Origin of the sequence: Burkholderia lata (assembly GCF_000012945.1) — a bacterium.
GTDB lineage: Bacteria > Pseudomonadota > Gammaproteobacteria > Burkholderiales > Burkholderiaceae > Burkholderia > Burkholderia lata.
Genome location: NC_007510.1, coordinates 2,157,900 through 2,214,392 on the forward strand (window position 1 = coordinate 2,157,900; position 56,493 = coordinate 2,214,392).

Genomic DNA, 56,493 nt, shown 5'->3' on the forward strand with positions numbered 1-56,493 from the left:
ACCGCGACGACGACGATCCCCGTGCCCCACAGCCACGGGTGATGGCGCGACGATCCGCCCAGCGGAATCGACACGCGGCCGCGCGGCAGATCCGTCCCCGACGACGCGGGCATCGACAGGTCGACTTCCGGCACCCCGCGCTCACGGCGCAACGCCTGCGCGAACGGTTCCGGATCAACGCCGAGCATCTTCGCGTAGCTGCGCACGACGCCGAGCGCGAACGTCACGCCGGGCAAATGGCTGATGTCACCGGCCTCGAGCGCCCGAAGCTTCTGCGGTGCGACCTTGAGTCGCGCCGACACGTCGTCGACGGTCCAACCCCTTGTCTCCCGAAGCTGCGCCAGTCGGCTGCCGACTGCCGCAAGCGATTCCAACCCTGCCGGTGCCGGCTTCGCGCCATTCGTCTCTGCGCCGTTAGACGGCTGCGGCTCACTCATCCTTGTCCTCGCGTCGATTCTTCTTCACTGGCGGGCCGCCGCCGGTTCCCGCCGGCCGGCACCCGCAACTGTCCATACCATGCGCGACGCCGAGGCGCCGCGACCGATCGCTATTCGCGTGTTGTACCGCTTAAAGGTCCCCAGCATCCCCGGCTAGGCGTCCCCGTCAAATCGCCCGAACTTCGATGATTTTTCCTGCTGCGCCCGTACGTTCCGCGAGGCGCGTGCGGTCCTTCACTGCGCCGGCCAACTGGCCGCACGCGGCATCGATGTCGTCGCCGCGCGTCTTGCGCACGGTCGTGACGACACCCGCGTCGATGAGGACCTGTGCAAAACGCTTGATCTGCTCCGGCTTCGAGCGGATGAGGCCCGATTCCGGAAACGGATTGAACGGGATCAGATTGAACTTGCACGGCACGTCGCGCGTGACGGCCAGCAGTTCGCGCGCATGCGCTTCGGTGTCGTTGACGCCGTCCAGCATGCAGTATTCGAAAGTAATGAAGTCGCGCGGCGCGACTTTCAGATAACGCTGGCAAGCCGCCATCAGCTCGCGCAGCGGATACTTCTTGTTGAGCGGCACCAGCTCGTCGCGCAGCGGATCGTTCGGCGCGTGCAGCGAAACGGCCAGCGCGACCGGCAGCTCGGCACCGAGGCGGTCCATCATCGGCACCACGCCGGACGTCGACAGCGTCACGCGGCGGCGCGACAGGCCGTACGCGTTGTCGTCGAGCATCAGCCGCATCGCCGGCACGACCGCGCTGTAATTCAGCAGCGGTTCGCCCATGCCCATCATCACCACGTTGGTGACGACCCGTTCGGCCTTGCCGTTCGGGCCGGGCGCGCGGCCCAGTGACGCTCGCAATGCAAATTCGGCCATCCGTAGCTGGCCGATGATTTCGGCTGTCGACAGATTGCGGGAAAAGCCCTGCTTGCCCGTCGAACAGAAGCGGCAGTTGACCGCACATCCGGCCTGCGACGACACGCACAGCGTGCCGCGCGTCTCCTCCGGGATGAACACGGTTTCGACCGCATTGCCGTTTCCGACGTCGATCAGCCACTTGCGCGTGCCGTCGGTGGAAACGTGATCGCTGGCGATCTCGGGCATGCCGATCGACGCGCGGCCCTTGAGTTTCTCTCTCAAGGACTTCGCGAGATCGGTCATGCCGTCGAAGTCGCCAGCGTTGTACTGATGGATCCAGCGCTGCAACTGCTTGGCGCGGAACGGCTTCTCGCCGAGGCTGCCGCAGTACGCGACGAGACCCTCGGCATCGAAGTCGAGAAGATTGACGGTAGTTTCGCTCGTCATGATGTGCTGCCTTGCCGCGTGCGCTGAATCCTGCCTACTTGCTGCCAGCCAGGGCTTAGCGCGAGTAAACGTTCATTTCCGGGAAGAAGAACGCGACTTCGACCGCTGCCGTTTCAGCAGCGTCCGAGCCGTGCACGGCGTTCGCGTCGATGCTGTCGGCGAAGTCGGCGCGGATCGTGCCCTTTTCTGCCTTCTTCGGATCCGTTGCGCCCATCAGGTCGCGGTTCTTCAGGATCGCGCCTTCACCTTCCAGAACCTGGATCATCACCGGGCCCGAGATCATGAAATCGACGAGGTCCTTGAAGAACGGACGCGCTGCGTGAACCGCGTAGAACTTCTCTGCGTCAGCACGCGACAGGTGTGCCATGCGCGATGCGACGATCTTCAGGCCGGCGCCTTCGAAACGGCTGTAGATCTGGCCGATCACGTTCTTTGCCACCGCATCCGGCTTGATGATCGACAGGGTGCGCTCGATTGCCATAAAAACTCCAAAAAATTAAGAAGTTACAGGTTCAAATGAATCCGCTATTGTAGCACGATCCCGTGTATCATTGCGATTGAACCCTTACACGCATGAAAGGTTCAGAATCCAAATGTTTTGTGCCGCCCGGCCATTGAAACCTCCCGGCACGGAACGTATCTTAGCCATAGCTGCTCCGGTTTGCTGCGCCGCACACCGCGTGTGCCGAACCGGCCCCGAACGCCCATGCGTTCAATGTTAGGAGAAACCATGAACGACTATCCGTACAATTTCGGCCGCGGCGGTTCCGTCAGCACCGCCGAGGTTCGCAACCGCGTGCTGCGGAACACGTACTGGCTGCTCGCGCTGTCGATGGTGCCGACTGTGCTGGGCGCCTGGGTCGGCGTCGCGACGGGCTTCTCGCTGTTCGCGGCCACGAGCCCGATGATGAGCCTGCTCGCGTTCTTCGCGATCGCGTTCGGCTTCATGTTCGCGATCGAGCGGACCAAAAACAGCTCGGTCGGCGTGTTCGTGCTGCTCGGCTTCACGTTCTTCATGGGCCTGATGCTGTCGCGGCTGCTGAGCTTCATCCTCGGCTTCTCGAACGGCCCGTCGCTGATCATGCTCGCGTTCGGCGGCACCGGCATCATCTTCGCCACGATGGCAACGATCGCCACCGTCAGCAAGCGCGACTTCTCGGGGCTCGGCAAGTGGCTGTTCATGGGCGTGATCGTGATCCTGCTCGCATCGGTCGCGAACATCTTCCTGCAACTCCCGGCGCTGATGCTCACCGTGTCGGTGCTCGCGATCGCGATCTTCTCCGCCTACATGCTGTTCGACGTCCAGCGCGTCGTGAACGGCGGCGAGACGAACTACATCTCGGCCACGCTCGCGATCTACCTCGACCTGTACAACGTGTTCACGAACCTGCTCGCGCTGCTCGGCATCTTCGGCGGCAACCGCAACTGACGTTCGTCTCACCCCATGAAAAAACCGGCCCGCGGGCCGGTTTTTTTACGTCCGCCGCTTGGGCTCAGTCGCGCTCGAACAGTGCGATCGATTCGACGTGCGACGTATTCGGGAACATGTTCACGACACCGGCGCCCTTCAGGCGGTAGCCGGCCTCGTGCACGAGCAGGCCCGCATCGCGCGCGAGCGTCGACGGGTTGCACGACACGTAGACGATGCGCTTCGGCAGCGGGCCTTCACCGCTCTGCGCGATCTCGGCCAGCGCCTTCGACACCGCGAGCGCGCCTTCGCGCGGTGGGTCGATCAGGAACTTGTCGAATGCGCCGAGCGCGCGGATGTCGTCGCCCGTCACTTCGAACAGGTTACGGCACGCGAACGTCGTGTGGCCGTCGACACCGTTCTCGCGCGCGTTCGCCAGCGCGCGCGTCGTCAGCGTGTCACTGCCTTCGATGCCCATCACCTCGCGCGACAGCCGCGCGAGCGGCAGCGTGAAGTTGCCGATCCCGCAGAACAGGTCGAGCACGCGGTCGTCGCGCGACGGCGCGAGCAGACGCAGCGCGCGGCCTACCAGCACGCGGTTGATCTGGTGGTTGACCTGCGTGAAGTCGGTCGGCTTGAACGGCATGCGGATGCCGAATTCCGGCAGCGTGTAGTCGAGCGACACGTCCAGCGGATAGAACGGCGCCACCGTGTCCGGACCTTTCGGCTGCAGCCAGAACTGCACTTTATGCTCGTCAGCGAACGCGCGCAGCAGCGCTTCGTCGTCCGCGTTGATCGGCTCCAGCACGCGCAGCACGAGCGCCGTAACTTCCGAACCGACCGCGAGTTCGATCTGCGGCATCCGATCGCGGATCGACAGCCCCTCGACGAGCCGGCGCAGCGGCACGAGCATCGCCGACACGTGCGGCGGCAGCACTTCGCAGCTCGTCATGTCGGCGACGTAGCTGCTCTTCTTCTCGTGGAACCCGACCAGCACGCCGCCCTTCTTCGCGACGTTGCGCACGGTCAGGCGCGCGCGGTAGCGATAGCCCCACGACGGGCCGTGGATCGGCGCGAACATCGTTTCCGCACGCAGCTTCGCCAGGTGCCAAAGGTTGTCTTCGAGCACGCGCTGCTTGACCGCCACCTGTGCACGCATGTCGAGGTGCTGCATCGAGCAACCGCCGCAGGTGCCGAAGAACGCGCATTTCGGCTTCGTGCGCATCACGCTCGGGCGCAGAATGTCGACAACCGTCGCCTGCTCGTAGCTTGGCTTGCGGCGGAAGCTCGAATAGGTCACGCGCTCGCCCGGCAGCGCGCCTTCGACGAAGATGACCTTGCCAGGCTCGCCGTCCTCGGTGATCGTGCGACCGACACCGCGCGCTTCCATGTCGAGCGATTCGATCTCGAGAACCGGGGCGGGCCCGGGCGCGACGGGCGCATTTCTTGATTTGCGCGCAGAAGTGGGGACGGCTTCGGACACCAGCTTTTCCTGACAAACGTTGAAGAAGGCGAGATTGTAGACGACGCAGGCCCGCATCGCCCGCTTTGCATGCGGCAAGCGTCGATACTTGAGCATAGACGGCCCGACATTGCGCCGGAGCGGCCACACAGGCGGCCGAGGAGCACCGCGACCGGGTGTTCCCGTGGAGCCGATCCGGGAGCGTCCCTCGACCCGAAACCCGCCCGACAGGAGATTCAACCTTGCGACTGATCGACTGGAACATCCAATGGGGTCGGGACGCGGACGGCGCCGTCGATCTTCCGCGCACCGTCGCGGCGATCCGCGCGCTCGGCGACTTCGACGTGCTGTGCCTGCAGGAGGTCACGCGCGGCTTCGGCGCACTGCCCGGCCGGCCCGGTGCCGACCAGTTCGCCGAACTCGCGGCGCTGCTGCCCGGATATGCGATCGTCGAAGCGATCGGTGCCGACTTGCCACCGATCGAAACCGGCGCACCGCGCCGTCAGTTTGGCAATGCGATCGCGACGCGGCTGCCGGTCGGGCGCGTGCTCCGCCAGTTGCTGCCGTGGCCGGCCGACGCCGGCGCGCCGTCGATGCCGCGTATCGCGCTCGACGTCGAGTTGCAGGCGCCCTTCGGGCCGCTGCGGGTGGTCACCACGCATCTGGAATATTATTCGGCGCGCCAGCGGCTCGCCCAGGTCGACGCACTGCGCGACCGGCACCGCGAGGCCTGCGCGCATGCGGCACGACCGGCGCCTGCAGAAACCGCCGAGGGGCCGTTCAGCGCGACCGGCCAGCCGTGCGATGCGATCGTCTGCGGCGACTTCAACAGCGCGTTCGGCAGCGAGGCCTATCGCCGATTCATGGAGCCGATCGCAGACGCGCCGCGCTTTGTCGACGCATGGGTCGCACGGCACCCGGGCCGCACGCCGCCGCCGACGGCCGGTGTCTACGACACGGTGCAATGGTCGGAGGGGCCGCTCGCATGCGACTTCGTGTTCGTGACCGATACGCTGCTGCCGCGCGTTACGCGCTGCGAGATCGACGGCGATGTGCGCGCGTCGGATCACCAGCCCGTGCTGCTCGAACTGGCATGATCGCGCCACCGGCCGTGGGACACCGCGCCCGCGCTACGCGTCGAAACCGGCCAGGTATTCGGCCCAGTGCGACGCAGGCTCCTGCGCGAGCGAGTTCTTCACGAGCAGGATCTCGTCCGCATACTCGCTCGGCGTCAGGCCGCCGCGCATCAACTGGAACCGGCAATACAGCAGGTAGGTATTGACGACGTCGGTTTCGCAATAGTTGCGGATTTCCTCGATCCGACCGGCCTGGAACGCCGGCCACACCTGGCTGCCGTCCATCCCGAGCTTGCCCGGAAAGCCGCACATCTTCGCGAGCGCGTCGAGCGGCGCATTCGCACGCGCCTGATACATCGCGAGCACATCCATCAGGTCGGTATGCCGCGAGTGGTAGCGCGAGATGTAGTTGTTCCACTTGAAATCGCGGTCGTCCTCGCCGAGATCCCAGTAACGGGACGCGGGGACGCCGTGCACGAGCGCGCGGTAATGGAGCACCGGCAGATCGAAGCCGCCACCGTTCCACGACACGAGCTGCGGCGTGTATTTCTCGATCACGCGGTAGAACGACTGGATCAGCGTCGCTTCGTTGTCCTGCGGCGTGCCGAGCGAGCGCACGCGAAACCCGTTGTTGTCGCGAAACACGCACGAGATCGCCGCGATGCGCTGCAGGTGGTGCGGCAGGAAATCGCTGCCGGTCTTCTCGCGGCGGGCGGCGAACGCATGTTCGGCCACCGCGGCATCGTCGAGCGTCGCGGGCAGGTCTTCCAGACGGCGAATGCCGTCGACATCGGGAATGGTCTCGATGTCAAAAACAAGAATCGGAGTCATCAGTTACAGAACGGCGTCCTTGCGCACACCGTTGGAGGCGAAAAACCGCTTGAGGCGCACCAGCGCTTCCTGCTGGATCTGGCGCACGCGCTCGCGCGTGAGCCCCATCTCGTCGGCCAGCTCCTCGAGCGTCGCCGGTTCGATGTGGTTCAGGCCGAAGCGGCGCTCGATCACGTGCCGGTGCTTGTCGGACAGCCGAGACAGCCACGCGCGCGTCAGCGTCTCGAGCTCGCGGTGCTGCACCTCGGCGTCAGGCGACTGGCTCTGGTCGTCGGGCAGCAGGTCGAGCAGGCTGCTCGCGGGATCGAGGTCCAGCGGCGCGTCGAGCGACGCCGTGTGCTCGTTGAGCGCGAGGATGTCGGTGACTTCCTCGGCGGTCTTGCCGGTGAGATAGGCGATGTCGTCGATGCTGGCTTCGCGGCGCTCGGCCGCCTCGCCCGTCGACATCGAGTTCTTTTCGAGATGGCGCTTCGCGCGCAGCACCTGGTTCAGTTCGCGGATCACGTGCACGGGCAGGCGCACCGTGCGGGCCTGGTTCATGATCGCCCGTTCGATGCTCTGCCGGATCCACCACGTCGCGTAGGTCGAGAAACGAAAGCCGCGCGTCGGGTCGAATTTCTCGATCGCATGCATCAGGCCGAGGTTGCCTTCCTCGATCAGGTCGAGAAGCGGCACGCCACGGTTCAGATACCCCTTCGCGATGCTGACGACGAGGCGCAGGTTGCGCTCGATCATCACCTGCCGCGCCTCGAATTCGCCGGCCTTGGCCAGACGCGAATAACGCTGCTCCTCCTCGACGGTGAGCAGCGGCTTCACGCTGATGCGGTTCAGGTAATGCTGGATCGTGTCGGCCGTGAGTTCGGCCTGCAGCATCGTGCGGAAATCGTCGACGTCGGGCGCCGCCTCGGCACGGCCTTCGCGCTCGTCGTCGCCGCCTTCCGAGTCAGAGTCGCGTGCCTCGAGGTCACGCTCGTTGTCCGCGACGTCGTCTTCGTCGTCCGTCGAAGCACCAGCTCGCCCCACCGATGCTTGCGTGGCTCGACTGATTTTCTCAGACTCGGCTTGCGGCTCGTGGCGCTTCGATTTCGGCATGGTCGTCTCGGTTATTGAGGCGGCAAATACTTCAGCGGATCGACAGGTTTACCCTGCCGGCGAACCTCGAAATGCAGCATCACGCGGTCGGAATCGCTGTTCCCCATCTCGGCGATCTTCTGCCCCTTCGTTACCGCGTCCCCCTCTTTTACCATCAAAGCGCGATTGTGTGCATACGCCGTGAGGTAAGTTGCATCGTGCTTGATGATAATGAGGTTGCCGTAGCCGCGCAGACCATTGCCGGAGTAGACGACGCGACCGTCGGCCGCCGCCTTCACGGTCTCGCCGGCCGTGCCGCCGATATTGACGCCCTTGTTCTTCGCGTCGTCGAAACCGTTCAGCACGGGACCGCGCGCGGGCCACGCGAACGTCACGGGGCCGCTCGGCGCGGCTGCCGTATCGCTCGATGCGGCTGCCGCGGCAGGCGGCGTCGCGACCGACGACGTACCGGCGGCCGGCGTTGCGGGGCCGCTGCTGAGCGGCGCGGTCGCAACGGCGGCGCCCGCGATCGGCGCGGCGACCTGCGTGCCCGCTACGGCGGCACCGGCTTGCGGCGAAACACGCAGCAGCTGGTCGACTTCGATCTGATTCGGGTTCACCAGGTTGTTCCACGCGGCGATGTCGCGATAGTTCTGCCCGTTTTCGAGTGCGATCCGGTACAGGGTGTCGCCCGGCTTCACCCGGTAGTAACCCGGCGGCGCCGGGGGGAGCGGCGCCGCGGGCTGCGCGGTGCCGGTCGTGCCGAGCGAACCGGAGCGATCGACGACGGGCGCGTTGTCGAGCCGCGTCGCACAGGCGGCCAGAAGCGTGGAGAACGCAGCTACGCAGATCGCGCGCTGGGCGAGCGTGAGCGGTTCCCTGGAACGGTTGTTTTGCATCGCGCGCAACATACTCATCGGTTTCAAATTACTCCGGATTTTAAAGGGACAAAGAAAACGCGATCAAGCCGTGACTCCCGCCATTGCGCGTGCGCGACGCGCTCGACGAGCGTGAGCACCTGGTGCTGCCCGCTCTGCGCGCCGACCGGCGCGACGAGCCGCCCGCCGATCGCAAGCTGCTCGAGCAGCGCCTGCGGCACGTCGAGCCCCGCCGCCGCGATCACGATCGCGTCGAACGGGGCCGCGGACGGCAGGCCGACACGCCCGTCGCCGTAGTGCAGACGGATGTTCGGCACGCGCAGCGGCCGCAGGTTCAGCTTCGCGCGCTCGTAGAGCGGCTTGATGCGTTCAATCGAATACACGTCGCGTGCCACGTGACTCAGCACGGCGGCCTGGTAGCCGCAGCCCGTGCCGATCTCGAGCACGCGCTCGAGCGTGCGGCCGGCCATCGCGAGCTCGATCATGCGCGCGACGACCGACGGCTTTGAAATGGTCTGCTGGTGGCCGATCGGCAACGCCGAATCCTCGTAAGCCTGCGTCGCGAGCCCCGGATCCACGAACATGTGTCGCGGCACCGCGGCCATCGCTTCCAGCACGCGCGCGTCGGTCACACCGTTCGCGCGCAGCCGTTCGACCATCCGTTCGCGCACACGTTCCGACGTGAGCGCAAACGCGCCGGCCGGCGCGACGCTCGGCGCGGCCGGCTTCGGCATCGCGGGCTTCAGCGCGGTCGGCTTCGGTGCGGTCGCCGGCTTCGCGGCGGCGGAACCGGGCAATGCCGTACGCACCGCAGCAGGCTTCACCGCAACCGGCTTCAGCACGGCCGCGGGCTTGTCGGCGGCCTTCGAACCCGCGACCGCCGCATGGCGTTCGCCGGCCCGACCTTCCGACTTGCGTGGCGCTCGCTTGAGATCTTCGAGCGCGAGCGGGAACCGCTTCGCGCGCTCGCCGCTCATGAAGCCCGCCCTCCGGCGCGCGCCCATTCGCGCGTCGCGGGCAGCATCTGCGTATGCGTGAGGTCCAGCTGCAGCGGCGTGATCGACACGAAACCGTTTGCCACTGCGTGAAAATCGGTGCCGTCGCTGGCGTCCAGCGCTTCGCCCGCTGCGCCGATCCAGTAGATCGGTTCACCGCGCGGGTCGGTCTGGCGAATCACCGGCTGCGACGGATGTCGCTTGCCGAGGCGCGTGACCTTCCAGCCTTTCAGTTCGTCGTACGGCAGGTTCGGAATATTGACGTTCAGCAACGGCTGGCCCGGCAGCGGATGCGCGAGGTAGTGCTTGACGATTTCCGCGGCGACGCGCGCGGCGTCCGGCAGATGGGCCCAGCCCTTGTCGACCAGCGAGAATGCGATCGCCGGCACGCCGAACATGATGCCTTCGGTGGCGGCCGCAACTGTCCCCGAATAGAGCGTGTCTTCGCCCATGTTCTGGCCGTTGTTGATCCCGGAAACGACGAGATCCGGCCTGGCGTCGGCCATCCCCGTCAACGCGACGTGTACCGAATCGGTCGGCGTGCCGTTCACGTAGAAGAAACCCGTACTCGCCGCGCGCTGCACCGACAGCGGCCGCGACAACGTGAGGGAATTCGACGCGCCGCTGCAGTTCTGCTCGGGCGCGATCACCGTGAGCTCGGCCAGCGGCTGCAGCGCGTCGCTGAGCGCGGCGAGACCGGGGGCGAGATAGCCGTCGTCGTTGCTGAGTAGGATTCGCATCCGGCGATTGTAACCGAGGAAAGATGGCGCGAGAGCGACAGTCCGGCGACTGCGGATGGACAGCTGCGGGCACCCGGACACGCAGCGCCGTTGCGGTGCGGTGCGGCGTTCTGCGTGCTCAGGAAAGCGCCGCGCCGGCCCGGGTTTTCCCCCGCTAACGGAGCCCCGTTGGCGAACGCTCCGTTCCGGGAGCCTGGCGCGAAACGCCAGGCCCGAGGGTGCTCAAATCGCGCCCGCGTCGCGCAGTGCGGCAATCGCCGGCGCGTCGTAGCCGAGGCCACGCAGCACCTCGTCCGTATGCTCGCCGAGTTCGGGCCCGAGCCAGCGCGTTTCGCCCGGCGTGTCGGACAGCTTCGGCGTGATGTTCGGCAGCGGAATGTCGGTGCCGTCGGCCAGCTTGAAGCGCTGGATCATCCGCCGTGCGACGAACTGCGGATCGGTGAACATGTCGGCCGCGCTATAGATGCGCCCGGCCGGCACGTCGGCTGCATTGAGCACGACAAGCGCTTCTTCGATCGTGCGCGGCGCGAGCCACGCAGCGATCGCATCGTCGATCTCCTGCGTGCGCGGCACGCGCCCGTCGTTTTGCGCAAGCGCGGGATCGTCGGCGAGGTCGTCGCGCTCGATCGCTTTCATCAGGCGCTTGAAGATCGGATCGCTGTTGCCGCCGATCACGATGCTGCCGTCACGGCACGCGTACGTATTCGACGGCACGATGCCCGGCAGCGACGCGCCGGTACGCTCGCGCACCATCCCGTACACGCCGTATTCGGGCACCACGCTTTCCATCATGTTGAAGACGGCTTCATACAGTGCAACGTCGACCACCTGCCCCGCGCCGCCGTTGACCTTGCGGTGATGCAGCGCCATCAGCGCGCCGATCACGCCGTGCAGCGCGGCGATCGAATCGCCGATCGAGATGCCGATGCGCGGCGGCGGCAGCTCGGGATAGCCGGTGATGTGACGCAGCCCGCCCATCGATTCGGCGATCGCGCCGAAGCCGGGCCGATCGCGGTACGGGCCCGTCTGCCCGTAACCCGACAAGCGCACCATCACGAGGCCCGGGTTGTCGGCCGACAGCACGTCGTAGCCGAGCCCGAGCTTTTCGAGCAGGCCCGGGCGGAAGTTCTCGATCACGATGTCGGCCTCGCGCGCGAGTTGCCGCGCGATCGCCTTGCCGGCGTCGGCCTTCAGGTTGAGCGTGACCGATTTCTTGTTGCGCGCCTGGACGGACCACCACAGCGACGTGCCGCCCTGCTCCGGATGGAGCTTGCGCCACTTGCGCAGCGGGTCGCCGCCGTTCGGATCCTCGATCTTGATCACTTCCGCGCCGAATTCGGCGAACAGCCGCGACGCGAACGGTCCCGCGATCAGCGTTCCGAATTCGAGCACTTTGACGCCCGCAAGCGGGCCCTGGCTGGTGCTCATGTGTCTCCCTGGTATGAGGAACGGCGCCGCCTGGCAGCGGCGCCCGGCTTACATAGTGCGGCGGTCGAGCATCGCGCGGGCGATGGTGCCCGCGTCGACGTATTCGAGCTCGCCGCCCACCGGCACGCCGCGCGCGAGGCGCGTGACCGCGAGCCCGCGCGCCTTCAGCGTCTGGCCGAGGTAGTGCGCGGTGGCTTCGCCTTCGTTCGTGAAGTTGGTCGCGAGCACGACTTCCTTGACGACGCCGTCGGACGCGCGCCGCACGAGGCGGTCGAAATGGATTTCCTTCGGGCCGATCCCGTCGAGCGGGCTCAGCCGGCCCATCAGCACGAAATACAGCCCGCGGTAAGTCATCGTCTGCTCGAGCATGATCTGATCGGCAGGCGTCTCGACGACGCACAGCAGCGTCGGATCACGCTCTTCGTCGCTGCAGACCTCGCAGATCTGCGCTTCGGTGAACGTGTTGCACTTCTCGCAGTGCTGCAGGTGCTCGGTCGCGAACAGCAGCGACCGGCCGAGCCGCTCCGCGCCCTCCCGATCGTGCTGCATCAGGTGGACCGCCATGCGCTGGGCGGATTTCGGCCCGACGCCGGGCAGCACGCGCAATGCTTCGACGAGAGCAGACAGGGCGGACGGCTGTTTCATACGGCAGCAAAAAGTGGCACGGACGCTACGCTCAGAACGGCAGCTTGAAGCCCGGGGGCAGCGGCAGGCCCGACGTCATGCCGCTCATTTTTTCCTGCGACGTCGCTTCGGCCTTGCGCACGGCGTCGTTGAACGCAGCCGCGACGAGATCCTCGAGCATGTCCTTGTCGTCCGCGAGCAGGCTCGGGTCGATCGACACGCGACGTACTTCGTTGCGGCACGTCATCGTCACCTTGACGAGGCCGGCGCCCGACTGCCCTTCGACTTCGATCAGCGCAAGCTGCTCCTGCATCTTCTTCATGTTTTCCTGCATTTGCTGCGCTTGCTTCATCAGTCCGGCGAGGTTGCCTTTCAACATGGGAATACTCCTTCTTGATCGTGTGAAAACCGGCACGCGGCGCGTGCCGGCCAATGTGTGGGCGTGATTGTGCCTGTCGCGGGGCGGTCAGTTCAATGCAGCGTCGGCGGCGGGCCGTCCGGCGCCGCGTCGGCAAGCGGGCGCACCGAACCCTCGACGATGCGCGCACCGAAATCGCGCACGAGCTGCTGGACGAACGGATCGCCGTGAATCTCCTGCTCGGCCTCGCGCTGGCGTGCCGCGCGCGCGGCCGCATCGAGCGCCGCCGCCGTACGCCGTGCGGGCCCGACTTCGACGGCCACCTCGACCGGCTTGCCGAGCGCATCGGCCAGCGCGGCCTTCAGCTTCGCCACCTGCGCGGCGTCCGCATATTGCGGCACCGGCACGGAAAGTTTCAACGTCGTCGCATCGACGGCCGTCAGTTCGCTGTTGAACGCAAGCTGGTACGCGACGCCCTTGAGCGGCAGCCGTGCAGCCAGTGCCGGCCATTCGCCGTCGAAGCCGACCGGATCGAGTGCGATCGCGGGCGGCAACGGACGCGTGTCGACCGGTGCGGACGGACGGGTTTCCGCCGGCCTCGGCGTCACGCGCACATCGTCGGGGCCGCTGTCGAACACCGGCACGAAGCCATCGTCGGGCGGGCCGCCGAACATTTCGTCGGCGCTGAGGGGCACGTAGTCGTCGGGCGGGATGTCTTCCCACGGCGGCGAGGCCTGACGCGAATCGGCTGCCTGCGGCGCACGGGCCGCGGCGCGCGGCGTCGGCACCTGTACGGCAGCGGGACGCGGTGCGACCGGTTTCTCGGCAGCCGGCTGGGCTGCCGGTTTAGCGGCTGGGGCGGCACCTGCGCGCCCGCGGTCGGACGACACGCGCATCCCCGCATTGCGCAACACGTCGAGCGCGGCGGCAGCGCCTCCGGAACGCGCCGCCGGACGTGCAGCGGGCTCAGGCGGCGCAGCGCGCGGCGTCGGTTCGGACGGCGCAGCCGGCTCGTCGCTTCGCTGCTCAACGACGGCAGGCGACTCGGGCTCCTTGCGGACAGGCGCCGGGGTATCGCCGGCCGGCTCCGCTTGCGGTGCTGCAGCCGTCTGCGGCTGCGGCGTTTCGATGACTGGCGCGTCAACCGGGGCCGGCGCGGCGGCCTGGACGGCAGCCGGCTTTACGGCCGGCCGGTCCGTTTCGTCGCCGGACTGCACCGGCGCTGTATGCACAACCGGTGCCGCGGGTACCGCGGGCGCTGCCGGTGCAACGGCCTGCTGCCGCACTGCTTCGGCAGGTGCAGCCGATGCCGGCTTCGCCGCCGCAACCGATGCTGCCGCGACGCGCGGGCCCGGCACCGCACGCGGCACGGACGGCTGGCCGCCCGTCGCACTGCCGGCAGCAACCGCCGGCTCGAACGCGAGCATCCGCAGCAGCGTCATCGTGAAACCGGCGTACTCGTCCGGCGCCAGGCCGAGCTCGGCGCGACCGACCGTCGCGATCTGATAGAACAACTGGACCTGCTCGGGGCTTAACGTGTCGGCGAAGCGGCGCAGGTCGCCTGCTTCGGGCCATTCGTCGAGCACCGAGCCCGGCGCGAACTGCGCCCACGCGATCCGGTGCAGCAGGCTCGCGAGATCCTGAAGCGCGGTCGAGAACGACAGGCTGCGCAGCGACATCTCGTCGGCAATCGCGAGGATTTCCGGGCCGCCGCCTGCGGCAAGCGCGTCGAGCAGACGCACCATGTAAGTCTGGTCGAGCGCGCCGAGCATGCCCGACACGGCCGACTCGGTCACCTCGTTCGCCGAATAGGCGATCGCCTGGTCGGTGAGCGACAGCGCATCGCGCATGCTGCCCTGCGCAGCGCGCGCGAGCAGGCGCAGTGCCTGCGGCTCGAACGTGATCTGCTCTTCGCCGAGGATCCGTTCGAGATGCGACACGATGTGCCCGGCCGGCATCTGCTTCAGGTTGAACTGCAGGCAGCGCGACAGCACGGTGACGGGAATTTTCTGCGGATCGGTCGTCGCGAGGATGAACTTGACGTGCGGCGGCGGCTCTTCGAGCGTCTTCAGCATCGCGTTGAACGCGTGATTCGTCAGCATGTGCACTTCGTCGATCATGTAGACCTTGAAGCGCGCATCGACGGGCGCGTACACCGCGCGCTCGAGCAGCGCGGCCATTTCATCGACGCCGCGGTTGCTCGCGGCATCCATCTCGACGTAATCGACGAAACGCCCTTCGTCGATCTCGCGACAGGCTCGACACACGCCGCACGGCTGCGACGTGACGCCGGTTTCACAGTTGAGTGCCTTGGCGAAGATCCGCGACAGCGTCGTCTTGCCGACACCGCGGGTTCCGGTAAACAGATAGGCGTGATGGAGACGCCCGCCGTCGAGCGCGTGCGTAAGCGCCCTGACGACGTGCTCCTGGCCGACGAGCGAAGCGAAATCCTTCGGACGCCACTTGCGTGCGAGAACTTGATAGGTCATCGGGAAATTGTATCAGTAACGCTGCGTCGCGCCGACACGCGAAACGGTGCGGAAGACAGGCAACGGGCAGGCAAAACGGAGAGTGATGCGGAAATAAAAAACGCCCGGCGAATGGGGCGAGAAGGAAGGTGACGAGCCCAACCCTCGGCACTGGCGGAAAACGATTGTGGCTGCTTCGTTCCCGACCTGACCAGGTTCACCGCCCCACCATGCGAGGAGGCCCGTCACGGCATATTCTATCACCGCTTCCGGATGAATGCGACCGTTTGTTCGCACCAATACGCATATGACCCGACAAACCGACGCGCACCGGGCTGCATGAAGCTCGCCCGATGCGAATTGCATGCGCACCCACCTCTTGTAATTTGCGGGCCGGCCTCCACCTGCTGGACACAACGGTCGAACGTCGCGTCGTACCCCTACTCGCGTAGCGGCTACTATCGCCGCCCGCAGCAGATAGCAATTTAGGCTAATATGACGCCCGAACGACCCGCGAGCCGCGGCATGCAGCGCTTACACCCCTCCTTTCCGGAGAGCGGAGTGACCTGCCGCAGCGGCCGGCAGCCAACGGCAGCCGGTACGCCGCAACGCGCAAGCAGGCAGTCCCCGAACCGTAAGAGGTATTGACCCAATGAGCGAACAGATCAAACACATCAGCGACGCATCGTTCGAACAGGACGTCGTCAAGTCCGACAAGCCCGTGCTCGTCGATTTCTGGGCCGAATGGTGCGGCCCGTGCAAGATGATCGCCCCGATCCTCGACGAAGTCGCGAAGGATTACGGCGACAAGCTGCAGATCGCGAAGATCAACGTCGACGACAACCAGGCAACGCCCGCGAAGTTCGGCGTGCGCGGCATCCCGACGCTGATCCTGTTCAAGAACGGCGCGGCCGCCGCGCAGAAGGTCGGCGCGCTGTCGAAGTCGCAGCTCACCGCATTCCTGGACAGCCACCTGTAATACAGGCAGTTCCGCGGACGTGTTGTCAACCGGCAACACGTCCGTCGACAAGCCGCCGATCGCTCGCTCAAGCGCGAATCGGCCTATGCTAGAATTAAAAAACGTCGACAAGACGCATTTAAGTCTCTGAGCGCTTCCGCTCGCCCTCCTCCCTTTATTTCTTTCGTCGTCTCCTCCCTGGCGGGTTCTCCGTATGCATTTATCCGAGCTCAAGTCTCTGCACGTCTCCGAACTGATCGAAATGGCCAATGGCCTGGAGATCGAAAACGCGAACCGCCTGCGCAAGCAGGAGTTGATGTTTGCCATTCTTAAAAAGCGCGCCAAGACGGGTGAGACGATCTTCGGCGACGGTACGCTCGAAGTGCTGCCGGACGGCTTCGGCTTCCTGCGCTCGCCGGAAATGTCGTACCTCGCGAGCACCGACGACATCTATATCAGCCCGTCGCAGATCCGCCGCTTCAACCTGCACACCGGCGACACCATCGAAGGTGAAGTCCGCACGCCGAAGGACGGCGAGCGCTACTTCGCGCTGGTGAAGGTCGACAAAGTCAACGGGCAGCCGCCCGAGGCCTCGAAACACAAGATCATGTTCGAGAACCTCACGCCGCTGCACCCGAACAAGCCGCTGTCGCTCGAACGCGAAATGCGCGGCGAGGAAAACGTCACGGGCCGCATCATCGACATGATCGCGCCGATCGGCAAGGGCCAGCGCGGCCTGCTCGTCGCGTCGCCGAAGTCGGGCAAGACCGTGATGCTCCAGCACATCGCACACGCGATCAAGCAGAACCACCCGGACGTGATCCTGTTCGTGCTGCTGATCGACGAGCGCCCTGAAGAAGTGACCGAAATGCAGCGCTCGGTCGCCGGCGAAGTGATCGCATCGACGTTCGACGAACCGGCCACGCGCCACGTCCAGGTCGCCGAAATGGTGATCGAGAAGGCCAAGCGCCTCGTCGAAATGAAGCATGACGTCGTGATTCTGCTCGACTCGATCACACGTCTCGCACGCGCGTACAACACCGTGATCCCGGCATCGGGCAAGGTGCTGACGGGTGGTGTCGACGCAAACGCACTGCAGCGTCCGAAGCGCTTCTTCGGCGCGGCGCGCAACATCGAGGAAGGCGGTTCGCTGACGATCATCGGCACCGCGCTGATCGAAACCGGCAGCCGCATGGACGACGTGATCTACGAAGAGTTCAAGGGCACCGGCAACATGGAAGTGCACCTCGAGCGCCGCCTCGCGGAAAAGCGCGTGTATCCGTCGATCAACCTGAACAAGTCGGGCACGCGTCGCGAAGAAATGCTGATCAAGCCCGAGATCCTTCAGAAGATCTGGGTGCTGCGCAAGTTCATCCACGACATGGACGAAGTCGAAGCAATGGAATTCCTGCTCGACAAGATCCGCCAGACGAAGAGCAACTCCGAGTTCTTCGACCTGATGCGCCGCGGCGGCTAATCACCCCCGCCCCGCACCAGAAAGACGGCCGCCCGCGCATCCTGCCTGGCGGCCGTTTTTTGGTTCCAACCTAAACGTGAACGTACAGGTTGATCTATAATCGCATCATCGCCCACACCGAATCTCCCGCCTCCCGATGCCGAACGACGCCTCCACCCCGCTGCTGACCGTGAGCGATGCGGCTTCACGGCTCGGCGTCACGCCGCGCACGCTGAAGTATTACGAAGAGCGCGGGCTCGTCACGCCGTCGCGCAGCGAAGGCCGCTACCGCCTCTACGACGAAGCCGACCTCGAGCGCTTCGCGCGCATCCTGCGGCTGCGCGCGCTCGGCTTCTCGCTGCACGGCATCACCGAAATGCTGAAGCGCCCGCTGGAAGAAACGGGCGACGGCCGGCGCCGCTACTCGGACGCGTCGCTGCGCGACATTCGCACCGGCCTTGCCGAGCAGATCGACACACTCGACCGGCGGATCGCGGCCGTCCAGCGCGAACTGAAGGAAGCCGTCACGTTGCGCAAGGAGCTGCAGCACGACATCGACTACGTCGATCGGCGTCTTGCCGGCGAAAACGCCGATGCGCTGATCGCGCAGCGGCAGGCGGAAGCCGGCACGCGGCGCTCGCGCAAGGCGCGCGAATGAGTGCGATGCCCGGTCGCTCGCCGCTGTGGAGCCGCGCGAACCTGCGCGCGGACCTGTTCCCGTGGGCGCTCGCGCTCGTCACCGGCATCGACTATTTCGACAACGCGGTCTTCTCGTTCTTCGCGAGCTACATCGCGGGCGGCATCAACGCATCGCCCGACGAACTCGTGTGGTCGTCGAGCGCCTACGCGGTCACGGCCGTGCTCGGCATCCTGCAGCAGCAATGGTGGGTCGACCGGCTCGGCCATCGCCGCTACGTCGCCGGCTGCATGCTGATGTTCTCGTTCGGCGCGATCGCAGCCGCGCTCGCCGACACGTCGCTCGAACTCGCGTTCGCGCGCGGTTTCCAGGGGTATTTCATCGGCCCGATGATGGGCGCGTGCCGGATCCTGATCCAGGTCAGTTTCAAGCCGCAGGAACGGCCGCCCGCGACGCGCGCGTTCCTGATCATGATCCTGCTCGGCAGCGCGCTCGCGCCGATCGTCGGCGGCCTGCTCGTCGCACATTCAACGTGGCGCGCGCTGTTTGCGTGCTCGGCGCCGGCCGGCATCGCATTCGCGATCCTCGCGCTGCTCACGCTGCCCGATTCGGGCCGGACGCCCGACGACGAACGCGGCTCCGGGCACTTCTGGCCGTATGTCGTGTTCGCGCTCGCGCAAGGCGCATTGCAGATCGTGCTGCAACAAGTGCATTACCAGCTCTACAGCGGCTCGCCGATGCTGATCCTGCTGACGATCGCGGGGGTCGGCGCGCTGGCGTGGTTCGCGTATCACCAGTGGAACCATCCGACGCCGCTCGTGCGCCTGCACGCGTTCCGAGAACGGACTTTCCAGGTCGGGCTGCTGCTGTACATGTTCTATTACTACGAGTCGACCGGCTTCAGTTACCTGACGTCGCGGTTTCTCGAAGGCGGGCTCGGTTACCCGGTCGAGAACGCCGGGCGGCTGGTGGGCACGATGTCGCTGATTTCAGCCACCGCGCTGTTCGCGTACCTGCGTTACGCGAAATTCGTCACGCACAAGAAGTGGTTCGTCGTGCCGGGGTTCGCGATCGCCATCACGGCCGCGCTGTGGATGACGCGGATGACGCCGCAGGTCGGCGAAGCTGCGCTGATCGTCCCGCTGCTGCTGCGCGGGCTACTGCTGCTCTTCATCGTGCTGCCGGTGGCCAACCTGACGTTCCGGATCTTCGCGATCGACGAATACACGCATGGCTACCGGTTGAAGAACATTGTGCGGCAACTGACGATCTCGTTCGCGACGTCGTCGGTGATCATCGTCGAACAGCACCGCGTGGCCCTGCACCAGACGCGGCTTGTCGAGCGCGCGAACGTGTTCGACCCGGTGTTCCAGCAGACCGTCGACACACTGACGCGCAGCTATGCCGCCGCCGGCCACGCGCTGAACGAGGCGCACGGCCTCGCGATCGCATCGATCGCGCGGATGGTCGCGCAACAGGCGTCGTTCCTCGCATCGCTCGACGGCTTTTACTTCCTGGCGGGTGTGGCGCTGGTCGGCGGCCTCTTTGCGGCATGGCAAAAAGAGATCGATTGAGTTAAAAGACAGGCTTTGGATTTCCGCGAGCCGCCTTCATGCTCTCGAAACTGACCCGCTGGTTCGACGACCGCCGCCGCGACCGCGCGCTGCGCAGCCACCCGATCCCCGACGCGCTGTGGCAGGACACCGTCGAGCGCCTGCCGTTCCTCGCGGCGCTGTCGCCCGACGCGCTCGGCCGGCTGCGCGAGCTGACGAGCCTGTTCGTCGCGAAGAAATCGTTCTCGACCGCCCACGGGCTGGAGCTGACAGACGCGATGATCGTCGCGATCGCCGCGCAGGCCTGCCTGCCCGTGCTGAATCTCGACTTGTCGCTGTACGACGGCTGGGTCGGCGTCGTCGTGTATCCGGGCGAATTCGTGATCCGCAAGACGGTGCAGGACGAGGACGGCGTCGTCCACGAAGTCGAGCAGGATGCGAGCGGCGAGGCCTGGGAAGGCGGCCCCGTGATCCTGTCCTGGGAAGACGCGCAGATGACGGACGGCCGTGACGCGTACAACGTCGTGATCCACGAGTTCGCGCACAAGATCGACATGCTCAACGGCGCGGCCGACGGCTATCCGCCCCTATTTCGCCGCTGGCACGCGCCGCACCTCGATGCGCAGGCCTGGGCCGACGTGTTCGAGCACGCGTACGACCAGTTCTGCGCGCGCGTCGACGCGGTGCCGGACCGCGCGTGGGCGCGCTTCGAGCGGGATTCGCTGATCGACCCGTATGCGGCCGACCACCCGTCGGAATTCTTCGCGGTATGCAGCGAGGCGCTGTTCGTGCGGCCGAAAGCGTTCGAGTCCGAATTTCCGGAGCTGTACCGGCTGCTCGCGCGCTACTACCGGCAGGATCCGGCCGGCACCGGCGCACTCGACGCAGCGTGAAAATTATTCGTCAACCATCTGATTTTCTGGCATAATCGCCGTTTTTCGACCTTAGGCAAGTGGCTCGCGCCGGGCTTGGCGTCCTCCGGTTTGCGCAATGTGCGCGCTCCGGCACGGCAAGCGGCGGGTTGGCTACCGCTCTCACCAAGGAAAGACCATGAAAGAAGGCATCCACCCGAACTACCGCGAAGTCGTCTTCCAAGACATGTCGAACGGCTTCAAGTTCATCACGCGCTCGACGATCCAGACGCGCGAAAACATCGAACTCGACGGCAAGACCTACCCGCTCGCCAAGATCGAAGTGTCGTCGGAATCGCACTCGTTCTACACGGGTCAGCAAAAGATCATGGACACGGCAGGCCGTGTCGAGAAGTTCAAGAACAAGTTCGGCGTTCGCGCCAGCGGCAAGGCGAAGTAAGCTTCGCATTGCATCCGGTGGTTGCATTGCACCGGTACCGCACAAAAGGGCAGCCCAGGCTGCCCTTTTTTGTCTCTGCTCGCCCGGCAGGCGCCAGCCGGCGCCCGGGCAACGACCTGACGCGCAACAGCGGGCGCGTCTACAATGCCGGATGCTCGAAACCGGCTCCACCGCGCGCATCCGCGCCGGCCACCCGCCCATAACAAATCGCTCATCTGCATGAAGCCTGTCGTCCGTCTCACCGCCTCCGCCACGCGCGCGCTACCGCGCTGGCTGCTGCTTACGCTCTGCTTCGTCTACGCAGCGTTCGGCCTGTTCGGCCGCGACCCGTGGAAGAACGAGGACGCGGCAGGCTTCGGCGTGATGTGGACGATGGCCAAGGGCGGCTGGCACGACTGGCTGCTGCCGAACCTGGTCGGCAAGTTCATCACGACCGACGGGCCGCTCGGCTACTGGCTCGGCGCGCTGTCGATCCGCGGCCTGGGCCCGTGGGTCGACGCGAGCAACGCGTCGCGCGTCGATACCGGCGTGCTGTTCTGCGTCGCGTGCGCCTTCGTCTGGTATGCAGCCTACCTGCTCGGCCGGCGTGCCGAGGTCCAGCCGTTCAAATACGCATTCGGCGGCGAGCCCGAGCCGCGCGACTACGGCCGCACGCTCGCCGACGGCGCGCTGCTGGTACTCGTCGCCTGCTTCGGCCTCGCGGAGCGCGGGCATGAAACGACGCCGCAACTCGCGCAGTTCGCGTGGATCGCGATGCTCGTCTACGGGATCGTGCGCGGTATCGACAAGCCGATGCAGGGCGCGCTGTGGTGGGGCCTCGCGATGGGCCTCGTCGCACTGTCCGGCAATCCGGTGCTGGTCGTCGCCCTGCTCGCCGGCACGGCCGTGCTGTGGCTCGTCACGCCCGAGATGCGCAACCTGCGCCTGCCGCTGGTCGGCGTGCCGCTCGCGGCCGCGATCTTCGCGCTGTGGCCGCTGGCCGCGTTCGTCGCGGCGCCCGACGACGCCGCATGGTTCTTCAACCAGTGGATCCACGGCAGCCTGATGCGCTTTTCGGGCCCGCCGACCGCCGTGCTCGGCTATGCGGCGAAGAACCTGCCGCTGTTCACGTGGCCCGCATGGCCGCTCGCGATCTGGGCATGGTGGAGCTGGGCCGGCATGCGCCGCCGGGCGCACATCGCGATTCCGCTGTCGGTCGCCGTGCCGCTCGTCGCGCTCGTGATCCTGCAGAGCCAGCAGTCGAACCGCATGTACATGCTGCTGCTGCCGCCGCTCGCGGTGCTCGCGACGTTCGCGCTGCCGACCCTCAAGCGCGGCGCGATCAACGCGATCGACTGGTTCGCGGTGCTGAGCTTCACGATCCTCGGCACCTTCGTGTGGCTCGTGTGGCTCGCATCGATCACGGGCTTCCCGCATCCGCTCGCGCGGAACCTCGCCCGCCTCGTGCCCGGCTACGAGCCGCACTTCAAGATCCTGTCGTTCATCTGCGCGGTGATCGCCACCGTGTGCTGGTGCTTCCTCGTGCGCTGGCGCATCTCGCGGCAGCCGAAGGTGCTGTGGCGCAGCGTCGTGCTGTCGGGTGCGGGCACCACGCTGATGTGGGTACTGCTGATGACGCTGTGGCTGCCGATCGTCAACTACGGCCGGACCTATCGCGATGTCGCGCAGCAGATCGCGGTACACCTGCCGTCCGACTACGAGTGCATCTCGCCCGTGCGGCTCGGTGACGCGCAGATCGCGACCTTCGCGTATTTCGGCAACATGCGCTTCGATTTCTCCGGCGATTGCGACGTGATCCTGCGCCAGGACCGCGCGGACTTCGGCGAGCCGAGCTCGATGTCGCAATATGTGTGGCGTCTCGTGTGGGAAGGCCGCCGCGCCGCCGACCGCGACGAGCGCTTCCGCCTGTACGAGCGCATCGAACGGCCGAAGACGCCCGTCAAGCGACGTCCGCCGCGCCGTCAGCCGGCCGATTGACGATGTTCGGCGACATCCGCCGGATTGTCGGTCTCGCGTGGCCGGTGCTCGTCGGCCAGCTCGCGATCATCGCGTTCGGCGTAATCGACACCGCGATGGTCGGGCGCTACTCGGCCGTCGACCTGGCCGCGCTCGGCCTCGGCTCGTCGATCTACATATCGATCTATATCGGCCTGACGGGCATCCTGTCCGCGCTGCAGCCGATCACCGGGCAGCTGTACGGCGCGCGGCGCTATGCCGAGATCGGCGAGGAAGTGCGCCAGGCGCTGTGGCTCGCGTCGCTGCTCGCGGTGCCCGGCTTCCTCCTGCTGCATTTTCCCGAGCCGCTGCTGCGCGTCGCGCACACGCCCGCCGCGCTGCACGACCGCACCGTCGACTACCTGCGCATCCTGTCGTACGGGCTGCCCGCCAGCCTCGTCTTCCGCATCTACAACGCGCTGACCAACGCCGCCGGCAAGCCGCGCCTCGCGATGATCCTGCAGATCGGCGCGCTGCTGCTCAAATTTCCGCTCAACGTGTGGTTCATCTTCGGCGGGTTCGGCGTGCCGGCCCTCGGCGGCCCCGGCTGCGGGCTCGCCAGCGCGCTGATCAACTGGGCACTCGCGGTGATCGGCTACACGCTGCTCGCGAAGCTCGACGTGTTCGCGCCGCTCGCGATCTTCTCGCGCTTCTGCTGGCCGGTCTGGGAACGCCAGAAGGCGATCCTGAAACTCGGCGTGCCGATGGGCCTGTCGTACCTGATCGAGGTCACGTCGTACACGTGCATGGCGCTGTTCATCGCGCAGTTCGGCACGACGACGCTCGCCGGCCACCAGATCGCCGGCAACATCGGCGCGGTGCTGTACATGACGCCACTGTCGATCGGCGTGGCGGCGTCGACGCTGGTCGCACGCACGCTTGGCGCCGGACGGCCCGAGGAAGCCCGGCTGCTCGGCCGGCACAGCGTGATCTTCGCGTGCGGCATCGCCGCGACCTACGGCCTGCTCGTGTTCGTGCTGCGCCCGCTGATCATCGGCGGCTATACGCCGAACCCGGCCGTCGCCGCGGCCGCGATGCCGCTCGTCGCGATCGTCGCGTGCTACCACGTCTTCGATGCGCTGCAAGTCACGTCGGCGTTCGTGCTGCGCGCCTACAAGGTCGCGGTCGTGCCGACCGTGATCTATGCGGTCGCGCTGTGGGGCGTCGGGCTCAGCGGCGGCTACGCGCTCGGTTTCGACGTGGGCGGCATCGCGCCCGCGTGGCTGACCGGCGCGCGCGGCTTCTGGTTCGCGAACACGATCAGCCTGATGCTCGCGGGCGCCGGGCTCGTGCTGTACCTGCGCCGCGTCAGCCGTGCGCATGCCGCCGTGTCCACGTCCGCCTGACGCGTTGCCCGCTACTTCTCCTCAAGCACGTCGGCCGCGTGATACGACGACCGCACGAGCGGGCCGGCGACGACTTCCCTGAAACCGAGCAATAGCGCTTCGTCGCGCCACGCGGCGAATGCGTCCGGGCTCACGTAGCGTCGCACCGGCAGATGATGCGCGGACGGCGCGAGATACTGGCCGAGCGTCAGCACGTCGACGTCATGCGCGCGCAGGTCGCGCAGCGTGTCGCGCACTTCGTCGTCGCACTCGCCAAGGCCGAGCATCAACCCCGATTTCGTCACCAGCCCCGGCCGCGCCCGCTTCGCCTGCGCGAGCAGTTCGAGCGAGCCGCGATAGTCGGCGCCCGGCCGCGCCGCGCGATACAGCGACGGCACCGTCTCGATGTTGTGGTTGAACACGTCGGGCCAGGCCATCGACAGCGCATCGAGCGCGCGGGCCACGCGACCGCGGAAGTCCGGTGTCAGCACTTCGACGCCGATGCCCGGCACGCTCGCGCGCACCGCCGCGATGCAAGCGGCAAAATGCGCGGCGCCGCCGTCGCGCAGGTCGTCGCGATCGACCGACGTGATCACGACATAGCGCAGCCCGAGCGCCGCAGCCGCATCGGCCAGTCGCGCGGGCTCGTCCGGATCGAGCGGTTCGGGACGGCCGTGCGCGACGTCGCAGAACGGGCAACGCCGCGTACACAGCCCGCCCATGATCATGAAGGTCGCCGTGCGCTGCGCGAAGCATTCGCCGATGTTCGGGCACATCGCCTCCTCGCAGACGGAATGCAGCCGATGGTCGCGCAGCACGGCCGCCATATCGGCAACCGCCGCGCTCATCATCGGCCGCGCGCGCAGCCACGGCGGCTTCGGCAACGCCGCACCGGCCGCGGGCTCGACGCGCACCGGAATGCGCGCGAGCTTGTCGCGGCTTCTCGCGCCCGGCTGGCCGAGCGCCGTGAGGCTGGGTCGTTCGAGCGCGGCGGCCATCGTCAGTCTCCGAGAAACGCGACGATCAGGCGGTTCACGTCGGCGGCGGCCTCCATCTGCACCATGTGCCCGCTGCCGGCGATCACCTCGGCACGCACGCCGTCAGGCAGACCCTGCGCGTGCTGCGCCGGGATCACCTGGTCGCGCTCGCCCCAGATCACGAGCGTGCGCGGCGCAAGCGTCGCGAGCCGGTCGCGGAACACGCGCCGCTGTGCGGCGCCGTCGAACGCGGCATTCGCGATCTTTTCGAGCGCGGCCTGCACACCTTCGAGCCGCTTGTACTTGACGAGATCCTCGACGAGCTGCCGCGTGACCAGCGCGTTGTCCGCGAACAGCGCGCCGAGGTGCGGCTTCAGCGTGTTGCGGCTGTTGCCGGCGACGAAGCCGTCGATGTAAGCGCGGTTGATGTCGGTGCCGAGCCCGGCGCTTGCGATCAGCGTCAGCGACGCGACACGTTGCGGCGCGCGCTCGGCCGCCGCCATCGCGACCGCGCCGCCCATCGAATGGCCGATCAGGTGGGCGTGGTCGATGCCCTTCGCATCGAGCAGCGCAAGCACCGCGTCGGCCAGTTCATCGAGGCTGCCCGTCTCGACCGCCTTGCCCGACTCGCCGTGACCGGGCAGGTCGAGCGCCCACACCGGCCGGTGCGCCGCGAGATCCGCGTGATTGAACAACCAGTTGTTGAGGTCGCCGCCGAAGCCGTGGATCAGCACGGCGGGCGTGCCGCTGCCGTCGCCGAGCTTCAGGAAGCGCACGGTTCGGCCGCCGATCTGCGCCTTCTCGGGCTGCGGGCCCGCGGCTTCGTCGGAAGCCGCGCTCGGTACGAAATCGCGCTGGAAATCGGCAATCGCCGCATCGATGTCGGCATCGCTCGCATCGGCGGCCGCGACGACGCCGAGCAGCGCGCCGACCGGCAGCGTCTCGCCTTCCTGCGCGACCTGCCGGCGCAGCGTGCCGTCGAACGCGCATTCGACGCCCGACGAGATCTTGTCGGTCTCGACGTCGAGCACTTCATCGCCCTTCGTCACGCGTTCGCCGAGGGCCTTCAACCAGCCGTTGACCTGCCCCTGCTCCATCGACAGCCCCCACTTGGGCATCGTGATCATGTGAATCGACATCGTGTCAGCTCCTCGTCTTCAGGACCGCCTGCGCAATCGCATCGGCGGACGGGATATACAGGTCTTCCAGCACGCTCGCGAACGGCGCAGGCGTATGCGGCGCAGTGACCAGCTCGATCGGCGCCTTCAGCGCATGGAACGCGCGCTGCGCGACGAGCGCGGCAATGTCGGTCGCGATCGAGCAGCGCGGGTTCGCTTCGTCGACGACCACCACGCGCCCGGTGCGCTCCGCGCTTTCGAGAATCGTTTCCTCGTCGAGCGGCGACGTCGTGCGCAGGTCGATCACGTCGACCTGGATGCCGTCCTTCGCGAGCTTCGCGGCCGCGTCCATCGCGAGATGCACCATCCGGCCGTACGTGACGATCGTCGCGTCGTCACCGTCGCGCATCACGTTCGCCTCGCCGAACGGAATCGCATAGGACTCCTCCGGCACGTCGCCTTCGCGGGTATAGAGCAGCTTGTGCTCGAGGAAGATCACCGGATCGTTGTCGCGGATCGCCTGGATCAGCAGCCCCTTCGCGTCGTACGGCGTCGACGGGCACACGACCTTCAGCCCCGGAATGTGCGTGAACAGCGACGTGAGCATCTGCGAATGCTGCGCGGCCGCGCGCAAGCCGGCACCGTACATCGCGCGGATCACGACCGGCGTCACGGCCTTGCCGCCGAACATGTAGCGGAACTTGGCGGCCTGGTTGAAGATCTGGTCGAAGCACACGCCCATGAAATCGATGAACATCAGCTCCGCGACGGGCCGCATCCCGCACGCGGCAGCGCCTACCGCCGCGCCGATGTAGCCGCCCTCCGACAGCGGCGTATCGAGCACGCGGCCCGGAAACTTGTGGAACAGCCCCTTCGTCACGCCGAGCACGCCGCCCCACGCGTCGTCCTCGCCCGGCGCACCCGCGCCGCCTGCGTTGTCCTCGCCCATCACGATCACGCTTTCGTCGCGCGCCATTTCCTGTGCGAGCGCTTCGTTGATCGCCTGCGAATAAGTGATCTTCCTTGCCATGTCTGTCTCCTGGAATGTTCGGTTCGCCGTGTCGGCCGCAGTGTCAGGCCGCGCTCACGGGTACGACACGTAGACGTCGGTCAGCAGGTCGGCGGCATCGGGTACCGGCGCGGCCTTGGCCTGCGCGACCGCATCGTCGATCAGCGCCTTCACCTGGGCATCGACCGCGCGCAGGTCGGCGGTCGTCAATGCTTCGGCCCGCACGACGCGCGTTTCGAAATGCTTCAGGCAGTCCTTCTCGTCGCGCAGCTTCTGCACTTCACCCGGTGCGCGATAGGTTTGCGCATCACCTTCGAAGTGACCGAAATAGCGCGTGAACTTCACCTCGACGAGCGTCGGGCCGCCACCGTTGCGCGCACGCTCGACGGCTTCGCCAAGCGCTTCGTGCACCGCGAAGAAGTCGAAGCCGTCGACGATCACGCCCGGCATCCCGAACCCGTTCGCACGATCGGCGATGTTGTCGGTGGCGACCGACCAGCTCGACGACGTCGCTTCCGCATAGCCGTTGTTTTCGGCCACGAAGATCGCGGGCAGCCGCCACACCGACGCAAGGTTCATCGATTCGAAGATCACGCCCTGGTTCGATGCGCCGTCGCCGAAGAAGCACACGCCGACGCCGCCGGTCTTCTTGTGCTTCGCCGCGAGCGCCGCACCGCAGACGAGCGGGCCGCCCGCACCGACGATCCCGTTCGCGCCGAGCATCCCCATCGCCAGGTCGGCGATGTGCATCGAGCCGCCCTTGCCGTGGCAGACGCCCGTCTTCTTGCCGTAGATCTCGGCCATCATCCCGTGCACGTCGACGCCCTTCGCGATGCAATGGCCGTGGCCGCGGTGCGTGGTCGCAACGTAGTCGTCGAGGCCGAGGTGCAGTATCGTGCCGACCGCGGACGCCTCCTCGCCCGCATACAGGTGAACGAAGCCGGGGATCTCGCCGGTCGCGAATTCGACGTGCAGGCGTTCCTCGAATTCGCGGATCGTGCGCATCAGCCGGTAGGCGTCCAGCAGCTTGTCCCTGCTGAGCTGTGTCGAAGCGGTCATGTGTGTCTCCTGGGTAGGTCTGACTGCGAATGCCGCCGCGGCCGGGCCGTGGCGACGGATTTCACGGCCTGCGGCCGTCAGTGGAACGTGAAGCCGCCGTCGACGTTCACGGCCTGGCCTGTCACGTTGTCCATCGTCGCGAAGAACAACGCGAGCCGGCCCATGTCCTCCGGCGTCTGCGCGCGGCCCTGCGGAATCAGCGTCAACTGGTGCCGCTGCCACGACTCCTCGACCGATTCGCCGTCGGTCTTCCATTCATCGGACAGCCGGTCCCACATGTACGTCCGCACGATGCCGGGGCAGATCGCGTTGACGGTCACGCCGTCGCGCGCGAGCTCCTTCGCGAGCGCATTCGTGAAGCCGACGACCGCGAATTTCGATGCGCTGTAGTGCGCGAGATTCGGAAAGCCTTCCTTGCCGGCGATCGACGCGACGTTGATGATTCGGCCGTGGCCCTGCGCCTTCAGCGGCGCGAGCGCCGCGCGGCAGCCGAGGAACGTGCCCTTCGCGTTCACGTCCATCACGAAATCCCAGTCGCGCTCGGTCAGTTCGCCGACCGGATGAATGCTGATCACGCCCGCGCAGTTCACGAGGATGTCGAGGCGGCCGAGGTCGGCGAGTGCCTGTGCAACCATCGCATCGACCTGCGCGGCCTGCGTGACGTCGACCTTCGCGATCGCCGCCCGGCGGCCGAGCGCGCGTACTTCGCGCGCGGTGGCGTCGAGTGCGTCGTCGAGCAGGTCGGCGAGCAGGATGTCGGCGCCCGCGCCGGCGAGCGTCAGTGCAATGCCGCGGCCGATGCCGCGCGCGCCGCCGGTGACGATGGCGACCTGTCCTTCGAGTGGGGCTGTCATGGCGATGTCTCCTGGATGATCGTTATGGATGTCGAAATGTCACTCGGTAAAACGGCGCCTCAATAGCGCCACTCGCCGGCATCGCGCAGCAGTTGCCGCGACGACGCGTAGCGCAGCGTGCGGCCGACATCGACCGTCAGCGGCCCGCGCCAGTCGAGCGAGATCTCGTAGCGATCGCCGCGCGCGACCTCGATCTCGCGCTCGCCGTCGAACGCGAGCGTGCCGTGCTCGAACGGAATCGTCTGCCAGGCACCCGGCTCGAGCCGCTCGCAACTGCGCATCACGACGCGATCGACGCGGCCCGGTGCAATCGGCGCGACGAGCGGCGTGCCGGCCGTCTTGCCTTCGCCCGCGAAACGCATCGCGAGCCCGTGCGGCGCGCTGCGTTCGAGCGGCGCCCACGCGCCGCCGAGCGCGGACAGGCCGATCCCGTCCGGTTCCGCAAACGTCAGGTAGAGCGAATCGATGTCGTCGGAACCCGAGATCGCGCGGGCGCCGATGAAACGCTGCCGCGCAGCGCACACGTCGACGAGCGCGATCTCCTCGCGCCCCGGCTGCGCGCCCGCCACGCAGCGCACGACGAGCCGCTTGTTGCGCGTGAACGCGACTTCGGCCGGCACCGCGCCGGTCGCGGCGAGTCCTGCCGCGACGCCGGCGACGGTGGCTTCGCGATGTTCGGGAAATGCGTTGTTGGTACCGGTGGACAGCGCGACGAGCGGCGTCGCGCCGCAGTGCGCGGCCACGGCGCGATGGGTACCGTCGCCGCCGAGCACGACGATCAGCGCGACTTCCATCCGGTGCAGGTAGGCAGCACCGGCCTGGGTATCGGCGACGGAGTCGGTGATCGGCAGGTCGACGAATTCGACTTCGGGCCAGCGCTCGTGCCGCGCGACCGCCCGATGCGTGTCGATCGCACGCAGCAGCAGCGTCGCGATGCCCGTCCGGTCGCGCAGCGTCAGCACGCGCTCGACGCCCATCGCGCCGAGGCCGGCCAGCAGGCGCACGATCATGTTCGCCTTCTCGGCCGTCGGAAACACGGAGGCATGCGTCGTAAGGCGGCGGATGTCGCGCCCCGATGCGGGGTTCGCGATCACGCCAACGGTAACGGGCGTCGTCACGGGTTTGTCTCCATCCAGTTGGCCGGCCGCGGCGCGTTGGCGTGCCGCGGCCCTGCCTGTCTCGTCCGCTGCCATCATCGGGTGGCGGATCGTCGTCATCGACGCGACCGCGCCGACTTGCCCGTGATATCTGCAAGCGGCGTGCCATCGTGCGTGCGATGAACGTGAAACCCTTGTGAATGCTGACGAGACGGGGATGCCCGTGTTTCGGATTCGCTGCTGGAAGGACCGAGAGTGCGGCCATTCGGCCCGCTCGTCTCACATCGCCGATTCAACGAAACGGCCGCCGCGACGCCGGTGCAAGCGCACCACTGCGCCCGCAAACCCCGCGGTATCGCGGCGGCGCGCAGGCCGCGTCATGCCGGACGATCGCCGCAGCGCGCACATGAACGTGTCTCAACGACACGAGACGGCCCGCGATACCGGTGAGACGAACGTCTCACGCCCGCCGCGTGCTGCGATGCAATGTGATCCGTCGAACCGGATGTGCTACAAGAACATCGCATCCCCCGCCGTACGGAACCGGAGCCGACCATGCCTTACGCCGTCCCCCAGGCCCAGCACGCCGACCGTGTGCTCGGCGCGCTCGCCGGACGCCTGCCCGCGCCGGCCGAATCCACGCGCCTCGTGTCGTCGTGGCAACGGTCGCTGGAGCGCTACTGTCTCGACCCCGCTTCTTCGATCGGCCCGCGCGTGCTGACCGCGGCCGAGCTGCGTGAAGTGCGCGACAAGGAGGAAGCCTTCCTGCGTGCGTCGGGCCAATGCCTGACGCGGCTGCACGACATGATCCGCGTCGCCGACTACTGCGTGATGCTGACCGACGCGCACGGCGTGACGATCGACTACCGGATCGACCGCGAGCGCCGCAACGACTTCCGCCATGCCGGGCTGCACATCGGCTCGTGCTGGTCGGAAAGCGAGGAAGGCACATGCGGTGTCGCGAATGTGCTGACCGATCTCGCGCCGATCACCGTACACAAGACCGATCACTTTCGCGCGGCATTCACGACGCTCACCTGCAGCGCCGCGCCGATCTTCTCGCCGGGCGGCGAACTGATCGGCGTGCTCGACGCGTCGGCCGTTCATTCACCCGACGGCCGCGACAGCCAGCGTCTCGTCTATCAGCTCGTGCGGCAGAGCGCGGCGCTGATCGAGGATGGCTACTTCGTGCACAGCACCGCGCAGCACTGGATCCTGTTCGGGCATCCGAATCGTCACTACGTCGAAGCGCAACCGGAGTGGCTGATCGCGTTCGACGAATGCGGCAACATCGTCGCCGCGAACCGGCAGGCGCGCGACGCGCTGCCGGCGCTGCGCGAACCGCGCCATATCGACGAGATCTTCGATGCGACCGAGATGCCGCTGCGCGATGCCGCGCGGCTCGATGCGATCGTCGCGCTGCGGCTGCGCGCAACCGGTGCGCCGCTCTATGCGCGGCTGCGTGCACCGCTACGGCGCCCCGGCCGCGAACCCGGCACGGCCTCGCGCCGCCCGGGCACCGCGCAACGCCACGTCGGCGCGCTGACGCCGTTCCTGCACAGCAACGACGCGCATATCGCGCAACAGGCCGAGCTCGCGCTGCGCGTCGCGAGCAAGCGGCTGCCGATTCTCGTGCTCGGCGAAACCGGTGCGGGGAAGGAAGTATTCGCGCGCGCGATCCACGATGCCGGTGCGCGGCGCGCTCGGCCGTTCGTCGCGGTCAACTGCGGCGCGCTGCCGGAAGCGCTGATCGAGAGCGAACTGTTCGGCTATGCGGCCGGCGCGTTCACCGGCGCACGCAAGCATGGCGCGCGCGGCAAGATCGCGCTCGCCGACGGCGGCACGCTGTTCCTCGACGAAATCGGCGACATGCCGCTCGCGTTGCAGACGCGCCTGCTGCGCGTGCTCTCCGATGGCGAAGTCGTGCCGCTCGGCAGCGACACGCCCGTACGCGTCGATCTCGACGTGATCTGCGCGACGCACCGCGATCTCGCACGCATGGTGGCCGACGGCACGTTCCGCGAGGACCTGTACTACCGGCTGAGCGGCGCGACGTTCGAACTGCCGCCGCTGCGCGAGCGCGCCGATGTGCGCGACGTGATCGCCGCCGTATTCGCCGAAGAGGCGCAGGCAACCGGCCACGTGCTGACGCTCGATGCGACGCTCGCCGAACAGCTCGCCGCGTATCCGTGGCCCGGCAATGTGCGGCAATTGCGCAACGTGCTGCGCTATGCGTGCGCGGTGTGCGACGCCGCGCGCGTGACGCGGCAGGATCTGCCGGCCGATATCGCCGCGCAGCTCGGCGGCACGTCGCCCGGCATGCTGCCCGACGACGAACGCGGCCGCATCGTCGCGGCGCTCACCGCACATCGCTGGCGGCCCGACGCGGCCGCGCAGGCGCTCGGCATCTCGCGCGCGACGCTGTACCGACGCATCGCGAAGCACCGGATCGTCGCGCCACATCGCGCGTGACGCGCTGGCGCGCGCTTCGTCATGCGGGCTGCCCGGCCGCTTCGTTCACGTCTGCCGCATTGCCGGCCGCTTCATCACGCCGCGTAAACACTTCGTGCGCGGCGAACAACGCGTTGAGTGCGGCCGGCATACCCGCGTACACGGCCATCTGCATGAACACCTCGACGATCTCGTCGCGCGTGCAGCCGACGTTCAGCGCGGCCTCGATATGCACCTTCAACTGCGGCTGCGCGTTGCCGAGTGCGGCCAGCGCCGCGATCGTCGCGATTTCTCGCGCTTTCAGGTCGAGCTGCGGCCGGCTGTAGATGTCGCCGAAGCTGAACTCGACCAGGAGCCGCCCAAAGTCCGGTGCAATCGGCGCCAGCGCCGCGATCACGCGCTCGCCCACTTCGCCGTCGATTTCCTTCAGTTTGTTCCAGCCGCGCGTGTAGCGGTCTTCAACGAGTCGTTCCATTGTGTCCATCCTGTTCCGATAGGGAGTGAGAAGGTCTTGCCCGTCGTGCCATCTCCCGCTCCTGCGCCTCGTAGTTCACGATCTTGTCGCTGATCACGTCGAGGCTCGCCTGCAGCTCCGCGATATGCGCGCGCACCGCGTCGCGATGCGTGATCAGCAGGTCGCGCCGCGCACCGAAGGTCGACTCGCCTTGCGCGCGCAGCGTCGCGAATGCCTGCATCTGCGCGATCGGCATGCCGGTCGCCTTCAGGCGCATCACGAAGGCCAGCCAGTCAAGGTCGGCCGGTGCATAGAGCCGGTGCCCGGCCGCCGTGCGCGAAATCGCGCGCAGCAGGCCGGCCTGCTCGTAGTACCGCAGCGTATGCGTCGACAGGCCGGTCATTTCGGCGACCTGGCCGATCGTCAGCGGGCCAGTGGCGTGAGGTTGGGATACGGTTTTCGACATGGCAGGAACAAGGTTAGGAGTTAGAGTTCACTCTAAGTCAAGGCCTATCGAACAGCCAGTGCAACGATTGTCGGCGACACCCCGGCGACACCGTAAAGAATGGTCAAAACCGCCGCTCGACGCGGGTTTCTGTCTTTACAGCGCCGCAAGCCTTCAGCAAGATTCGGTCAGCCTGTCTTAAAAAGGGCACGCATTTGTCCTATGCTTAACGGCGACGCCCGGCCACGCCTCGCCCCGCCGTCCGTTGCAACAGCCATTCATCCGTCAGAACCAGGGAGCCTTTGCCATGCTGAAAAAGCTGCTGATGCTGTTCGTCGCGCTATCGCTGTCGCTCGCCGCGGGCCTTGCCGCAGCCGTCGAAGTCAACACGGCTGACCAGGCCACGCTCGAATCGGTGAAGGGTCTCGGGCCCGTGAAGTCGAAGGCGATCATCGACGAACGCACCAAGAACGGCCCGTTCAAGGACGCGGACGATCTCGCGAACCGCGTGAAGGGCCTCGGCACGAAGTCGGTCGGGCATCTCGAGGAAAACGGCCTGACGATCGGCGGCTCGGCGACGCCGCCGAAGGGCGTGAAGCTGTCGAAGCCGGCCGCGACGACATCGGCAACGACGTCGGCCACCACGTCCGCAACGACGTCGGCAGGCACGGCGTCGACGTCCACGACCGCGACGGCCGGCACGACGGCCACGGCACCGGCACCGGCGGCAAGCGCGCCGGATGCGGCGACGAAGCCGGCCAAGGCCAAGCGCATGACGAAGAAGGAAAAGGCGGCCGCAGCAGCGGCGGCATCCGCCGATGCGGGTGCGAGCGCACCGGCCGCCGCATCGTCGGCAAAAGCGACGAAGGGTTCGAAGAAGAAAAGCAAGAAGGACAAGGCAGCCTCCGCCGCCGCGGCGTCGGGCGCCTGATGTGCGCCGCGCGCGCGACGGCGTGCGCGCGGCATTCGTTCAACGGGCGCCCACAGCGTGGCGCCCTTATCGGTAAAGGTGAAGAACCATGGGTCTCCTCGACATCGTTGGCGGTCTGCTCGGCGGCCAGGCCGGCGGCAACTCGCAAAGCGCGCTGATCACGACCGCGCTCGAATTCATCAACAACCAGCCGGGCGGCCTGAACGGCCTGATCGAGAAGTTCAAGGCCGGCGGCGCCGGCGACGTCATCGGTTCGTGGGTCGGCACCGGCCAGAACCAGCCGATTTCGCCGGACGCGCTGCAGAACGTGCTGGGCTCGGACGCGATCGGTGCGCTCGCGAGCAAGTTCGGTGTCGATCCGTCGATGGCCTCGACCGTGCTCGCGCAAGTGCTGCCGCACGTCGTCAACCACGCGACGCCGGACGGCGCCGTGCCGGCCGATGGCCAGGCACAGGTCGACCCGTCGAACGTGCTCGGCTCGCTGTCGCAGATCGCCGGCATGTTCGGCGGCAACAAGCAGGGCTGATTCGAACCCTGCATCGTTGCGACACCCCATAAGCAAACACCCCGCCTGAGCGGGGTGTTTGTTTTGGTGCGCCCGGTACGAGCCGGGCGGCAGGCAGCGATCAGTGAACGACGCGGTCGAACACGAACTTGCCGTCGTGGATATCGACCGGAATCACATCCTTCGGACCGAAGCGGCCCGCGAGGATGAGCTTCGCGACCGGGTTCTCGATCTCCTGCTGGATCGCGCGCTTCAGCGGACGCGCACCGAACAGCGGATCGTAGCCGACCTTGCCGATCTGTTCGAGCGCCGCTTCCGACACGTCGAGCGCCATGTCGAGCTTCGCAAGCCGGTCGTGCAGGCGTGCGAGCTGGATCTTCGCGATCGACTCGATGTTGCTGCGGTCGAGCGCATGGAACACGACGACGTCGTCGATCCGGTTCAGGAACTCGGGGCGGAAATGCTGCTTCACCTCGAGCCACACGGCATCCTTGATCTCTTCCTGCGGCGCACCCGTCATCGCCTGGATCACCTGCGAGCCGAGGTTCGACGTCATCACGATCACCGTGTTCTTGAAGTCGACCGTGCGCCCCTGCCCGTCCGTCATGCGGCCGTCGTCAAGCACCTGCAGCAGCACGTTGAACACGTCCGGATGCGCCTTCTCGATCTCGTCGAGCAGGATCACGCTGTACGGCTTGCGACGCACGGCTTCCGTCAGGTAGCCGCCTTCCTCGTAGCCGACATAGCCCGGCGGCGCGCCGATCAGCCGCGCGACGCTGTGCTTCTCCATGAACTCGCTCATGTCGATGCGGATCAGGTGCTCTTCCGAATCGAACAGGAACGACGCCAGCGCCTTGCACAGCTCGGTCTTGCCGACACCCGTCGGGCCGAGGAACAGGAACGAGCCGTACGGACGGTTCGGATCGGCGAGACCCGCGCGCGAACGGCGGATCGCGTCGGCCACCGCACTGATCGCCTCGTGCTGGCCGACCACGCGCTCATGCAGCTTTTCCTCGATGTGCAGCAGCTTCTCGCGTTCGCCCTGCATCATTCGCGACACCGGAATCCCGGTCGAACGCGACACGACTTCCGCGATTTCCTCGGCGCCGACCTGCGTGCGCAGCAGGCGCGGACGCGTCGGGTTGTGCTGCTCCTGCTCTTCGGCCTGCGTGACCTGCTTCAGTTGCGCCTCGAGCTGCGGCAGCTTGCCGTACTGCAGCTCGGCAACCTTCTCCAGCTTGCCGTCACGCTGCAGCCGTGCGATGTCCGCACGCACCTTCTCGATCTCTTCCTTCAGCTGTGCGCTGCCCTGCACCGCGGCCTTCTCGGCGGTCCAGATCTCTTCCAGATCCGCGTACTCGCGGCCGAGGCGTTCGATCTCTTCCTCGATCAGCTGCAGGCGCTTCTGCGACGCTTCGTCCTGCTCCTTCTTCACGGCTTCGCGCTCGATCTTCAGCTGGATCAGACGACGATCGAGCTTGTCCATCTCTTCGGGCTTCGAATCGATTTCCATCTTGATCTTCGAAGCGGCTTCGTCGATCAGGTCGATGGCCTTGTCCGGCAGGAAGCGATCGGTGATGTAGCGGTGCGACAGCTCGGCCGCGGCGACGATCGCCGGGTCGGTGATGTCGACGCCGTGGTGCAGTTCGTACTTCTCCTGCAGCCCGCGCAGGATCGCGATCGTCGCCTCGACGCTCGGCTCGTCGACGAGCACCTTCTGGAAGCGGCGCTCGAGCGCGGCATCCTTCTCGATGTACTTGCGGTATTCGTCGAGCGTGGTCGCGCCGATGCAATGCAGCTCGCCGCGCGACAGCGCCGGCTTCAGCATGTTGCCCGCATCCATCGCGCCTTCGGCCTTGCCTGCACCGACCATCGTGTGGATTTCGTCGATGAAGACGATCGTCTGGCCTTCATCCTTCGCGATGTCGTTGAGCACCGCCTTCAGGCGCTCCTCGAATTCGCCGCGATACTTCGCGCCGGCGAGCAGTGCGGCCATGTCGAGCGACAGCACGCGCTTGCCCTTGAGCGTCTCGGGCACTTCGCCGTTGACGATCCGCTGCGCGAGCCCTTCGACGATCGCCGTCTTGCCGACACCCGGCTCGCCGATCAGCACCGGGTTGTTCTTGGTGCGGCGCTGCAGGATCTGGATCGAACGGCGGATTTCGTCGTCGCGGCCGATCACCGGATCGAGCTTGCCCGCCCGGGCGCGCTCGGTCAGGTCGACCGTGTATTTCTTCAGTGCCTCGCGCTGACTTTCGGCGTCCTGGCTGTGCACCTGCGAGCCGCCGCGCACCGCGGCGATCGCGGCTTCCAGCGCCTTGCGCGTGAGGCCGTGCTGGCGCGCGAGCTTGCCGGCGTCGCCCTTGTCGTCGGACACGGCGAGCAGGAACATCTCGCTCGCGATGAACGTGTCGTTGAGCTTCTGCGCTTCCTTGTCGGCCTGGTTCAGCAGCCCGGAGAGTTCACGGCCGATCTGGATGTCGCCGCCCGTGCCCGTCACTTGCGGCAGGCGCGAGATGGCTTCGTTCAGCGCGCCTTGCAGCGCCTGAATGTGAACGCCCGCGCGCGACATCAGCGAGCGGGCGGAACCGTCCTGCTGCGCGACCAGCGCCGCGAGAACGTGAACGGGTTCGATGTATTGATTGTCGCGGCCTGCTGCGAGGCTTTGCGCATCCGCGAGTGCTTCCTGGAACTTGGTGGTGAGCTTGTCGATTCTCATTTAGTCGAGACCTCCAATTTTCGATTAACACCAAGATGAGGATGGTTATGCGGCTTTCAAGCGAAATTCGGGTTGATTCAGCGCAAAAATCGATGGATATCCATGAAGCGGCCCCGGGACGGGCCGCGGCCGGCTCGGGAAGCGCGGCGAGCGCGTATCAGCCGGCGGTCGACGGCGGTTCGACGGACACAGGGGCGTCTTCCGGCGACGGCTCGGCACGCATGCGCACGATCGGGCGGATGCCGAGCAACGCGACGAGCGGCGCAGCGGGTTCGACCAGTTCGCCGAGCGTGTGACGGTCGAGTTCGGCGAAGAACGCATCGCGCGCGGCCGCCAGCACGCCCTTCAACCGGCACTGCGGCTCGATCACGCAGCCGCGCGACTCGCCCTCGGCCGAGAAGCAGCCGACCAGCGCAAAATCGCTCTCGGTCGCGCGCACGACCTGGCCGACGGTCAGTTGCAGCGATTCGGGGAACAGCCGCAGCCCGCCATTGCGGCCACGGACGGTATCGACCCACCCCAGCTCGCCGAGCTGCTGCACGACTTTCATCAGATGGTTCTTCGAGATGCCGTAGGCGTCCGAGATCTCCTGGATCGTTGCGAGTCCCTCGCCACGCACGGCCAGGTACAGCATCACGCGCAGCGAATAGTCGGTGTAGTCGGTGAGTCTCATGGGCGAATACGGAAAAGATCGATCGTGCCCCGATTACGTGAGCCGGGCCGATCGGGTTGCGCACGGGGCCGGTTGACGGCCCTGTTCCGCGGCCCCGGGTTGCCGGGATGGCGCGCGCGCAATAAGATGCGTGACACTTACACGTTTTTCAGGGGTTGTTGGACGCTATTTTGCGTCAAAATCCGGCCGGCGTCCTGCACGATGCCCGCGCCGCCGCCCCGTCGTTGCCTATTTCTCCGGCCCTTTTGCCATGACTGCCCTGCCCGCCTCGCCCGATTCCGCACCGGCCCGCCCTCGCGACACCGAGCCGACCGAAGAGAACATCCGCGATCTCGTCTACGCGTTCTACGACCGCGTGCGCGCCGATCCGCTGCTCGGGCCCGTGTTCGACGCGAAGCTGGAAGGCCGCTGGGACGACCACCTGCCGAAGATGGTCACGTTCTGGTCGAGCCTCGTGCTCGGCACCAAGGGCTATCGCGGCAACGTGCAGCAGGCGCACCAGCCGCTCGACGGGATCGAGCCCGCCCATTTCAGCCGCTGGCTGTCGCTGTTCCTGAAAACGGTCGAGACGCGCTACGCGCCGCCCGCAGCGATCCGCTTCATGGAGCCGGCGCTGCGGATCGCGCAGAGCCTCCAGTTGAGCCGGTTCGGCTGGGACTATCAGATTCCGCCCGAGCAGCAGGCACTGCTCGACGCAATCGCACCGCGCCGTCGCGACGCAGCTGACGATCCGCATGCGCTGCCCTCGCGTGCCCGCGGCGAGCCGTTTCCGACGAAGATCATCGGGCGCAGCAGCGATCCGGACGCGTAACGGGCAGCCGTGACGCGCGACGCTTGCGCGCACGCGGCACCTCGCCGCACCACCCTCACGCCGTGCTCAGCGCCGCGTATTGCCCGATTCGATGCCCCAGCGCGCGAGCGCGGCATCGTCGGTGCTGCGCGCATCAACCCAGCGCTCGCCGTCCGGCGTGGTTTCCTTCTTCCAGAACGGCGCCTCGGTCTTCAGGTAGTCCATCACGAACTCGCACGACGCGAACGCATCGCCGCGGTGCGACGCAACCGTTGCGACCATCACGATCTGGTCGAGCGGCAGGAGCTTGCCGACGCGATGCACGATCGCGACGTCGATGCCCGGCCAGCGTCGGCCGGCCTCGGCGGCAATCTTCTCGAGCGCCTTCTCGGTCATCCCCGGATAGTGCTCGAGCTCCATCGCCGCAACCGATTCGCCTTCGTTCAGATCACGCACCGTGCCGACGAAGCATGCGACTGCGCCGATCTTCGGGTTGCGTGCGCGCAGTGCCGCGACTTCCGCGTTCAGATCGAAGTCGTCGGTCTGGATTCGTACCGTTGCCATCGCCCGTGCCTCAACCGCCCGTCACCGGCGGAAAGAAAGCGACCTCGCAGCCTTCGGTGAGCCGCGTGTCGGGATCGGTCATCTCGTGATTGCACGCCATGCGCAGTGCACGCCCTTCGGCGAGCGTCTCGGCCCATGCACCGCCGCGCACGCGCAGCCACGCGCGCACGTCGCCCACGGTCGTGACGCTGTCCGGCACGTCGGCCTGCTCGTCGGCGACACCCAGTGCCTCGCGTACGCTTGCAAAAAATTTCAGTTGAATCTTCATGGTTCGGGAAGCCGTCGCGTTACGACAGCAGTTCGGAAAACGGAATGAAACGCACGGTCTCGCCGGCGCTGATCGCGTGCTGCGGCGGGTTGTCGATCAGGCCATCGCCCCACACCGTCGACGTCAGCACCGCCGAGCTCTGGTTCGGGAACAGGTCGAGGCCGCCGGCCGCGTTGACGCGCGCGCGCAGGAATTCGTTGCGCCGGTCGCCCTTGTTTTGCGAAAAGTCGGCACGCAGCGACAGTGCGCGCGGCGCGACGTCGCGCACGCCGGACAGGCGCAGCAGGAACGGCCGCACGAACAGCAGGAACGTGACGAAGCTCGACACCGGGTTGCCGGGCAGCCCGATGAAGTGCGCATCGGCGCGATCGTCGCCGCGGCGCACCGCGCCGTAAGCTAGCGGCTTGCCGGGCTTCATCGCGATCTGCCACAGCGCGAGCCGCCCTTCGGCCTCGACGGCCGGCTTCACGTGATCCTCGTCACCGACCGACACGCCGCCGCTCGTCAGGATCACGTCGTGATCGCGGGCAGCCGCGCGCAGCGTATCGCGCGTCGCGGCGAGCGAATCGGGCACGATCCCGTAGTCGGTCACGTGGCAGCCGAGCCGTTCCAGCAGCCCGCGCAGCGTGAAGCGGTTCGAGTTGTAGATTGCGCCGGGCTTCAGCGGCTCGCCGGGCATCGTCAGTTCGTCACCGGTGAAGAACACCGCGACACGAATCCGCCGCGCGACCGCCAATTGCGCGCAGCCGACCGACGCGGCCAGGCCGAGCGCCTGCGGCGTGAGCCGCGTGCCGGCCGGCAGGATCACCGAGCCCTGCCGGATATCCGCGCCCTGCGCGGTGATCCATTCACCGGCCTTCGGCGTGTGCAGGATCTCGACCGCATCGCCGTCGGCCGCCGTCTGCTCCTGCATCACGACGGCGTCGGCGCCGGGCGGCACCGTCGCGCCGGTGAAGATCCGTGCGGCCGTGCCAGCAGCGAGCGGCGCGGCCGGGTGACCGGCCGGAATGCGCTGCGACACCGGCAAACGCCGGTCGCCATGCAGCAGGTCGGCGACGCGCACCGCATAGCCGTCCATCGCGCTCGTGTGCATCGGCGGCACGTCGAGCGGCGAGCTCACGTCGGCCGCCAGCACGCGGCCGAGCGCGTCGAGCGTGGCGACGGTTTCGGCGCCGGGCAACGGCTTCGCGGCATCGAGCAGCGCGGCGAGTGCCTCGGCGGTCGACAGCATCGGCGCACGCGGCGCCGCGGGATTCGGGTTCGACATCGATGGAATCGGGGATCGTTGGATTCAATACGTCATTGTAGCGACGCCGTCGCGCGGGCGCGCGATATGGCCGACATGCGGAAACTGTGATTCGCGCGAATGCGCCGGTCTGACACTTGTTTCGTACGCGTGGTGACGACCGCTGCCTGGCAGCTGCCAAACGAAACGGCCGGAATCCCGATCCGTTCGACGAATCGGCATTCCGGCCGTTGTGCGCAGCCGGGCCCGTGGCCCGGCCGTGCGTCATGCGCCCGTATGGGCGGCGATGAAGTCCTTCACCTGCTGCGCATCGGCGTTCACGACCTCGAAACGCTGCGGCAGCGCCTCGAGCCCGTCGAATGCAGCCGGACGCTCGGCTTCGCGATCGAGTGCTTCGCGAATCGTCTCGCCGAACTTGATCGGCTGCGCCGTCTCGAGCACGACCATCGGCACACCCGCGTCGAGATGCTCGCGCGCGACCTTCACGCCGTCGGCCGTATGCGTATCGATCATCGTGTCGTAGCGCGAGAACACGTCACGGATCGTCGCGATGCGGTCCGTGTGGCTGCTGCTGCCCGACACGAAACCGAACTCGGCGACGCGCGAGAAATCGCCGCTCGCCGCGAGATCGAAGCCGCCCTTCTCCTCGACGTCGCGGAACAGCTGCATCACGCGTGCCGGATCGCGGCCGAGCAGGTCGAACACGAAGCGCTCGAAGTTCGACGCCTTCGAAATGTCCATGCTCGGGCTGCTCGTGTGATAGGTGTTCTCGGCGCTGCGCACGCGATACGCGCCCGTGCGGAAGAACTCGTCGAGCACGTCGTTCTCGTTGGTCGCGACCACCAGCTTTGCGATCGGCAGCCCCATCATCCGCGCGATGTGGCCTGCGCAGACGTTGCCGAAGTTGCCCGACGGCACCGTGAACGACACGCGTTCGTCGTTGGACTGCGTCGCTGCGAAGTAGCCCTTGAAGTAGTACACGACCTGCGCGACGACGCGCGCCCAGTTGATCGAGTTGACCGTGCCGATCTTCTGCTGCGCCTTGAACGCGTGATCGTTCGACACGGCCTTCACGATGTCCTGGCAGTCGTCGAACACGCCTTCGACCGCGAGGTTGAAGATGTTCGGATCCTGCAGGCTGAACATCTGGGCCGTCTGGAACGCGCTCATCTTCTTGTGCGGCGACAGCATGAACACGCGCACGCCGGCCTTGCCGCGCATCGCGTATTCGGCCGCGCTGCCGGTGTCGCCGGACGTCGCGCCGAGAATGTTCAGCGTCTGCCCGTGCTTTGCGAGCGTGTACTCGAACAGGTTGCCGAGCAGCTGCATCGCCATGTCCTTGAACGCGAGCGTCGGGCCGTTCGACAGTTCGAGCAGCGAGATCGGCGCGCCGTTCTCGGTGCCGAGCGTCTTCAGCGGCGTGATGTCGGACGCGTTCTCGCCATGGCGCGTGTTGCGGTACACGTCGGCCGTGTACGTGCGACGCGTGATCGCGCGCAGGTCGTCGGCCGGCACGTCGTCGCAGAACTTCGACAGGATCTCGAACGCCAGATCCGCGTACGACAGCGAGCGCCAGCGTGCGAGCTCGTCGGCGGACACCGTCGGATACTCGGCCGGCAGGTAGAGCCCGCCGTCCTTCGCGAGACCGCCGAGCAGGATGTCGGAGAACGTGTGGCGCTCGCCGATGCCGGCGCCGCGCGTGGAGATGTAATTCATGTCGTCCTCAGCTCAGTTCAGCGCTTCCATGCGCAGCTTCGTCACCTTCGATACCACCGTCGCAAGGCTCTCGATCTGCGCGATCGCCGCATTCACGTTCTTCTCGACCGTGACGTGCGTGATCAGGATGATGTCGGTTTCGCCCTTCGCGTCGTCGACCTGCTCCGATTCCTTCTGCAGCAGCGCGTCGATCGAGATACCCGATGCGGCGAGGATGCGCGTGATGTCGGCCAGCACGCCGGTTTGATCGGCGACGCGCAGGCGCAGGTAGTAGCCGCTCGTCACTTCCTCGATCGGCAGGATCGGCGTGTTCGACAGGCTGTCCGGCTGGAACGCGAGGTGCGGCACGCGATGCTCCGGGTCCGCCGTGTGCAGGCGCGTGACGTCGACGAGATCCGCGACCACGGCCGATGCGGTCGGCTCCGCGCCCGCGCCCTTGCCGTAGTACAGCGTCGTGCCGACCGCGTCGCCGTGCACGACGACCGCGTTCATCGCGCCCTCGACGTTCGCGAGCAGGCGCTTCTCCGGGATCAGCGTCGGATGCACGCGCAGCTCGATGCCGTTTTCGGCGCGGCGCGTGATGCCGAGCAGCTTGATCCGGTAGCCGAGTTCTTCCGCGTAGCGAATGTCGGTCGCATCCAGCTTGCTGATGCCCTCGACGTACGCGCGCTCGAACTGCACCGGCACGCCGAACGCGATCGCGCTCATGATCGTCGCCTTGTGCGCGGCGTCGACGCCTTCGATGTCGAAGGTCGGATCGGCTTCCGCGTAGCCGAGCTCCTGCGCGGCCTTCAGCGCGGTCGCGAAGTCGAGCCCGCGATCGCGCATTTCCGACAGGATGTAGTTGGTCGTGCCGTTGATGATGCCCGCGATGTACTGGATGCGGTTCGCGGTCAGGCCTTCGCGCAGCGCCTTGATGATCGGGATGCCGCCGGCGACGGCCGCCTCGAACGCGACCATCACGCCCTTCGCGCGCGCGGCCTCGAAGATCTCGGTGCCGTGCACCGCGAGCAGCGCCTTGTTGGCCGTCACGACGTGCTTGCCGTTCGCGATCGCGCGCAGCACGAGCTCGCGTGCGATGCCCGTGCCGCCAATCATCTCGGCGATGATCGCGATCGACGGATCATCGACGACTGCGTTGAAATCGTCGGTGATTTGCGCGGCGCCGGCGTCGCCGCCGAGCGCAGCCAGCGCCTTGGCCGGGTTGCGCACCGCAATGCGCGTCACCTCGATGCCGCGCCCCGCGCGTCGCTTGATTTCTTCCTGGTTGCGGCCCAGCACCGTGAAGGTGCCGCTGCCCACCGTGCCGAAGCCCAACAGGCCAACTTTGATCGGTTCCATGCTGCGTGTGATCGATGAGTAAGAATTAGTGAGTGCCGTGTGGCCCTGCCGCTCAGGCCGAATGGCGCTTGCGGTAGCCGTCGAGGAAACGTGCGATCCGGTTGATCGAATCGGTCAGGTCGTCGAGGTTCGGCAGGAAGACCACGCGGAAGTGATCCGGCGTCGTCCAGTTGAAGCCCGTGCCCTGTACGAGCAATACGCGCTCCTCGAGCAGCAGGTCGAGAATGAACTGCTGGTCGTTCTGGATCGGATAAAGCTTCGGGTCGAGGCGCGGGAACATGTACAGCGCAGCCTGCGGCTTCACGCAGGTCACGCCCGGGATCGACGTGAGCATGTCGTACGCGAGCTCGCGCTGCTTGTACAGGCGCCCGCTCGGCACGATCAGCTCGTTGATGCTCTGGTAGCCGCCGAGCGCCGTCTGGATCGCGAACTGTCCGGGCACGTTCGCGCACAGGCGCATCGACGACAGGATGCCGAGCCCCTCGAGATAATCCTTCGCGCGCCGGCGGTTGTCGCCGCCCAGGCCCGACACGGCCATCCAGCCCGCGCGGTAGCCGCACGAGCGATAGCTCTTCGACAGGCTGTTGAACGTGACGGTGATCACGTCCTCCGACAGTGAACCCAGCGCCGTGTGCTCGAGACCGTCGTAGACGATCTTGTCGTACACCTCGTCGGCGAACACGATCAGCCCGTGCTCACGCGCGATCGCGAGCAGCTCGAGCAGCAATTCGTCTGAATAAAGCGCGCCCGTCGGGTTGTTCGGGTTGATCACGACGATCGCCTTCGTGTTCGGCGTGATCTTGCGGCGGATGTCGTCGGGATCGGGCATCCACGCGTTCTGCTCGTCGCAGATGTAGTGCACCGGCGTGCCGCCCGACAGGCTGACCGCCGCCGTCCACAGCGGGTAGTCGGGCGCGGGCAGCAGCACTTCGTCGCCGTCGTTCAGCAGCGCCTGGGTCGCCATCACGATCAGCTCGGACGCGCCGTTGCCGATGTAGATGTCGTCGAGGCCGACGCCCACGACGCCCTTTTCCTGCGTGTAGTGCATCACGGCCTTGCGCGCCGAGAACACGCCCTTCGAATCCGAATAGCCGGACGACGTCGGCAGGTTGCGGATCATGTCCTGGATGATTTCGTCCGGCGCGTCGAAACCGAACGGCGCGAGATTGCCGATGTTCAGCTTGATGATGCGGTGGCCTTCTTCCTCGAGGCGCTTCGCGTGCTCGAGCACCGGGCCACGGATGTCGTAGCAGACGTTGAGCAGCTTGTTCGACTTCTGAATCGGTTTCACGACGACACGGTTCCTGGGTTGGCCTCGCGGCCGGGGGGACGGGATCAAAACTGGAAAGCGGCCGGTCTGTGCGCGCTGTCTAGACTGGGAAAAAGCGGGCGGTCGGGCGCGGCTTGTGGCGACGCGCGACGCAAGTGGCGCCCGGGGGCGACCAAAAAGTTATAATTTAGCGGATTTTGGCCAACTTTCGCAATGCACCATAGCCGCGCCGGGCCCACGCCGTCAGGCGTCCCGCGTGCTCAGGCGAGCGAAACCGGCCATCCGGGCCCGTGTGGCCCTGCGATACATTCCCCTACGGACCCGCGGAATACCGATTTGAAACTGCACCAGGACGCGAGCGGCGCGCTCAACACCGTCACCGGCTACGGCCCCGATTATGTCGACGTCAATCTCGAACGCCATGAAACGAGCGTCATCGTGCTGCCCGGCGCGCCGGTCCAGGCATGGCCCGTGTCGTCGTTCGACGCGCTCGCGCCCGAGCATTTCGCGATGCTGCTCGACCCGACACCCGAACTCGTGATCTTCGGCAGCGGCGCGCGGCTGCGTTTCCCGCACCCACGGCTCGTCGCGGCGCTCACGGCGAAGCGGATCGGCGTCGAGACGATGGATTTCCAGGCCGCCTGCCGCACCTACAACATCCTGATGGCCGAGGGCCGCAAAGTCGCCGCCGCGCTCTTAATTGAACGTTAATCCCCGATGCGGTAAAACTCGGGCCGGCGCAGCGGGTCGATCCCCCGGATCGGCCCGGCCAGGCCGCCCGCCCCCGGCGCAACCCGCCGGCGGCCCGTCACAATAACCAACAGGCTGAAAATCCATGAACGATACGCCGTCGAGGCTACCGCTCAATCGCATCACGCTCGTCCTCCTCGTCGTCGCACTCGCGATCGTCTGGTTCGCGCCGCTCGGGCTGCGCCACCTGATCCCGAGCGACGAAGGCCGCTACGCGGAAATGGCGCGCGAGATGTTCGTCACCGGCGACTGGATCACGCCGCGCTACAACGGCTACAAGTATTTCGAGAAGCCGCCGCTGCAAACCTGGCTGAACGCGCTCACGTTCGCGTGGTTCGGCATCGGCGAATGGCAGGCGCGCCTCTACACGGCCGTCGCGAGCTTCGCCGGCATCCTGCTGGTCGGCTACACCGGCGCGCGCCTGTTTAACCCGCTGTCGGGCTTCCTCGCCGCCGTCGTGCTCGCGTCGTCGCCGTACTGGAACCTGATGGGCCACTTCAACGCGCTCGACATGGGGCTCGCGTTCTGGATGTCGCTGTCGCTGTGCTCGCTGCTGCTCGCGCAGCGGCCCGGGCTGCGCCCGGCCGCGGCACGCGGCTGGATGTGGGCGTGCTGGGGCGCGATGGCGTTCGCGGTGCTATCGAAGGGCCTCGTCGGCCTGATCCTGCCCGGCGCCGTGCTCGTGCTCTATACGCTGATCGCACGCGACTGGGCGCTCTGGAAGCGCCTGTACCTGGTGAGCGGCCTCGTGATCTTCTTCGCGATCGTCACGCCGTGGTTCGTGCTCGTCCAGCAGCGCAATCCCGAATTCTTCAACTTCTTCTTCATCGTCCAGCAGTTCCGCCGGTACCTGACCCCGGAACAGAACCGCCCGGGCCCGGTTTACTACTTCGTGCCCGTGCTGCTGGTCGGCTTCCTGCCGTGGCTGTCGGTCGCGTGGCAGAGCCTCCGCCATGCGCTGCGGATGCCGCGCCAGCCGAATGGCTTCGCGCCGATGCTCGTGCTGCTGATCTGGAGCGCATTCATCTTCCTGTTCTTCAGCGCGTCGCATTCGAAGCTGATCTCGTACGTGCTGCCGATCGCGCCGGCGCTCGCGCTGGTCATCGGCGCGTACCTGCCGCTGATCAGCGCCGACCGGTTCCGCCGCCACCTGCTCGGCTACCTCGTATTCATCGTCGTCGCGGCGTTCGGGATCATCTTCCTCGCGTACCAGGGCGATGCCCGCACGCCGAACGCGCAGTACCGCGCGTTCCAGATGTGGCTGTACGGGGGCCTCGCAGTCGCAGCCGTACTGACGCTCGCGGCCGCCTGGCTGAACCGCCGCACGGGCGTCGCTGCCGCGCTCGCCGCGTTCGGCGCCGCCTGGCTCGCGTTCGGCACGATCGGCGGCACCGGTCATGACGAATTCGGCCGCTACAGCTCGGGCGCGCTGCTCGCACCGGCCGTGCGCGCCGAACTGGCGAAGCTGCCGCCCGACACGCCGTTCTACTCGGTCGAAATGCTCGATCACACGTTCCCGTTCTATATGGGCCACACGACGATCATGGTCCAGCGCCAGGACGAGCTCGCGTTCGGGATCTCGATGGAGCCGAACAAGTGGATTCCGACCGTCGACGAGTGGATCACGCGCTGGAAACAGGAAACCCATGCGCTCGCGATCATGTCGCCCGGCCAGTACGACACCCTGGTCAAGCAAGGCGTGCCGATGCGCGTGGTCGCGCGCGACAACCGCCGCGTGATCGTCGAGAAACCGCAATCGTAAGGACGCCTGCCGCATGAATCCCGTTTCGTTCGTCTGCATCATCACCGGCGTGATGCTCAACGCCTGTGCGCAACTTCTGCTGAAAGCCGGCGTCAACGCCGTTGGACACTTCGAATTCAGCCGTGCGAACATCATCCCGGTCGGCCTGAAGATCGCGACCCAATTGCCGATCATCGGCGGTCTCGGCTGCTACGTGCTGAGCGTCGTGGTCTGGATCGTCGGGCTGTCACGGGTCGACGTGTCGATCGCGTACCCGATGCTGTCGCTCGGCTACGTCGTCAACGCGTTCGCGGCCTGGTACCTGTTCGGCGAAGTGCTGTCGGTCCAGCGGCTCGTCGGCATCGGCATCATCCTGATCGGCGTGCTGGTGCTCGCACGCAGCTGAGCCGGCCCCGCCGCGCGCATTAAGCGTCCGCCTACAAAAAATCACGGTGCGATTCCGCCAACCGGTGTTTAATGCCGGTTTCGGCCGGGATCGCCCGACCCTTTTATTACACGCCATTACAGGCCAACGCGTTCATGAGCCAGACTACCGCTCCGTTTCTGCCGTTCACCCGCCCCGAGATCGATGAGGAAACCATCCAGGGCGTCGTCGAAGTGCTGCGCTCGGGCTGGATCACCACCGGCCCGCAGAGCCAGAAATTCGAAGCGGCGCTGTCCGAGTACTGCGGCGGCCGTCCGGTCCGCGCGTTCAACTCGGGCACCTGCACGCTCGAGATCGGCCTGCGCATCGCGGGCGTCGGTGCCGGCGACGAGGTGATCACAACGCCGGCGTCGTGGGTCTCGACCAGCAACGTGATCATCGAGACCGGCGCGACGCCCGTGTTCGCCGACATCGATCCTGTCACGCGCAACATCGACCTCGACAAGCTCGAGCAGGCGATCACGCCGCGCACGAAGGCGATCATCCCCGTGTTCCTGTCCGGCCTGCCGGTCGACATGGACCGTCTGTACGCGATCGCACGCGCGCACAAGCTGCGCGTGATCGAGGATGCGGCGCAGGCATTCGGCTCGACGTGGAACGGCAAGCGCATCGGCGCGATCGGCGACATCGTGTCGTTCAGCTTCCACGCGAACAAGAACCTGACGACGATCGAAGGCGGCGCACTCGTGCTGAACAACGAGGAAGAAGCGACGCTCGCGCAGAAGTACCGGCTGCAGGGCATCACGCGCACGGGCTTCGACGGGATGGACTGCGACGTGCTCGGCGGCAAGTACAACCTGACCGACGTCGCCGCACGTGTCGGCCTCGGCCAGCTGCCGCACATCGACCGCTTCACCGCGCAGCGCCGCGCGCTCGCACGGGCGTATTTCGCCGCGTTCGACGGCAGCGCGGCCGTGAAGCTCGGCGTCGGCCTGCCGGTTGCCGACTTCGAGAACAGCAACTGGCACATGTTCCTGATCACGCTGCCGCTCGAGCGGCTGACGATCACGCGCGCCGAATTCATGGCGCAACTGAAGGAACGCGGCATCGGCACGGGCATCCACTACCCGGCGATCCATCTTTTCACGCTGTACCGTGCGCGCGGCTTCAAGGAGGGCATGTTCCCCCACGCCGAACGGTACGGCGCGTCGACCGTCACGCTGCCGCTCTTCACGCAGATGACGGAAGGCGACGTGCGTCGCGTAGTCGACGCCATCAACCAGATTTGCGAACAATACGGAAAATAAGCGTACATGAGTCACCTTGAAGCACGCGCCGGGCATCCGGTCGCCGGGCAGCCCGAAGTTTCGGTCATCATCCCCGTGTACAACGAGGAAGACGGCCTCGCCGCGCTGTTCGCGCGGCTGTATCCGGCGCTCGACGCACTCGACACGTCGTACGAAGTGATCCTGATCAACGACGGCAGCCGCGACCGCTCGGCCGCGATGCTCGCCGATCAGTTCCACGTACGTCCCGACACGACGCGCATCGTGCTGCTCAACGGCAACTACGGCCAGCACATGGCGATCCTCGCCGGCTTCGCGCAATCGCGCGGCGAGATCGTCATCACGCTCGACGCCGACCTGCAGAACCCGCCCGAGGAAATCGGCAAGCTGATCGCGAAGATGCGCGAGGGCTACGACTATGTCGGCTCGATCCGCAAGCAGCGCCAGGACAGCCTGTGGCGGCGCAAGGCGTCGCAGATGATGAACCGCCTGCGCGAGCGCATCACCCGCATCAAGATGACCGACCAGGGCTGCATGCTGCGCGCGTACAGCCGCCGCATCATCGACACGATCAACGTGTGCGGCGAAGTCAACACGTTCATCCCCGCACTCGCCTATACGTTCGCGCAGAAACCGACCGAAATCGAGGTCGCGCACGAGGAGCGCTTCGCCGGCGAGTCGAAGTACTCGCTGTACAGCCTGATCCGGCTGAACTTCGACCTCGTGACGGGCTTCTCGGTCGTGCCGCTGCAGTGGCTGTCGTTCATCGGCGTGATCCTGTCGCTCGGCTCCGCCGCCCTGTTCGTGCTGCTGCTCGTGCGACGCTTCATCGTCGGCGCGGAAGTGCAAGGCGTGTTCACGCTGTTCGCGATCACGTTCTTCCTGCTCGGCGTGATCATCTTCGCGCTCGGCCTGCTCGGCGAATACGTCGGCCGCATCTACCAGCAGGTGCGTGCACGGCCGCGCTACCTGATCCAGGCCGTGCTCGAGCAGCACGACGGCGTGCCGGCGGTGCCGGCCGGCGCGAACCGCACGGGGGCCGCGCAATGAAGCCGCGCGCAGTCGTCTTCGCGTATCACAACGTCGGCGTGCGGTGCCTGCAGGTGCTGCTCGCGCGCGGCGTCGACGTCGCGCTCGTCGTCACGCACGAGGACAACCCGAACGAGAACATCTGGTTCGGCAGCGTCGCATCCGTCGCGACCGAGCACGGCATCCCGGTGCTCACGCCGTCGGATCCCGCCGATCCGGCGCTGCGCCGCGCGGTATCCGACGCGCAGCCGGACTTCATCTTCTCGTTCTACTACCGGCACATGCTGCCGGTGGACCTGCTCGCGATCGCGCCGAAGGGTGCGTACAACATGCACGGTTCGCTGCTGCCGAAATACCGGGGTCGGGTACCGACCAACTGGGCGGTGCTGAACGGCGAAACCGAAACCGGCGCGACGCTGCACGAGATGGCCGCGAAGCCCGACGCGGGCGCGATCATTGGCCAGACCGCGGTGCCGATCCTGCCGGACGACACGGCCACGCAGGTGTTCGACAAGGTCACCGTCGCCGCCGAGCAGACGCTCTGGCGCGTGCTTCCCGCGCTGCTCGCGGGCGAAGCGGCGCACCTGCCCAATGACCTTGCCACCGGCAGCTACTACGGCGGGCGCAAACCCGAGGACGGCCGCGTCGACTGGTCGAAGCCGGCCGCGCAGGTCTACAACCTGGTGCGCGCGGTCGCGCCCCCGTATCCGGGCGCGTTCACGGACGTCGGCGGCACGCGTTTCGTGATCGCGCGCGCGCGCCTGGCGGCGCCCGGCAGCGCGGCAGCGGCCGCCGCGGCAGATTTGCCGCCCGGCCTGCACGTAAGCGATAATGCGCTATTCGGCGTCTGCGGCGACAGCCGCGCCCTATCCATTCTCGAGCTGTGGCAGCAGCGGGACGGCAGCGAAACCGTCGTGACGCCCGCGGAATTCGCGCAGTTCATTCATTCTTCCCGTCATTCATGAAAGCAAAAAAAGTCCTGATCCTGGGTGTGAACGGCTTCATCGGCCATCACCTGTCGAAGCGCATTCTTGAAACCACCGATTGGGAAGTGTTCGGCATGGACATGCAGACCGATCGGCTGGGTGACCTCGTCAACCACGAGCGGATGCATTTCTTCGAAGGCGACATCACGATCAACAAGGAGTGGGTCGAGTATCACGTGAAGAAGTGCGACGTAATCCTGCCGCTCGTCGCGATCGCGACGCCCGCCACCTACGTCCAGCAGCCGCTGCGCGTGTTCGAACTCGACTTCGAGGCGAACCTGCCGATCGTGCGTTCGGCCGTCAAGTACGGCAAGCACCTCGTGTTCCCGTCGACCTCCGAGGTCTACGGCATGTGCTCGGACGAGCAGTTCGACCCGGATGCATCGGCCCTCACCTACGGCCCGATCAACAAGCCGCGCTGGATCTACGCGTGCTCGAAGCAGCTGATGGACCGCGTGATCTGGGGCTACGGGATGGAAGGCCTGAACTTCACGCTGTTCCGCCCGTTCAACTGGATCGGCCCGGGCCTCGACTCGATCTACACGCCGAAGGAAGGCAGCTCGCGCGTGGTCACGCAGTTCCTCGGCCACATCGTGCGCGGCGAGAACATCAGCCTCGTCGACGGCGGCTCGCAGAAGCGCGCATTCACCGACATCGGCGACGGCATCAGCGCGCTGATGAAGATCATCGATAACAAGGACGGCGTCGCGTCGGGCAAGATCTACAACATCGGGAATCCGAAGAACAACTTCTCGGTTCGCGAACTCGCGCACAAGATGCTCGAACTGGCAGCGGAATTCCCCGAGTACGCGGATTCGGCCAAGCAGGTGAAGCTCGTCGAAACGACGTCCGGCGCCTACTACGGCAACGGCTACCAGGACGTGCAGAACCGCGTGCCGAAGATCGACAACACGATGCAGGAACTCGGCTGGGCGCCGCAAGCGACGTTCGACGACGCGCTGCGCAACATCTTCGAAGCGTATCGCGGCCACGTCGCCGACGCGCGCGCGCTCGTCGAACAGCAAGGCTGATCGGGACGTTCGCTTGGCTCGCATCGTCCTCAAGATCGACGTCGACACGCTGCGCGGCACGCGCGAAGGCGTGCCGAACCTCGCGCGCATCTTCGACCGCTTCAGTGCGCGCGCGACCTTCCTCTTCAGCCTCGGGCCCGATCACACGGGCTGGGCGCTGCGGCGCGTGTTCCGCCCCGGCTTCCTGAAGAAAGTGTCGCGCACGTCGGTGGTCGAGCACTACGGCGTGAAGCAGCTGATGTACGGCGTGCTGCTGCCGGGCCCCGACATCGGCCGCCGTGCGATCGCCGACATGCGCGCGATTCACGAGGCCGGCTTCGAATGCGGAATCCACACGTGGGATCACGTGTACTGGCAGGACAACGTCCGCGTGCGTGATCGCGACTGGACCGCGCATGAAATGCAGAAGAGTCACGCGCGCTTCATCGAGGTCTTCGGCGCGCCGCCCGTCACGCACGGCGCGGCCGGCTGGCAGATGAACGATTCCGCATTCGAGCAGATCGACGCATGGGGGATGCGCTACGCATCCGACGGCCGCGGCCATTCGCCGTACCTGCCCGTCGTCAACGGCCGCACGCTGTCGCACGTGCAGATGCCCACCACGCTGCCGACGCTCGACGAAGTGCTCGGCATCGACGGCGTCGACACGCACAACGTCGCCGCGCACATCCTCAAGTTCACCGAAACCAATCCGCACGACCAGGTGTTCACGCTGCATGCGGAACTGGAAGGCCAGAAGCTCGCGCCCGTGTTCGAGCAACTGCTCGCCGGCTGGCGCGCGCAAGGCCACACGTTTGCGACGATGGGCGACTACCACGCGACGCTGGACCGCGACTCGCTGCCATCGTACCCTGTCACGTGGGGCGAAATCCCCGGCCGCTCCGGCGAACTGATCGTCCAGCCCGACTGAGTTCGCACGAGCCGGCGTCGCCCGCTCCGCCCTTGCGGCGCGCTGCCGCGACGCCCTGCCGAACCGCGCCGCCGCAGCGGCGCCTTTCCATAACAACAGGAGAAACACGTGTCCGTCGAAGTTGACCGTCAAGTTCCCGATTTCACCGCACCGGCTACGGGCGGCGACATTTCGCTGTCCGACCTGAAGGGCAAGAAACTCGTGCTGTACTTCTATCCGAAGGACAACACGCCGGGCTGCACGACCGAAGGGCTGCAGTTCCGCGATCTCTATCCGAAGTTCAAGAAAGCCGGTGCGGAAGTCATCGGCGTGTCGCGCGACAGCCTGCGCTCGCATGACAATTTCAAGGCAAAGCTCGAGCTGCCGTTCCCGCTGATTTCCGATGCCGACGAAGCGCTGTGCGCGCTGTTCGATGTCATCAAGATGAAGAAAATGTATGGCAAGGAAGTGCGCGGAATCGAGCGCTCGACGTTCCTGATCGACGCCGACGGCGTGCTTCGCCAGGCATGGCGCGGCATCAAGGTACCGGGCCATGTGGACGACGTGCTAAGTGCTGTACAAGCGCTTTGAGGCGCGTTATATTGGGCCGCAATGAATGCCAGTTCGCCCCATATTTCTCGTAGCTGCGCCGGTGCTCGTTGCGATGCTTGCCGGCACCTGACGCGCATTACGACGGTATCAGCCGAGCCGCATGCCTCTATCGACGAGGCAGCGGCTTTTTTTATGGATTGCGCGCCGGCCCTCGGTCCGGCCCTCACCGCGTCAAGGAGCTGATCGACACTTAGGCGAACCGGCTAGACGAACTTCCTGTGCGCCACCGCGCGCAAACTGCATGCGTCTACGTCACGCAGGATGCGATCAGCGGCGCACGCCATGCGACACGATTCCTCCCGAGGGACACCATGCCTTTGCCTACTCCCCCCAGCAAGCTCGGCAGCCTGCTGCCGCCCGACGAATACAAGGCGAAAGCGCGGCCCGCGAAAGCCGCGAAGAAATCCGCCGAAGGGGACGCATCCACAGCCGGTGACTTTGGTCCGGCGAGCGTGGCCCAACCGATGACCGAAGCCGCGAACACGGCAGCGCCACTGCGCGCCGTCGCGTCTTCGACGCAAGATGCCGCAAGCACACCCGCACGTGGCCGCAAGACGAAACAGACGGCTGCACTGCTGCAGCCGATGCCGGCGCCCGCCGAACCCGCGGCACCGGTCGTTGCACGCAACGATAAACCGGCTGCCGACAAACCGGCCGCCGCACCCGCGCGCGATACCGGCGCCGCGACGAAGTCGCGCAGCCGCAAGCCCGCCGAAGCCGAACTGCAGAAACTGTTCGTGCTCGACACCAACGTGCTGATGCACGACCCGAGCAGCCTCTTCCGCTTCGAGGAACACGACGTCTATCTGCCGATGATGACGCTCGAGGAACTCGACAACCACAAGAAGGGGATGTCCGAAGTCGCGCGCAACGCACGCCAGGTCAGCCGCACGCTCGACGCGCTCGTCGCCGATGCCGGCGCGATCACGGCCGGCATTCCGCTGTCGCGCCTCGGCAGCCGCGAGGCGCTCGGCCGCCTGTACTTCCAGACGAAGCTCGCCGACATCGCGCCCGTCGAAGGTTTGCCTGAAGGCAAGGCCGACAACCAGATCCTCGGCGTCGTGCGCGCGCTGCAGCGCGACCGTCCCGATCGCCAGGTCGTGCTGGTGTCGAAAGACATCAACATGCGGATCAAGGCGCACGCGCTCGGCCTGCCCGCGGAAGACTACTTCAACGACCAGGTACTCGAGGATTCGGATCTCCTGTACAACGGCGTACGCGAACTGCCGCAGGACTTCTGGACCAAGCATGCGAAGGGCATGGAGAGCTGGCAGGACACGAAGACGGGCACCACGTACTACCGCGTGACCGGCCCGCTCGTCGCGTCGATGCTCGTCAACGAGTTCGTCTATCTCGAGCCGCAGAACGGCGAGCCGACGTTCCATGCGATCGTCCGCGAACTGAACGGCAAGACGGCGCTGCTGCAGACGCTGCGCGACTACAGCCACCACAAGAACAACGTGTGGGGCATCACCGCGCGCAACCGCGAGCAGAATTTCGCGCTGAACCTGCTGATGAACCCCGAGATCGACTTCGTCACGCTGCTCGGCCAGGCCGGTACCGGCAAGACGCTCGTCGCGCTCGCGGCCGGCCTCGCGCAGGTGCTCGACGACAAGCGCTACAACGAGATCATCGTGACGCGCGCGACCGTGCCTGTCGGCGAGGACATCGGTTTCCTGCCCGGTACCGAGGAAGAGAAGATGCAGCCGTGGATGGGCGCATTCGACGACAACCTCGAAGTGCTGCAGAAGACCGACGACGCTGCCGGCGAATGGGGCCGTGCCGCAACGCAGGAGCTGATCCGTTCGCGCCTGAAGGTGAAGAGCATGAACTTCATGCGCGGCCGTACGTTCGTCGACAAGTACCTGATCATCGACGAAGCGCAGAACCTGACGCCGAAGCAGATGAAGACGCTCGTCACGCGCGCGGGCCCGGGCACGAAGATCGTGTGCCTCGGCAACATCGCGCAGATCGACACGC

53 protein-coding genes, 1 other RNA gene and 1 pseudogene (2 of these 55 running past the window's edge) are annotated in these 56,493 nt (G+C 66.5%); 24 read left to right on the forward strand and 31 right to left on the reverse strand.

The annotated features are described in order from the left end of the window. The 3 genes from BCEP18194_RS15625 to ndk all read right to left on the reverse strand — a co-directional run. Positions 1-437, reverse strand: the start of a protein-coding gene (locus BCEP18194_RS15625) for a helix-turn-helix domain-containing protein (protein WP_011352263.1). Its footprint begins 592 nt before the window's first position; the window shows 437 of its 1,029 coding nt (coding positions 1-437); its start codon is at positions 435-437; its stop codon lies beyond the left edge, outside the window. 166 nt (positions 438-603) lie between these two features. Beyond that, entirely contained in the window at positions 604-1,743 is a 1,140-nt protein-coding gene (gene rlmN, locus BCEP18194_RS15630; protein WP_011352264.1) for a 23S rRNA (adenine(2503)-C(2))-methyltransferase RlmN, read from the reverse strand. Positions 1,744-1,798: 55 nt separating this feature from the next. Next, positions 1,799-2,224 (reverse strand): nucleoside-diphosphate kinase, encoded by a 426-nt coding sequence (gene ndk / locus BCEP18194_RS15635; protein WP_011352265.1) that lies wholly within the window; start codon positions 2,222-2,224, stop codon positions 1,799-1,801. Positions 2,225-2,473: 249 nt separating this feature from the next. Here ndk and BCEP18194_RS15640 point away from each other — a divergent pair, with 249 nt between their 5' ends. Beyond that, a complete protein-coding gene (locus tag BCEP18194_RS15640) occupies positions 2,474-3,172 on the forward strand; it encodes a Bax inhibitor-1/YccA family protein (protein ID WP_011352266.1) in 699 nt (232 codons plus the stop codon). A gap of 64 nt (positions 3,173-3,236) precedes the next feature. Here BCEP18194_RS15640 and rlmD read toward each other — a convergent pair whose 3' ends face one another. Further along, positions 3,237-4,691 carry a 23S rRNA (uracil(1939)-C(5))-methyltransferase RlmD gene (gene rlmD, locus BCEP18194_RS15645; protein ID WP_041492862.1) on the reverse strand — a complete coding sequence of 485 codons (1,455 nt, stop codon included), beginning with the start codon at positions 4,689-4,691 and terminating at the stop codon, positions 3,237-3,239. Between the two features lie 164 nt (positions 4,692-4,855). Here rlmD and BCEP18194_RS15650 point away from each other — a divergent pair, with 164 nt between their 5' ends. After that, a complete protein-coding gene (locus BCEP18194_RS15650) occupies positions 4,856-5,710 on the forward strand; it encodes an endonuclease/exonuclease/phosphatase family protein (protein ID WP_011352268.1) in 855 nt (284 codons plus the stop codon). A gap of 33 nt (positions 5,711-5,743) precedes the next feature. On the opposite strand, the gene BCEP18194_RS15655 is transcribed toward BCEP18194_RS15650, so the two are convergent. From BCEP18194_RS15655 to ffs, 10 genes are all read right to left on the reverse strand, one after another. Continuing rightward, positions 5,744-6,520 carry a 3'-5' exonuclease gene (locus tag BCEP18194_RS15655; protein ID WP_011352269.1) on the reverse strand — a complete coding sequence of 259 codons (777 nt, stop codon included), beginning with the start codon at positions 6,518-6,520 and terminating at the stop codon, positions 5,744-5,746. A gap of 3 nt (positions 6,521-6,523) precedes the next feature. Next, positions 6,524-7,612 (reverse strand): RNA polymerase sigma factor RpoS, encoded by a 1,089-nt coding sequence (rpoS, locus tag BCEP18194_RS15660; protein WP_011352270.1) that lies wholly within the window; start codon positions 7,610-7,612, stop codon positions 6,524-6,526. Positions 7,613-7,623: 11 nt separating this feature from the next. Then, complete coding sequence (locus BCEP18194_RS15665) at positions 7,624-8,508, reverse strand: peptidoglycan DD-metalloendopeptidase family protein (RefSeq protein ID WP_011352271.1); 885 nt, start codon at positions 8,506-8,508, stop codon at positions 7,624-7,626. A 5-nt stretch (positions 8,509-8,513) separates the two neighbouring features. Further along, the gene (locus tag BCEP18194_RS15670; RefSeq protein WP_011352272.1) at positions 8,514-9,446 is read right to left on the reverse strand and encodes a protein-L-isoaspartate(D-aspartate) O-methyltransferase; all 933 of its coding nucleotides are present in this window, start codon (positions 9,444-9,446) and stop codon (positions 8,514-8,516) included. Next, entirely contained in the window at positions 9,443-10,204 is a 762-nt protein-coding gene (gene surE, locus BCEP18194_RS15675; protein ID WP_011352273.1) for a 5'/3'-nucleotidase SurE, read from the reverse strand. The genes BCEP18194_RS15670 and surE overlap by 4 nt, the downstream gene beginning before the upstream one ends. 222 nt (positions 10,205-10,426) lie before the next feature. After that, the gene (locus BCEP18194_RS15680) at positions 10,427-11,632 is read right to left on the reverse strand and encodes a CaiB/BaiF CoA transferase family protein (protein ID WP_011352274.1); all 1,206 of its coding nucleotides are present in this window, start codon (positions 11,630-11,632) and stop codon (positions 10,427-10,429) included. Positions 11,633-11,680: 48 nt separating this feature from the next. Next, on the reverse strand, positions 11,681-12,277 hold the full coding sequence (recR, locus tag BCEP18194_RS15685) for a recombination mediator RecR (RefSeq protein ID WP_006478665.1): 597 nt from the start codon (positions 12,275-12,277) through the stop codon (positions 11,681-11,683). A 31-nt stretch (positions 12,278-12,308) separates the two neighbouring features. Further along, positions 12,309-12,635: a YbaB/EbfC family nucleoid-associated protein gene (locus tag BCEP18194_RS15690; protein WP_006482124.1), complete on the reverse strand. Its 327-nt coding sequence runs from the start codon at positions 12,633-12,635 to the stop codon at positions 12,309-12,311. Positions 12,636-12,727: 92 nt separating this feature from the next. Next, entirely contained in the window at positions 12,728-15,103 is a 2,376-nt protein-coding gene (locus BCEP18194_RS15695) for a DNA polymerase III subunit gamma/tau (protein WP_011352275.1), read from the reverse strand. Positions 15,104-15,230: 127 nt separating this feature from the next. Next, positions 15,231-15,329: signal recognition particle sRNA small type (gene ffs / locus BCEP18194_RS38775), an RNA gene on the reverse strand. Between the two features lie 405 nt (positions 15,330-15,734). Between ffs and trxA the strand changes: the two genes are divergently transcribed. The 8 genes from trxA (at position 15,735) to BCEP18194_RS15735 (ending at position 24,338) form a co-directional block, all read left to right on the forward strand. Beyond that, complete coding sequence (gene trxA, locus BCEP18194_RS15700) at positions 15,735-16,061, forward strand: thioredoxin TrxA (protein ID WP_006402348.1); 327 nt, start codon at positions 15,735-15,737, stop codon at positions 16,059-16,061. 193 nt (positions 16,062-16,254) lie between these two features. Beyond that, positions 16,255-17,517 (forward strand): transcription termination factor Rho, encoded by a 1,263-nt coding sequence (rho, locus tag BCEP18194_RS15705; RefSeq protein WP_006478662.1) that lies wholly within the window; start codon positions 16,255-16,257, stop codon positions 17,515-17,517. A 136-nt stretch (positions 17,518-17,653) separates the two neighbouring features. Beyond that, positions 17,654-18,154: a MerR family transcriptional regulator gene (locus BCEP18194_RS15710; protein ID WP_011352276.1), complete on the forward strand. Its 501-nt coding sequence runs from the start codon at positions 17,654-17,656 to the stop codon at positions 18,152-18,154. Further along, a complete protein-coding gene (locus BCEP18194_RS15715; protein WP_011352277.1) occupies positions 18,151-19,707 on the forward strand; it encodes an MFS transporter in 1,557 nt (518 codons plus the stop codon). Before BCEP18194_RS15710 ends, BCEP18194_RS15715 begins: the two co-directional genes overlap by 4 nt. A 38-nt stretch (positions 19,708-19,745) precedes the next feature. Beyond that, positions 19,746-20,579, forward strand: coding sequence for a zinc-dependent peptidase (locus BCEP18194_RS15720; RefSeq protein WP_011352278.1), 834 nt, complete (start codon positions 19,746-19,748; stop codon positions 20,577-20,579). Between the two features lie 157 nt (positions 20,580-20,736). Continuing rightward, a complete protein-coding gene (locus tag BCEP18194_RS15725) occupies positions 20,737-20,997 on the forward strand; it encodes a type B 50S ribosomal protein L31 (RefSeq protein ID WP_006753671.1) in 261 nt (86 codons plus the stop codon). Between the two features lie 144 nt (positions 20,998-21,141). Beyond that, positions 21,142-22,974, forward strand: a complete 1,833-nt coding sequence (locus tag BCEP18194_RS15730; RefSeq protein WP_011352279.1) for an ArnT family glycosyltransferase — start codon at positions 21,142-21,144, stop codon at positions 22,972-22,974. 2 nt (positions 22,975-22,976) lie between these two features. Then, positions 22,977-24,338, forward strand: a complete 1,362-nt coding sequence (locus BCEP18194_RS15735) for an MATE family efflux transporter (protein ID WP_011352280.1) — start codon at positions 22,977-22,979, stop codon at positions 24,336-24,338. Positions 24,339-24,349: 11 nt separating this feature from the next. Here the strand turns inward: BCEP18194_RS15735 and lipA are convergent, their stop codons facing one another. The 6 genes from lipA to BCEP18194_RS15765 all read right to left on the reverse strand — a co-directional run bounded on the left by lipA (position 24,350) and on the right by BCEP18194_RS15765 (position 30,452). Then, complete coding sequence (lipA, locus tag BCEP18194_RS15740) at positions 24,350-25,315, reverse strand: lipoyl synthase (RefSeq protein ID WP_011352281.1); 966 nt, start codon at positions 25,313-25,315, stop codon at positions 24,350-24,352. Positions 25,316-25,317: 2 nt separating this feature from the next. Next, positions 25,318-26,433, reverse strand: coding sequence for an acetoin dehydrogenase dihydrolipoyllysine-residue acetyltransferase subunit (locus BCEP18194_RS15745; protein WP_011352282.1), 1,116 nt, complete (start codon positions 26,431-26,433; stop codon positions 25,318-25,320). A 4-nt stretch (positions 26,434-26,437) separates the two neighbouring features. Further along, the gene (locus BCEP18194_RS15750; RefSeq protein ID WP_011352283.1) at positions 26,438-27,442 is read right to left on the reverse strand and encodes an alpha-ketoacid dehydrogenase subunit beta; all 1,005 of its coding nucleotides are present in this window, start codon (positions 27,440-27,442) and stop codon (positions 26,438-26,440) included. A gap of 54 nt (positions 27,443-27,496) precedes the next feature. Continuing rightward, positions 27,497-28,480, reverse strand: a complete 984-nt coding sequence (locus BCEP18194_RS15755) for a thiamine pyrophosphate-dependent dehydrogenase E1 component subunit alpha (protein WP_011352284.1) — start codon at positions 28,478-28,480, stop codon at positions 27,497-27,499. 77 nt (positions 28,481-28,557) lie between these two features. After that, positions 28,558-29,334, reverse strand: coding sequence for an SDR family NAD(P)-dependent oxidoreductase (locus tag BCEP18194_RS15760; RefSeq protein WP_011352285.1), 777 nt, complete (start codon positions 29,332-29,334; stop codon positions 28,558-28,560). A 59-nt stretch (positions 29,335-29,393) separates the two neighbouring features. Further along, a complete protein-coding gene (locus BCEP18194_RS15765; protein ID WP_041493088.1) occupies positions 29,394-30,452 on the reverse strand; it encodes an ATP-NAD kinase family protein in 1,059 nt (352 codons plus the stop codon). A 534-nt stretch (positions 30,453-30,986) separates the two neighbouring features. Here BCEP18194_RS15765 and BCEP18194_RS15770 point away from each other — a divergent pair. Then, positions 30,987-32,903: a sigma-54-dependent Fis family transcriptional regulator gene (locus BCEP18194_RS15770; RefSeq protein WP_011352287.1), complete on the forward strand. Its 1,917-nt coding sequence runs from the start codon at positions 30,987-30,989 to the stop codon at positions 32,901-32,903. Between the two features lie 19 nt (positions 32,904-32,922). Here BCEP18194_RS15770 and BCEP18194_RS15775 read toward each other — a convergent pair whose 3' ends face one another. Both BCEP18194_RS15775 and BCEP18194_RS15780 read right to left on the reverse strand, forming a co-directional pair. Continuing rightward, complete coding sequence (locus BCEP18194_RS15775) at positions 32,923-33,357, reverse strand: carboxymuconolactone decarboxylase family protein (protein WP_011352288.1); 435 nt, start codon at positions 33,355-33,357, stop codon at positions 32,923-32,925. Further along, positions 33,341-33,802, reverse strand: a complete 462-nt coding sequence (locus tag BCEP18194_RS15780) for a MerR family transcriptional regulator (protein WP_011352289.1) — start codon at positions 33,800-33,802, stop codon at positions 33,341-33,343. The genes BCEP18194_RS15775 and BCEP18194_RS15780 overlap by 17 nt, the downstream gene beginning before the upstream one ends. A 286-nt stretch (positions 33,803-34,088) precedes the next feature. Between BCEP18194_RS15780 and BCEP18194_RS15785 the strand changes: the two genes are divergently transcribed. Beyond that, positions 34,089-34,712, forward strand: a complete 624-nt coding sequence (locus BCEP18194_RS15785; protein WP_011352290.1) for a ComEA family DNA-binding protein — start codon at positions 34,089-34,091, stop codon at positions 34,710-34,712. Positions 34,713-34,800: 88 nt separating this feature from the next. Beyond that, entirely contained in the window at positions 34,801-35,238 is a 438-nt protein-coding gene (locus BCEP18194_RS15790) for a YidB family protein (protein WP_011352291.1), read from the forward strand. Positions 35,239-35,338: 100 nt separating this feature from the next. Here the strand turns inward: BCEP18194_RS15790 and clpB are convergent, their stop codons facing one another. Both clpB and BCEP18194_RS15800 read right to left on the reverse strand, forming a co-directional pair. Beyond that, positions 35,339-37,936, reverse strand: coding sequence for an ATP-dependent chaperone ClpB (gene clpB / locus BCEP18194_RS15795; RefSeq protein WP_011352292.1), 2,598 nt, complete (start codon positions 37,934-37,936; stop codon positions 35,339-35,341). A 157-nt stretch (positions 37,937-38,093) separates the two neighbouring features. Beyond that, positions 38,094-38,609 carry an Rrf2 family transcriptional regulator gene (locus BCEP18194_RS15800; RefSeq protein ID WP_011352293.1) on the reverse strand — a complete coding sequence of 172 codons (516 nt, stop codon included), beginning with the start codon at positions 38,607-38,609 and terminating at the stop codon, positions 38,094-38,096. 250 nt (positions 38,610-38,859) lie between these two features. Here BCEP18194_RS15800 and BCEP18194_RS15805 point away from each other — a divergent pair, with 250 nt between their 5' ends. Continuing rightward, a complete protein-coding gene (locus BCEP18194_RS15805; RefSeq protein WP_011352294.1) occupies positions 38,860-39,420 on the forward strand; it encodes a group III truncated hemoglobin in 561 nt (186 codons plus the stop codon). Positions 39,421-39,486: 66 nt separating this feature from the next. Here the strand turns inward: BCEP18194_RS15805 and BCEP18194_RS15810 are convergent, their stop codons facing one another. The 6 genes from BCEP18194_RS15810 to BCEP18194_RS15835 form a co-directional block, all read right to left on the reverse strand. Next, positions 39,487-39,963 (reverse strand): molybdenum cofactor biosynthesis protein MoaE, encoded by a 477-nt coding sequence (locus tag BCEP18194_RS15810; protein WP_011352295.1) that lies wholly within the window; start codon positions 39,961-39,963, stop codon positions 39,487-39,489. A 10-nt stretch (positions 39,964-39,973) separates the two neighbouring features. Next, entirely contained in the window at positions 39,974-40,231 is a 258-nt protein-coding gene (moaD, locus tag BCEP18194_RS15815) for a molybdopterin converting factor subunit 1 (RefSeq protein WP_011352296.1), read from the reverse strand. Between the two features lie 19 nt (positions 40,232-40,250). Beyond that, positions 40,251-41,498, reverse strand: a complete 1,248-nt coding sequence (glp, locus tag BCEP18194_RS15820; RefSeq protein ID WP_011352297.1) for a molybdopterin molybdotransferase MoeA — start codon at positions 41,496-41,498, stop codon at positions 40,251-40,253. Positions 41,499-41,741: 243 nt separating this feature from the next. Further along, the gene (thrC, locus tag BCEP18194_RS15825) at positions 41,742-43,193 is read right to left on the reverse strand and encodes a threonine synthase (protein WP_011352298.1); all 1,452 of its coding nucleotides are present in this window, start codon (positions 43,191-43,193) and stop codon (positions 41,742-41,744) included. A 12-nt stretch (positions 43,194-43,205) separates the two neighbouring features. Further along, on the reverse strand, positions 43,206-44,534 hold the full coding sequence (locus BCEP18194_RS15830) for a homoserine dehydrogenase (RefSeq protein ID WP_011352299.1): 1,329 nt from the start codon (positions 44,532-44,534) through the stop codon (positions 43,206-43,208). Between the two features lie 52 nt (positions 44,535-44,586). Then, positions 44,587-45,825 carry a pyridoxal phosphate-dependent aminotransferase gene (locus tag BCEP18194_RS15835; RefSeq protein ID WP_011352300.1) on the reverse strand — a complete coding sequence of 413 codons (1,239 nt, stop codon included), beginning with the start codon at positions 45,823-45,825 and terminating at the stop codon, positions 44,587-44,589. Between the two features lie 315 nt (positions 45,826-46,140). Between BCEP18194_RS15835 and BCEP18194_RS15840 the strand changes: the two genes are divergently transcribed. The 9 genes from BCEP18194_RS15840 to BCEP18194_RS15880 all read left to right on the forward strand — a co-directional run bounded on the left by BCEP18194_RS15840 (position 46,141) and on the right by BCEP18194_RS15880 (position 54,492). After that, positions 46,141-46,515 (forward strand): Mth938-like domain-containing protein, encoded by a 375-nt coding sequence (locus BCEP18194_RS15840; RefSeq protein WP_041492864.1) that lies wholly within the window; start codon positions 46,141-46,143, stop codon positions 46,513-46,515. A gap of 124 nt (positions 46,516-46,639) precedes the next feature. Beyond that, positions 46,640-48,316: a glycosyltransferase family 39 protein gene (locus tag BCEP18194_RS15845; protein ID WP_011352302.1), complete on the forward strand. Its 1,677-nt coding sequence runs from the start codon at positions 46,640-46,642 to the stop codon at positions 48,314-48,316. Positions 48,317-48,329: 13 nt separating this feature from the next. After that, a complete protein-coding gene (locus BCEP18194_RS15850; protein ID WP_011352303.1) occupies positions 48,330-48,701 on the forward strand; it encodes an EamA family transporter in 372 nt (123 codons plus the stop codon). A gap of 134 nt (positions 48,702-48,835) precedes the next feature. Beyond that, complete coding sequence (locus tag BCEP18194_RS15855) at positions 48,836-49,987, forward strand: DegT/DnrJ/EryC1/StrS family aminotransferase (protein WP_041492865.1); 1,152 nt, start codon at positions 48,836-48,838, stop codon at positions 49,985-49,987. A gap of 6 nt (positions 49,988-49,993) precedes the next feature. Continuing rightward, on the forward strand, positions 49,994-51,016 hold the full coding sequence (locus tag BCEP18194_RS15860) for a glycosyltransferase (RefSeq protein ID WP_011352305.1): 1,023 nt from the start codon (positions 49,994-49,996) through the stop codon (positions 51,014-51,016). Then, a complete protein-coding gene (locus BCEP18194_RS15865; RefSeq protein ID WP_011352306.1) occupies positions 51,013-51,960 on the forward strand; it encodes a formyltransferase in 948 nt (315 codons plus the stop codon). Before BCEP18194_RS15860 ends, BCEP18194_RS15865 begins: the two co-directional genes overlap by 4 nt. Beyond that, positions 51,957-53,012 (forward strand): bifunctional UDP-4-keto-pentose/UDP-xylose synthase, encoded by a 1,056-nt coding sequence (locus tag BCEP18194_RS15870; protein WP_011352307.1) that lies wholly within the window; start codon positions 51,957-51,959, stop codon positions 53,010-53,012. Before BCEP18194_RS15865 ends, BCEP18194_RS15870 begins: the two co-directional genes overlap by 4 nt. Positions 53,013-53,025: 13 nt before the next feature. Next, positions 53,026-53,922, forward strand: a complete 897-nt coding sequence (locus tag BCEP18194_RS15875) for a polysaccharide deacetylase family protein (protein WP_011352308.1) — start codon at positions 53,026-53,028, stop codon at positions 53,920-53,922. A 108-nt stretch (positions 53,923-54,030) separates the two neighbouring features. Then, positions 54,031-54,492, forward strand: a complete 462-nt coding sequence (locus tag BCEP18194_RS15880) for a peroxiredoxin (RefSeq protein WP_006756046.1) — start codon at positions 54,031-54,033, stop codon at positions 54,490-54,492. A 192-nt stretch (positions 54,493-54,684) separates the two neighbouring features. Here BCEP18194_RS15880 and BCEP18194_RS42090 read toward each other — a convergent pair. Then, positions 54,685-54,929 (reverse strand): annotated as a pseudogene (locus BCEP18194_RS42090) (hypothetical protein); the annotation flags it as partial. Between BCEP18194_RS42090 and BCEP18194_RS15885 the strand changes: the two are divergent. Continuing rightward, a protein-coding gene (locus tag BCEP18194_RS15885; protein WP_011352309.1) for a PhoH family protein crosses the window boundary here: on the forward strand, positions 54,825-56,493 show its 5' portion. The gene runs 134 nt beyond the window's last position; only the first 1,669 of its 1,803 coding nucleotides appear in the window; it begins with the start codon at positions 54,825-54,827; its stop codon lies off the right edge, out of view. The pseudogene BCEP18194_RS42090 and the gene BCEP18194_RS15885 sit on opposite strands and share 105 nt — an antisense overlap.

Bases quoted from the DNA above. Each gene is read 5' to 3' on its own strand.
- rpoS (WP_011352270.1), bottom strand. From the start codon at position 7,612: ATGCCGAAATCGAAGCGCCACGAGCCGCAAGCCGAGTCTGAGAAAATC.
- clpB (WP_011352292.1), bottom strand. From the start codon at position 37,936: ATGAGAATCGACAAGCTCACCACCAAGTTCCAGGAAGCACTCGCGGAT.
- BCEP18194_RS15830 (WP_011352299.1), bottom strand. From the start codon at position 44,534: ATGGAACCGATCAAAGTTGGCCTGTTGGGCTTCGGCACGGTGGGCAGC.
- BCEP18194_RS15805 (WP_011352294.1), top strand. From the start codon at position 38,860: ATGACTGCCCTGCCCGCCTCGCCCGATTCCGCACCGGCCCGCCCTCGC.
- BCEP18194_RS15865 (WP_011352306.1), top strand. From the start codon at position 51,013: ATGAAGCCGCGCGCAGTCGTCTTCGCGTATCACAACGTCGGCGTGCGG.
- BCEP18194_RS15850 (WP_011352303.1), top strand. From the start codon at position 48,330: ATGAATCCCGTTTCGTTCGTCTGCATCATCACCGGCGTGATGCTCAAC.
- surE (WP_011352273.1), bottom strand. From the start codon at position 10,204: ATGCGAATCCTACTCAGCAACGACGACGGCTATCTCGCCCCCGGTCTC.
- moaD (WP_011352296.1), bottom strand. From the start codon at position 40,231: ATGAAGATTCAACTGAAATTTTTTGCAAGCGTACGCGAGGCACTGGGT.
- rlmN (WP_011352264.1), bottom strand. From the start codon at position 1,743: ATGACGAGCGAAACTACCGTCAATCTTCTCGACTTCGATGCCGAGGGT.
- BCEP18194_RS15725 (WP_006753671.1), top strand. From the start codon at position 20,737: ATGAAAGAAGGCATCCACCCGAACTACCGCGAAGTCGTCTTCCAAGAC.
- BCEP18194_RS15845 (WP_011352302.1), top strand. From the start codon at position 46,640: ATGAACGATACGCCGTCGAGGCTACCGCTCAATCGCATCACGCTCGTC.
- BCEP18194_RS15695 (WP_011352275.1), bottom strand. From the start codon at position 15,103: ATGACCTATCAAGTTCTCGCACGCAAGTGGCGTCCGAAGGATTTCGCT.
- BCEP18194_RS15870 (WP_011352307.1), top strand. From the start codon at position 51,957: ATGAAAGCAAAAAAAGTCCTGATCCTGGGTGTGAACGGCTTCATCGGC.
- BCEP18194_RS15780 (WP_011352289.1), bottom strand. From the start codon at position 33,802: ATGTCGAAAACCGTATCCCAACCTCACGCCACTGGCCCGCTGACGATC.
- BCEP18194_RS15860 (WP_011352305.1), top strand. From the start codon at position 49,994: ATGAGTCACCTTGAAGCACGCGCCGGGCATCCGGTCGCCGGGCAGCCC.
- thrC (WP_011352298.1), bottom strand. From the start codon at position 43,193: ATGAATTACATCTCCACGCGCGGCGCCGGCATCGGCGAGCGCCACACG.
- BCEP18194_RS15770 (WP_011352287.1), top strand. From the start codon at position 30,987: ATGCCTTACGCCGTCCCCCAGGCCCAGCACGCCGACCGTGTGCTCGGC.
- rho (WP_006478662.1), top strand. From the start codon at position 16,255: ATGCATTTATCCGAGCTCAAGTCTCTGCACGTCTCCGAACTGATCGAA.
- lipA (WP_011352281.1), bottom strand. From the start codon at position 25,315: ATGGCCGCCGCGCTCGAACGACCCAGCCTCACGGCGCTCGGCCAGCCG.
- BCEP18194_RS15755 (WP_011352284.1), bottom strand. From the start codon at position 28,480: ATGACCGCTTCGACACAGCTCAGCAGGGACAAGCTGCTGGACGCCTAC.
- BCEP18194_RS15760 (WP_011352285.1), bottom strand. From the start codon at position 29,334: ATGACAGCCCCACTCGAAGGACAGGTCGCCATCGTCACCGGCGGCGCG.
- BCEP18194_RS15810 (WP_011352295.1), bottom strand. From the start codon at position 39,963: ATGGCAACGGTACGAATCCAGACCGACGACTTCGATCTGAACGCGGAA.
- BCEP18194_RS15855 (WP_041492865.1), top strand. From the start codon at position 48,836: ATGAGCCAGACTACCGCTCCGTTTCTGCCGTTCACCCGCCCCGAGATC.
- BCEP18194_RS15665 (WP_011352271.1), bottom strand. From the start codon at position 8,508: ATGAGTATGTTGCGCGCGATGCAAAACAACCGTTCCAGGGAACCGCTC.
- BCEP18194_RS15800 (WP_011352293.1), bottom strand. From the start codon at position 38,609: ATGAGACTCACCGACTACACCGACTATTCGCTGCGCGTGATGCTGTAC.
- glp (WP_011352297.1), bottom strand. From the start codon at position 41,498: ATGTCGAACCCGAATCCCGCGGCGCCGCGTGCGCCGATGCTGTCGACC.
- BCEP18194_RS15710 (WP_011352276.1), top strand. From the start codon at position 17,654: ATGCCGAACGACGCCTCCACCCCGCTGCTGACCGTGAGCGATGCGGCT.
- recR (WP_006478665.1), bottom strand. From the start codon at position 12,277: ATGAAACAGCCGTCCGCCCTGTCTGCTCTCGTCGAAGCATTGCGCGTG.
- ndk (WP_011352265.1), bottom strand. From the start codon at position 2,224: ATGGCAATCGAGCGCACCCTGTCGATCATCAAGCCGGATGCGGTGGCA.
- BCEP18194_RS15750 (WP_011352283.1), bottom strand. From the start codon at position 27,442: ATGGCAAGGAAGATCACTTATTCGCAGGCGATCAACGAAGCGCTCGCA.
- BCEP18194_RS15735 (WP_011352280.1), top strand. From the start codon at position 22,977: ATGTTCGGCGACATCCGCCGGATTGTCGGTCTCGCGTGGCCGGTGCTC.
- BCEP18194_RS15720 (WP_011352278.1), top strand. From the start codon at position 19,746: ATGCTCTCGAAACTGACCCGCTGGTTCGACGACCGCCGCCGCGACCGC.
- BCEP18194_RS15745 (WP_011352282.1), bottom strand. From the start codon at position 26,433: ATGTCGATTCACATGATCACGATGCCCAAGTGGGGGCTGTCGATGGAG.
- BCEP18194_RS15655 (WP_011352269.1), bottom strand. From the start codon at position 6,520: ATGACTCCGATTCTTGTTTTTGACATCGAGACCATTCCCGATGTCGAC.
- trxA (WP_006402348.1), top strand. From the start codon at position 15,735: ATGAGCGAACAGATCAAACACATCAGCGACGCATCGTTCGAACAGGAC.
- BCEP18194_RS15775 (WP_011352288.1), bottom strand. From the start codon at position 33,357: ATGGAACGACTCGTTGAAGACCGCTACACGCGCGGCTGGAACAAACTG.
- BCEP18194_RS15730 (WP_011352279.1), top strand. From the start codon at position 21,142: ATGCCGGATGCTCGAAACCGGCTCCACCGCGCGCATCCGCGCCGGCCA.
- BCEP18194_RS15690 (WP_006482124.1), bottom strand. From the start codon at position 12,635: ATGTTGAAAGGCAACCTCGCCGGACTGATGAAGCAAGCGCAGCAAATG.
- BCEP18194_RS15715 (WP_011352277.1), top strand. From the start codon at position 18,151: ATGAGTGCGATGCCCGGTCGCTCGCCGCTGTGGAGCCGCGCGAACCTG.
- BCEP18194_RS15790 (WP_011352291.1), top strand. From the start codon at position 34,801: ATGGGTCTCCTCGACATCGTTGGCGGTCTGCTCGGCGGCCAGGCCGGC.
- BCEP18194_RS15680 (WP_011352274.1), bottom strand. From the start codon at position 11,632: ATGAGCACCAGCCAGGGCCCGCTTGCGGGCGTCAAAGTGCTCGAATTC.
- BCEP18194_RS15640 (WP_011352266.1), top strand. From the start codon at position 2,474: ATGAACGACTATCCGTACAATTTCGGCCGCGGCGGTTCCGTCAGCACC.
- rlmD (WP_041492862.1), bottom strand. From the start codon at position 4,691: ATGCGGGCCTGCGTCGTCTACAATCTCGCCTTCTTCAACGTTTGTCAG.
- BCEP18194_RS15670 (WP_011352272.1), bottom strand. From the start codon at position 9,446: ATGAGCGGCGAGCGCGCGAAGCGGTTCCCGCTCGCGCTCGAAGATCTC.
- BCEP18194_RS15785 (WP_011352290.1), top strand. From the start codon at position 34,089: ATGCTGAAAAAGCTGCTGATGCTGTTCGTCGCGCTATCGCTGTCGCTC.